The sequence below is a fragment of the Flavobacterium granuli genome, from assembly GCF_031456055.1.
GTDB classification, from domain to species: domain Bacteria; phylum Bacteroidota; class Bacteroidia; order Flavobacteriales; family Flavobacteriaceae; genus Flavobacterium; species Flavobacterium granuli_A.
Genome location: NZ_JAVDTX010000009.1, coordinates 115343 through 157265, shown reverse-complemented (window position 1 = coordinate 157265; position 41923 = coordinate 115343). Strand labels below are relative to the sequence as shown.

The following is a 41923-nucleotide window of genomic DNA, read 5'->3' as shown; positions in this document are numbered from 1 at the left end:
TGCATGAGGGATGGGAAAGGCATCCTTTTGTTTTCCTTTTTAGGGAAAGCAAAAGATACAATGGACAGCCCGACCCGTAGGGACATGCCATAATGTTTTTTATGGTGTCTAAAATTTATTTTAATAAAAAGCCACCAAAACTTAATTTGGTGGCTGATTAAAAATAAACTAATCAAAAATATCTTTATTAGGATTTATTGTTTGATGAATTTCATAATTTTTACTTGATTTTCGTCGTTGTAGGCCTTAATAAAATACATTCCGTCGTTTAAATCACTTATACTATATTGTTGATCTTTAGCTTTGCTTTTGCTGTAAGTTTTAACTAATTGTCCTGTTATAGAATAAATTTGGACCTTGGTTGTATTTGTGTTTAATGTAAAATAACTTGAAGCTGGATTTGGATAAATATAGATATCTTTTAATACATCAAAATCTGTAGTGGCCAAAGTGGTTGTTTTATTTCCGTAGATTCTAAATTCTCCAGGTTGTAAATTAATTGTAGCATTGGCATCGGTCACTGAGTAAGGAGAGTTATCCATTAAATTGTACCACGAGCCTGTGTATTGGAAGCCTGTAGTCACATCCTTGGCAGTTACATCAAAATTAGCAATGATGAGAACATCTTTAAGATCTGTATTTGCTAAAGCGTTATTGGTGATTTTGATGTTTTGTGTTAAACTTGATGTGCTAGTCATTGTGGCGACTCCTGAAAAAACAGCTTCAGTTGTTTTTAATCCAATCATTCTAGCCCAATCATAATAGATTTTATTTCTAGTGTCGTTACCTAGCCAGTCATCTCCCCATTGTTTTTGTGGTTTGGTAGATAATTTACAATCTCCAGCTATTGTAGAAGAATTGTCATTTACGCTACCATCACTACAGGTAAAAATTGAGGATTCGTTTCCTAAATCACCAAAATGCCAAATCATTTTTGGGCCTGGAACTAATAAAGATACGGCTCCTATAGATGACATTCTCGATAAGGCTACATTAAGATTTTTTACATTATGAGCTGAATTTGCTGAGTTCCCGTATTGTATATTTTTGTACATCAGGCGTTCTTCATCATGACTTTCTGCATACCCCATTAATCTATTAGATGTAAAACCGCGACTTTGACTTGTCATTTTTGAAATATTAGCGGTATAACCCATTGATAATTCGTTATAATTGTCGGTCATTTTTCCCCACATCATGATTCCTTTACTTGGTGTCTCATTAGTTTTATAATTAGCCCATTGTTGCTCTTCGGCATCAGTTCCCAAGTGTTCAAAAATTGTGTAGTGAGTTGGATCTAACGACCAAGAATAGTCAGCATAGGATTTAAGAACAGCGACTCTATCAGCTTGTTCTGCATTGGTACAAGCATCTTGTCCGCCAGCAACATTTGAAGGACAATTTTGCGTAAATCCTTTGGTTAAATCCCAACGGAAACCATCAATTTTGTATTCTTCGATCCATTGTTTGACTACACGTTTTACATAATTTTGAGTTCTTGGTAACTGGTGGTTAAAATCTTCTCCTACGTTATAGCTGTGCATTGCTACAGTATTAAAATATGGATTTTCTGCAGTTGGGGAACCATATCCATCGCCATCTGGGTCATTCATCCACATGCGTATCATCGGGTTTCTTTCAAAAGCATGATTCAAGGCTACATCCAGAATCACTGCAATTCCGTTTTGATGACATAAGTCAATTAGCTCTTTTAATTTGGTAGAAGGACCATAAAATTTATCCAATGCCATATGAAAAGAAGTGTTGTATCCCCAGCTTTCGTTTCCTTGAAATTCCATTACGGGCATTAATTCAATAGCATTAATTTTTAAATTTTTAAAATAATCAATACGATCAATAAGATCTTGATAATTTCTGTTGGCATCAAAATCGCGTACTAATACTTCGTATACAACTAATTTGTCTTTTTCCGGTTTTACAAAACTTGTCGTTGCTGCGCTCCAAGCATATGGAGTTTGTCCAGTTTGTAAAACAGTTACTTCTTTATCTTGACCAGCAGGATATGGAGGAATATTTGGATAAGTGGATGCTGGAATATATTGATCATCATTAGGAGATAACACTAAAGTCGAATATGGATCGGCTGTTTTTACAAGTGCAGGAGAATTAGCTATGGGTGTTGATTCTCCGACCCAATATTGATAAGTGTAATTTTCTTGTGATTCTAAGCCCGTCAATTCTATCCAAAATTTTGTGGATCCAGCTGTAGCGTCTTTTTTCATGGCATAAGTATTGTCAGGTTGCCAATTGTTAAAACTTCCAGCTACATAAACAAAATCCTTTAAAGGTGCATCTAAAACTAAAGTAGCTTTGGTTGCATCAGTTGGATTGTAATTGATTCCGTCAATCATGCCAGCAGGGATAGTTTCTGGAGCTGCATTTGGATTAATAACCACGGTAAATTTTTTGGTTATAATGGTTGTTCCTTGTGTTACCTCCAATTCATAGTTTTGATTGTCTGTGATATTTGTGTGGGTAAATGAATAACTAGAAATACTCGCGCTAGTATTGATGCTAACTCCGTTTGACTTTAAATTGTAACTTGCAACACCGTTAGTATTGGTTGCAGCAATCGAAAGATTTTGGCCAGAAGATAAAATTGTAGTACTGTTTTGTGTAGGTGAAGTTAAGTTAACTTGGAATGAACCTACTTCTGCAAGGATATCTTGTGATTTTTTATCTCCAGTTCCATTTTTGGCCTTAATCAAAAAACCGATTTTTCCAATATTAGTTACATTGTAATAGGTTGTTGGTATGAATGTCTTTGTATAAGTATCATTACCTGCATTATAAGTGAATTTACTGGCTTCGTCAGCAGCTTCCCAAGAACCATTAAGAGGTGTTCCTTTTGGAGTTGCGTCGTCTAAGTCAAATGCCCAGGCCCATAAATACAGTGCGTTCCCGGTAACACCCCAAGTGCTTTCGTTTATGCTGTTTCCATTGATGGTGATTGTAATTGAAGTTGTTTCTTCAAATGTTTCAGGACTTATGGAATAGGTAACTGTTTGTATCTGGGCAAAACTTCCCAAAGAAACAAAGAGTAATAATAAAAGTAAAAGTTTTTTCATGGTTTTCATTGGTTTTTAGGTTTATAACCTCTTGGAATCATAAATATAGTTATATAAAGACATTTCTATGTTAGCGTTTTTTAAAACGCTTTACGACAACGTTGTAGTGTTGAAAAATAAAATTAAAATAATTGATTTAGACACTAAAAATTGGTCTGTTTTTTCGAAGTTGAAAAGATTGTATATACTTGATATTTGTGAAATGCTATGGTTCTAAGAAATTATAATCTGGAAGTTTCTAAAAAGTGGAGGCATATTTGTGAATGCAGGATCTATAAATATGAATGCAGATGTAATAAGTATAACTGCAGGAGTAAATTATATATACAAATGAGACTGGACTTCAAAAAAAAATGAATGTATAAAAGGGAAGAGTGATATGAAATAAAAAAGGGCTATCCGTTAGATAGCCCTTTCTTAAAAATGTAAATAGAATTATGGTTGTAGTACCATTGTGTAAGTATAAGCTCTCGGATTACTCAAATCTAAAGTAATGATATAATTTCCGGCAACAGCAACAGGGATATTATCATTTACATTAAATTCTAATGTTCCATCAGCTCCAGTATCTCCATAATTGATGTCCCAACCATTATTTGCTCTGAATTTCATACTTCCAACAGTTAAGGCTGCTGTAATTGTCCAAACCTTAGTAGTTGCATTATAGGTCATGTTTGTACTGTTATCCCAGCTTCCAGTTGCATCACCAACGATTCCCCAATCGGTCTTTGTAAATTTGTATGACAATTTTGCCGCATTAACCTCTACCAAATAATAACCTGTAGAGGCTGGAGTTGGGATATCTCCTCCGTTTAATTTAATGGTTCCCGCAGTGTCACCTAGACCAAATTGAGGTTTATCCCAAGTAGCATCAACTGTCATTTTAAATGCACTAACACTTGCGAAATTCACATACCCTTCAAGATCTGGCTTGTTTAATCCTGACGAAGCCAATTGTGGAGCAGTTGCAGGAGTCCAATCTCCTCCATAACCTGAGGCTCCTTGATAACCTCCAGGTAGCCACAAACGAGCTGGATTGATGTAAGGATTGATTACAATTCCAATCGCATCTGAGTACATTACAGGTGCAGTACCAGCAACGGCTTTGATTCTCACAACAAATTCAGTTGGTGAATAAGGAACAGCACCTAATGCCAATGCTGCTTCATCCATAGTTGTTACGGAAACTGATAATTGGTTTTGTGCTTCTACAGAACCAAGATTTTTGAACTCAGTAGTTCCTGTAAAGTTATTTACCTTAGTATCAATCTCTAAAGTGTAAGTAACTGTAGCTCCGCCAAAATTAGCCGAATTCCAAGTAAAACGCTCAGCCTGAAGCTCAGCATTTTCCCCTTTTAATTCATAGATGGCACCCGATTGAGGAGCTGTCAATACTGGAACGTCAGTTGTTGTAACTTCAGGTCTGTCCTGTATATCACTTGGAGTACACGAAAAAGCAAATACTGCAAATAATCCGATTAACGATTTAGTTATATTTTTCATATTTATATTTTTAATATTTTTTAAGCTTCCGGCGTTTAATGACCGGAAGCCTTCAAAATTAGTTTTTCTTTAGAGTGTAAGTATATTCTCTTGGATTGCTCAAGTCCAAAGTAATGGTGTAATTACCTTCAGATGGAACTGAGATGTCAGCTTTACCATACTCCAATGTACCATCAGCTCCGTCATCACCAAAGTTAATATCCCAAGCAAAATTGGCTCTAAATTTGATTTTTGCGGCTTTCAAATGAGAGGTTGCTGTCCAAAGTTTAGTATCCTTGTCATAATTCATCACAATATCTGGTTTAGGAGTCGCATCGGTTGGCCATCCACCAGGAGTCGCATCACCTGTAATACCCCAAGCAGTTGCTGTCAGTTTTTGGGTCAATTTTTCAGTATCTACTTCTACTCTGTAATAACCAGCTGCAGGCATATCAATATCCCCACCAGTAGTGCTGATTTTTCCAGCATCTGCTCCGGCACCGTAATTGGTACCAGTCCAGCTAGGCTGAGCTGAGTACTTGTATTTCGCACCTGTACCTTCAAAGTTTACATATCCTTCAAAATCCACTTTTCCGAATCCGGAGGCTGATAATTGAGGCGCTGATGAATGTGTCCAGTCTGAACCGTATCCTGATGCAGCCTGATAGCCTCCTGGAATCCATAATTTAGGATTTTCAGTTGTATAACCAGTAACAGTGATAGTGATTATATCGGAATACATAGGTGTAAAAAGACCGGTAGCGGCTTTAATACGCACATCATAATCAGCTGGTGTGAAAGGAATTGCATCCAAATTTAGTACAGCTGTATTCATAGCTTCCTGGGTAACGGACAATTGGTTTTCTGCTTTTATTGATCCCAAAGATTGTACGTTTGCAAAATTGTTTCCTTTTTTATCGATTTCGACAGTGTAGTTAATCTCAACAGGGCCTCCAAAATCAGCTGAAGTCCAAACAAAACGTTCTATCTGAGCAGCAGCACTTTCTGGCTTCAACACGTAAGAAGCACCAGTTTCAGGAGCTGTTAATACAGGAGCACCAACAGGTGAAATTACTGCCCTGTCCTTCACTTCATCTAGTGTACAAGACACGGCAAGTACAGCAAATAGAGCTATTATTACTTTAGTTAAATTTCTCATATTATATGATTAATATTTAATGATTTAGTTATTAGTAACCTGGATTCTGTATCAATTTTGTATTTGCTGATAAAGCATTCGCAGGAATTGGGAATATATCTCTGTATGATTGAGTTGGTGCTCCGCTCTCTACCCCACCTTTCCAAGGCCAGATATAAGAACCTCCAGTAAATTTACCAAAACGAACCAAATCCGTTCTTCTATGAAGTTCCCAATGCAATTCTCTTGCTCTTTCGTCAAGAATGAATGGTAATGTCAATTGAGACTGTGTAATAACGTCTGCTTTCGCTCTGCTTCTCAAAGCATTTACGTATGTAACCGCTGTAGACAGATTTGCCCCTGACGCTCCTCGAATAGCACATTCAGCATACAACAAATAAGTATCTGCCAAACGGAACAACGGGAAATCAGAATCAACAAAATCACCTTTTTTGTCTGATCCAGGTACTCCTGCAGTAGTTAAATTTCTAAATTTCTGAACGGCATACCCATCTGTAAATACCGATATGTCTTTAATTTCAAGACTTTGACCATCTTTGTAGAAATTCCCTCTAGTATCGGATGTATTTGCAGCTTCAGTTGTTCCTGGAAACATTTTTACAAATGCAGAGGTAGTTCTTATACCTCCCCAACCTCCGTTGATACCAAAGTCATCTTTTTTCATACTTCCACCAACTGCTGCGTGAGTTAAGAAAGTCGTTCCACCGAAAGTTTGTGTATTTAGACCGTCACTTGCAACAGTAAAAATAAATTCGTTTTCTGCTCCATTTTTGTCATTATCAGCCAAAAATAGTTCTTGGTATCCATTTCTACCTGCTGGATTATGAATGATATAACCTGAAGCGATTATCTCGTTTAATAATGGAACAGCTTTATTGAATCCATCATTGTCATTTACATAAACCTTTGCATTCATATACAAATTAGCCAATAACATTTTTGCAGCACCTTGGTCTGCACGATATTTTTCGTTTCCTCTAGGTTTCAACAATGGAATGATTGTTTTCAATTCTGATTCAACAAAATCGTACAATTGAGCTCTTGTAGCATAGTCAGGATAGTAAAAATCTATTGGAGACTCTTCTGTTACCAATGAACCACCACCATAAGCATCTAGTAAATGCCAATAAGTTAAAGCTCTCATAAATCGAGCTTCTGCTCTGAAATAACCGATTTCAGTTTTCAAAGTAGCATCAACTCCTCTCGCTGTTAATTTCTCATCAGTGGTTTGTCTTAAAAATTCGTTACAGTTAACGATTTGGAAAGAGAAACGGGCATAAGTGGCATTTAGGAAAGTATCCAAAGAAGTCCAAGTTTGATTGTGGAAATCTTGAATAGTTGCATCACCCCATGCTATAACTGCCAAATCAGTAGTTAATTCCTGTAAATAATAATATCCTCTAAGATAGTCACTTGCTCCCTCGTCAACGCCCGAAACGTCTGGTGAACCAGCAGGTCCTTGTTGTCCTGTTACTGCTAAGCCAGCATAAATTTTGGCCAAAAACTGCTTGTAAGAAGCCGGATCTTTAAATAATTCGTCTGATGACTTTGAATCACCATTATCAGGTACCTGATTCAAATCATCTGTACATGAAGGAAATATCGTTACCAATAATAACAATGAAATTCCCAATAATTTTATTTTAATATTTTTCATCTTGAATAGTTATTAGAAATTACAGTTTAATCCTAATGTATAAGTTATAGGTCTTGGGTATAAATTGTTATCGATACCTCCTGAAAACTCAGGGTCTAGTCCTGTATAATCAGTAATTATCAATACGTTTTGAACTGAACCTGTTAATTTAAGCATTGATAAAAATTTAGGTAATTTTTTGAAATTATATCCTAAACTGATGTTGTCTAACTTAAGGAAAGAGGCATCTTGTACATAATAATCCGATTGCTGACGTCTAGCATCATTTGATTTGAAATCAGTATATAATAAATCTTCAACACTGTTTTTAAGGTTGTTCTGATAAATCAATACTGAATTCATATAGCCATAACCTGAATCAACATTGTTGTAGTTGAAGTTACCCCATGAACCTCTCCAGTTCATAGACATATCCCAGTTTTTGTAAGATAGAGATGTATTGAATCCGTAGAAAATATCCGCAGCCGGTTTGTGGAAACGGTATTTATCTTTTTCGTTTACTATACCATCGCTATTTCGGTCTATAAATACTCCGTCAAGAGGTTTTCCGTCTGTTCCATATGCCTGCTCATACACGTAGTATGAGTTTGGTGCATAACCTACCTGGTGATTTTGAATCATGTTACCTGTACCTCCAGAGTAAACTCCAACATCAATACCTGGTGTATCATCTTGTGTAGTGGTCAAAGCCGTAATTTTAGAATCTTGGAAAGTAATGTTACCACCAATAGTCCATTCCCAATCGTCAGTTCTTACCGGTATTACCTGTGCAGAAAGTTCAACCCCTTGGTTACGGATTGATCCAACGTTGTAGTTATCTTTGTTTGAGAATCCAAAGAAAGGAGGGTTGTAAGTATTTAATAACAAATCATCAGTATCTCTTTGGTATACATCAGCTGATCCAGTAAATCTATTCTCGAAGAAGCCAAAATCAATACCTGCATTTATTGTTGTTGTTTGTTCCCATTTCAAGTTACTATTGTAAGGTTGAGGACGGTAAGTAGTGTAATATGTATTTCCAATCTTGTATCTTGCCTGATCATTTGAACCTAAATATAAAGGAACTGATGGGTAAGAAATTCCAATATCTTGTTGTCCAGTGATACCCCAACCTCCTCTAAGTTTCAAGGATGAAATTACTTCAACGTCTTTTAGGAAATTTTCTTCATTCAATTTCCAACCTACAGCCACAGCAGGGAAATTACTCCATCTGTTATCCTCTGTAAATCTTGAAGTACCATCACGACGATATGACATAGTCAACAGATATTTATCTGCAATAGTTACATTAGCTCTCGCGAAGAATGATTGTAAATTCACACGAGTTGGATTGAAAAGCTCTTTATTATTTGTATCGTTTTGATAGTTATAACTAGCTTTTTCTTTTGAATCCCTAAAATCTTGATAAGTATAACCACCAGTAACATCAAATACAGTGTTGATAGATTCAACAGTTTTGTTGTAGTTAAGGTATAAATCCATCACTTTGTTGTTTCTGGTCTCTTCATTTCTGTAAGTGTCTCCAGCTCCTGAACCATCAACTCCATCAAGATAATCAAGAGAAGTATTTCCATAGCTTTGTCCTTGCATTCTGTCATAACCAAAGTTGGCTACGGCTTTTAATTCTGGCAAGAAGTGCATTTTATAATCAAACTGAATATTTCCGGTACTTCTAAAAAATTCACCGTAATTATTAAACTGGTCGATTAATGCAACCGGATTTCTGTTTGCCAATTGGATTAACTCCCCGTTTTCATACCATTGGAAATATTTTCCGTCTGCATTTCTAACTGGTTGCGATGGGTCAAAACCTATTGCATTTCCAATAGCGCCTCTGTTACTGTAATTACTTTTTGTATAAGAAGTGTTGCTGTTTAACTCAACTTTTAAGTGTTTGTCTAAGAAATTTCCAACAAGACTAGCGTTCAAAGAAGTTTTCTTCATGTTATCTCTCTCAAGAATACCGTCAAAATCACCGTAACCAGCGGATACTCTATAGGTAACATTGTCTTGACCTCCAGATGCACTTACGTTATGATCAGTTCCTAAAGCTGTTCTGTAAATTTCGTCTTGCCAATTGGTAGTAGAAGCACCAATCAAACCTATTTGTTCTGCAGTGCCATATTTATTTACGTAGTTCGTGAAATCAGCAGTTGATAATGCATCCACTTGATCGTAAATTTCAGAAACTTGGAAGTTACCGTTGTAGCTTACTTTAAGTTCGCCTGCTTTCCCTTTTTTTGTTGTGATAAGTACCACCCCGTTTGATGCACGTGAACCATAGATAGCGGTTGCAGAAGCATCTTTCAAAATAGAAATAGATTCAATGTCATTTGGGTTAATGTTTGAAAGCGGGTTTTTTCCTCCTTCAACACCACCTGTAGCAACAGGAACGTTATCAATAACATATAATGGATCATTATTTGCACTAAGTGAAGAACCACTACGAATACGAATTGTAGCACTCTCTCCAGGAGAACCACCACCGTTCGTGATTTGCACACCGGCAACTTTACCTGTGATCATTTGATCAGCCGAAACTACAGGACCTTTGTTGAAGTCTTTAGTTCCTAATACAGCAACAGCACCAGTAGCATCTTTTTTCTTAACAGTACCGTATCCTACTTGTACTACTACTTCTTTTAATTCATTTGAATCTTCCTGAAGTTTGATAGTTAAAGATTTTTGGGATCCAACTGCAACTGATATTGTCTTGTAACCCATATAAGATATGTTTAAGATATCTGTTGGTTTTACATCATTCAATTGAAATTTACCGTCAAAATCTGTCGAAACACCTGTGTTACTTCCCTCTATTTTTACATTTACTCCAGGAATAGATTGGCCATCTGCATTATCTAGCACAATTCCCTCAACTTTGTTCTGGGCCATTGCACAAAACGGAAGTAGGAGTAATAAAAATAACAACTTTTTATAAATTGTTTTCATACTTTTTGTTTAAATTAATTGTTTTTTGGTTAAGTTTTGCTTAAAAAATTTTACTTCGAATTCCAAAATTATGAATTAATTAACACGCTCGACATGACTTAAATCATACTAGGTTACGAAAACGTGATAGTGTTGAAAACTTTGCTTTTTATATTTATTTTCACGCGAATATTTACAATAAATAAAAAATTATGTTACCTTTATTAAGAATCGATTATTACAATATAGTAATGCCACATTTATGAAGAAAAAAGTAACTCTAAAGCAGATTGCTAAAGAATTGGATGTTTCAATTTCTACTGTTTCAAAATCTCTTAGAAACAGTCCGGAAATTGGAGAAGAGACGAGATTAAAAGTACAAGCATTTGCCAAATTTTATCATTATAAACCAAACAATATTGCCCTTAGTCTTAAAAACCGAAAAACTAAAACAATAGGCATTATTATTCCCGAAATTGTACACCATTTTTTCTCAACTGTAATCAATGGTATTGAACAAATAGCCAATGAAAATGGGTATAGTGTTGTTATTTGTTTATCAGATGATTCTTTTGATAAAGAAGTATTAAATATGGAACTTTTGGCTAATGGAAGTATAGATGGCTTCATTATGTCATTGTCTAAAGAGACTCAATTTAAAGGCGATTTTCATCATATTACCGAAGTAATAAATCAAGGAATGCCTGTTGTAATGTTTGATCGAGTAACCAATGAAATATTGTGCGATAAAGTAATTATTGATGATAAACAGGCAGCGTATGAGGCCGTACAAAACTTAATTGATAAAGGGCGAAAAAAGATCGCTTTGGTCACCACCGTAGATTATGTGAGTGTCGGTAAATTGAGAACCGACGGGTATGTTAAAGCATTATTAGATAACAATTTGCCTTTTGATGAGCACTTGATTATCAAAATTGAGGATATCGATACTTGCGAAATAATTATTGGCAAATTATTGGAAGACGAGGCTATAGATGCTGTTTTTGCAGTAAATGAAATTTTTGCAGTAACCTGTATCAAAACGGCTAATAAAATTGGATTGAATGTGCCAAAAGATCTTGCGGTAATTGCATTTACGGATGGCATGATTTCAAAATATTCAACACCAACCATTACTACAGTGAGTCAAAGTGGTGTAAAAATGGGTAATCGTGCTGCCAAAATTATTATTGACCGATTGGAGTCTGAAGATGAATCTGAAGATGAAAATTACATCACTGAGGTTATTGAGACCTATTTAGTAGAAAGAGAATCTACAGGTTAAATTTTTAGAAAACCCAAAATATTGTATTCAATTGCTAGGCTTTTATGACATTAAATTAATCACGATGTAATCATTTGCTTTTGAGATTAAAACTAAAATATAAATCGAATGGATTCAACTCTATTCGATTTTTTTGTTTTGTCAATTCTAAAATAATTTGCAAAAAAAATACGTATTTTATTAATTACTACAACCTTGTAGTTATAAAAAATGATTATTTTTTGGTTTTGTTGAATATAAACCAAAAAGATTTTTATATATTTACTCCCCGTTTAAAGCTTTTCTTTTACTTCGAAAAATGAGATGAGTTTTTTTATGACGACAATTCAGTCGTGTTTTATTTATTTAAACACGATGAAATCTTGCGAAATAAATTCATAAGTAGTATTGTGATTTAATGAATTTTTACAAGTGTTATAGTTAATGATTTTTGGCAAAGTTTATCAATATCGATAAATATCTTTAACTATTCTGTTTCATTATCAAAACAATTTTTATCAAAACAATTAGGTTTAGAAATGACTATTTTAAGTTTTTTTTGATGCCAATTAAATTTTTTTGTGATTTCAAATAAATCAGCAAAAACTGGTTCAAATGTTATATGCAATTGAGTTATACCAAAATCATTGGATTAAAATAAAATGATAATGGTATAAGTTTTGATAACAGTGATTTGAACCAAACTTTATTTTGTATTGTTTGTAATTTTCATAATCAATTTTAGTTGGTGCAATAAAAATAAAAAAGTCAAAGTAAACAGTGTGTTTATCAAGTAAATATGTAAATTTTTAATGATGGAAAAACCGAAATTAAGTTTTTGGCAAATATGGAATTTAAGTTTTGGGTTCTTAGGGGTTCAAATTGGCTATTCTTTGCAAAATGGAAACACAAGTAGAATATTGGAAGCGTTAGGGGCTGATGTTCATAGTATAGGTTATTTTTGGTTGGCAGCACCTTTAGCTGGTTTAGTTGTACAACCGATCATTGGTCTTTCAAGTGATAAAACCTGGACTAAATTAGGAAGACGAATCCCATTTATATTTTTTGGTGCAATTGTATCAGCATTGGCAATGTTTTTCATGCCAAATGCAGAATATTTTACATTCTTATTACCGCCTTTATTATTTGGAGCAGTGATGTTATTGTTAATGGATACTTCCTTTAATGTTACGATGCAGCCATTTAGAGCATTAGTGGGAGATATGGTCAATGATGAACAACGCAATTTGGGTTATTCACTTCAAAGCGCTTTAATCAATTTTGGAGCTGTTTTCGGGTCATTATTGCCTTGGATTTTAGTAAAAATTGGAATGTCTAATGTGCCTGCTGAAGGTGAAAAAGTAGCAGAATCGGTAATCTGGTCTTTTTATATTGGAGGTGCAATATTATTAGGAACAGTACTTTGGACTGTTTTTAGAACCAAGGAATATGGACCAAAAGAGCACGCTGAATACAATAAAATTGACTTGAATGCTTCTGAGAAAAAGGAAAAAACTAGCATTTTTACATTGATTGGAAATGCACCAAAAATATTTTGGCAGTTAGGAATCGTTCAGTTTTTCTCATGGTTTGCTTTATTTTTAATGTGGGTTTACACCACAAGAGCAATTGCAAATCAAGTTTGGGGACACGGAGTTGCTCTCGATGCAAAATCAATTGGTTTCAATGAAGCTGGGGATTGGACGGGAGTAATGTTTGCTTTCTATAGTGGAGTTGCCGCTTTGTTCTCTTTGCTGATTCCTTCGATTGCAAAATCAATTGGAAGAAAAAAAACCTACAGTTTCTCACTTCTATTAGGAGGATTAGGCTTGATTTCTATGTTTTTAGTTGAAGACAAAAACATGTTGTTGCTTTCTATTTCTGGAGTAGGATTGGCTTGGGCTGCTATTTTGGCTATGCCTTATGCAATGTTATCAGGTTCATTGCCAGCAGATAAAATGGGAGTGTATATGGGGCTTTTTAATGCGACCATTACCCTGCCACAAATTGCTGCAGGTATATTGGGAAGCACTTTAATTGCACTTTTTGGAGGTAATCCAATGGCGATTATTGTAATTGCTGGTGTGTCTCTGCTTATTGCAGGCTCAGCAGTATTTTTTGTAAAAGAAAAAGTAGAAGTGTAAAAATAAACAATAAGGAGAATTATAATGAAAAAGAGAAAAGGATTTATTTTTGATTTAGATGGTGTAATTGTGGACACAGCCAAATATCATTTTTTGGCTTGGAAAAAAATTGCGAGCGAATTAGGAATTGACTTCACATTAGAACACAATGAATTATTAAAAGGAGTAAGTCGTGTTCGTTCCTTGGATATCATTTTAGAATTAGGTAAAATTGAAGCATCACAGGAAAATAAAGACAAATGGTTAATTCAAAAAAATGAAGATTATCTATCCTATTTAGTAGATATGAACGAGACTGAAATTTTACCTGGAGTGATGAAAGTTTTAAAATTTTTAAAAGAAAACAATCAGCCAATCGCTTTGGGTTCTGCCAGTAAAAATGCAAGACCTATTCTTGAGAAAACAGGAATTTTGTCTTTTTTTGATGCTATCGTCGATGGGAATGATGTTGTTAATGCAAAACCAGATCCTGAAGTTTTCCTTCATGCAGCACGTTTATTGAATGTTACCAATGAAGATTCAATTGTTTTTGAAGATTCTGTAGCAGGAGTGCAAGCTGCAAATATTGCAAAAATGCGAAGCATCGGAATTGGAGAAGAATCAACATTGCATGAAGCAGAATATGTTTTTAAAGATTTCAATGAAATTAATTCTACTTTTTTGGAATTACTAATAAACAAATAATCAACAAAAAATGAGGTTAAAGAGGAATGAAGCAAAGAGGTGTTTTATTCTTGAACTTCAAACCTTACCCTTAAATTTAACAGAAAATGAATCAAGATTATATAAAACCAGACAATTGGTCTATCATTGAAGAAGGATTTGATAGAGAGAGCGTAAAATCATCTGAAAGTCTTTTCAGTATCGGAAACGGTGCAATGGGGCAAAGAGCAAATTTTGAAGAAAATTATTCAGGAGAAACTTTTCAAGGAAGTTATATTGCAGGAATTTATTACCCAGATAAAACCAAAGTGGGCTGGTGGAAAAATGGATATCCTAAATATTTTGCCAAAGTATTGAATGCTCCAAATTGGATTGGTATCAATATTGAAATCAACGGTGAAGATTTTGATTTGAATTCTTGTACCGAAGTTAAAAACTTTCGTCGTGAATTGAACATGAAAGAAGGTTGGTACCATCGTTCTTTTCAAGCGACTTTGAAAAACGGAACTGAAGTAGCAGTCGATATTCGTCGTTTCCTTTCTCTGGATTTAGATGAAGTTGGGGTGATTAATTATGAAATCACACCTTTGAACAAAGATGCCAAAATTATTTACAAACCGTATATTGATGCTGGTGTAACCAATGAGGATGCAAACTGGGAAGAAAAATTCTGGGAGCCATTAGACGTTAAAAAATCAGGGAATGAAGCTTTTGTTACGGCTCAAACTTTCAAAACGCATTTTAAAGTAACAACCTTCATGCAAAATACTATTTGGGCAAGAGGTGAAAAACAAAATTTGTCTCCAACATCTGTTGATACAATAGCGGATAAAATTTTATTTTATTATGATGTTATTGTAGCAAAAGGAGAAAAATCTGGAATTCAAAAAATTGGTGGATATACTGTTTCATTAAATCATGCTGATACAATTTCGGCTGCTGAAAATATTATCCAAACTGCTTTAGCAAAAGGTTACGATCAATTATTGCAAGATCAAATTGATGCTTGGGCAAAAATTTGGGAAATGTCAGACATCACTATTGATGGAGATGTAAAAGCACAACAAGGAATTCGTTTTAATATTTTCCAATTGAATCAAACCTATTTAGGAAAAGATTCTCGATTGAATATTGGGCCAAAAGGATTCACAGGAGAAAAATACGGTGGATCTACTTATTGGGATACTGAGGCTTATTGTATTCCATTTTATATGGCAACAAAAGACCAACAAGTGGCGCGTAATTTATTGACTTATCGTTACAATCAATTGGACAAAGCCATCGAAAATGCTAAAGATAATTTAGGTTTTACGAATGGAGCAGCTTTATATCCGATGGTTACCATGAATGGAGAAGAGTGTCATAATGAATGGGAAATCACCCACGAAGAAATCCACAGAAACGGCGCCATCGCTTTTGCGATTTACAACTACTACCGTTTCACTGGCGATTACTCTTATATCCCAGAGAAAGGATTGGAAGTGTTAATTGGTATTGCCCGTTTTTGGCACCAAAGAGCTTCTTTTTCTGCAAACAAAAATCAATACATGATTTTGGGAGTAACAGGTCCAAATGAATACGAAAACAACATCAACAATAATTTCTACACCAATTATATTGCTAAATGGTGTATTGATTATGCTTATGAGCAAATTCAAAAAGTTTCATTGGAATATCCTTCAGACCATAAGCGTATTATGGAAAAAGTAAAACTTTCTGAAACGGAATTGCAGGAATGGAATAAAGTTGCGGGTAATATGTATTTCCCAAGATCGGAAGAAATGGGAATTTATTTGCAACAAGATGGTTTCTTGGACAAAGATTTGGTTCGTGTAAAAGATTTAGATCGTTCACAAAGACCAATCAACCAAAAATGGTCTTGGGACCGTGTATTACGTTCGCCTTATATCAAACAAGCTGATGTATTGCAATGTTTTTACTTCTTTGAAGATCATTTTGCTAAAGATGAATTGGAACGTAATTTTGATTTCTACGAATCATTTACGGTACACGAAAGTTCATTGTCTCCTTGCGTACACTCTATTCAAGCTGCTTTGTTAGATAAAATGGATATGGCTTATGCCTTTTACTTAAGAACTTCTCGTTTGGATCTTGATGATTATAACAAAGAGGTTGAAGAAGGTTGTCATATTACATCTATGGCTGGAACTTGGATGAGTATTGTTGAAGGATTTGGTGGAATGAGAGTAAAAAATGATGCACTTCATTTCTCTCCAAAAATTCCAAAAGAATGGGGAGGCTATTCATTTAAAATCAATTTCAGAAACCAAATTTTGAAAATTGCAGTTGATCATAAAGAAACAAAATTATCCTTGGAAGGAACTAAAGAGCTAACTGTTTATGTAAACGGCGCCCCTGTTTTGGTTCAGCCAAATAATTAAAATCAATCAATTACAAACCCTTTCCTAGTATTACTTCGAAAGGGTTTTAAAATTATAGACGGAATGAAAAAAATAATCATCTTTTTATTTTTCATCTCTACATCAATTTTTGCACAAATTGATAGAGTTGAACCTCCTTTTTGGTACGCAGGAATGCATAATCCAGAATTGCAGATTATGTTTTACGGCAAAAATATTGCTGAAAATGAAGTGGCAGTATCCAATAATATTGTGATAAAAGATGTCAAAAAAACGGAAAACCCGAATTATCTTTTTGTTACGATTGATACCAAAAATGTGACAGCACAAGATTTTGTTTTTTCATTTTCTAAAAACAAAAAAGTAACTTTTACCAAAAAATATAGTTTAAAACAAAGAAGGGAAAATTCAGCTTCTAGAAAAAGTTACGATGCATCCGATTTGATTTATTTGGTGATGTCTGACCGTTTTGCGAATGGAAATCCTAAAAATGACAGTGACAAATCGGTTACTGAAAAAGGGAATAGATCACTTCCAGGCGGAAGACACGGAGGGGATATTGCGGGTATGATTCAGCATTTGGATTATCTTAAAGAATTAGGAGCTACAGCACTTTGGCCAACGCCACTTTGCGAGGATAATGACAAAGCTTATTCGTATCACACTTACGGACAATCTGATGTTTATAAAATAGATCCTCGTTTTGGAACTAATGAAGAATACGTAAAACTTTCAGCAGAATTGCACAAACGTGACATGAAATTGATCATGGATTACGTAACCAACCATTGGGGAGCCCAACACTGGATGATGAAAGATTTGCCAACTTATGAGTGGGTACATCAATTCCCGGGTTATGCCCAAACGAATTACAGAATGACAACACAATTTGATCCTAATGCATCCCAAATTGATACCAAAATGTGTATGGACGGTTGGTTTGTAAAATCAATGCCGGATTTGAATCAATCCAATCCATTGGTGAATACCTATTTGAAACAAAATGCCATTTGGTGGATTGAATACGCCGATTTGGATGGTTTCAGAGTGGATACTTATTCATATTGTGACAAGAAAGGAATCGCTGAATGGACTAAAGCCGTAACCGATGAATATCCAAATTTTAATATCGTTGGAGAAGTTTGGATGCATGATCAGGCGCAAATGGCATATTGGCAAAAAGATAGTAAAATTGCGGCCATTCAAGGTTACAATTCGTACTTGCCTTCTGTTATGGATTTTACCTTGAATGATGTGTTTGCTAAAGTGTTCAATGAAGATAATGGGAAATGGAATGAAGGAATGATCAATGTTTATGAGAATTTCACTAACGATTTTTTATATCCGAATATCAATAGCATTATGACTTTTGTTGAAAATCATGACACAAATCGTTTTAATGAAATTTACCAAAAAGATTTGTCGAAATATAAAATGGCAATGACTTTGTTGGCAACAGCTCGCGGAATTCCACAAATTTATTATGGTTCTGAGATTGGAATGGCGGGAAATAAAGATAAAGATGGAGATGCGGCTATTCGTCAGGATTTCCCAGGAGGCTGGGCTGGAGACAGTAATAACGCTTTCGCAAAAGCGGGAAGAACTGCTGAACAACAACAGTTTTTTGATTTTTCGGCTCAATTATTCAATTGGAGAAAATCTAATGATGCCGTACATTTTGGAAAAATGAAGCATTATATTCCAGAGAATAATGTTTACGTATATTTCAGATATACAGATTCAAAATCGGTTATGGTAGTAATCAATAACAATAAAGAATCTAAAACTTTCCCACCGGCTCGTTTTCAAGAAAGCATTTCAAATTACAAAACCGGAAATGATGTGCTTTCAGGAAAAACAATTGATTTGAAAAATGACATTGCTATAGAAGGAAAATCTGTTTTGATTTTAGAATTGAAATAAAACCTAAACCATTAAGAAGTTGGACTTCTTAATAGTTCAATAAATAAAATGATTATGAAAAAAATATTTCTTTTCTTTTTAATTTCCAGCTTTTCCTTTGCCCAAAATGCAAATAGAAAATTTGAAAGTTATAAAGTAGTCCAAAATACTTTGGAAATAAAAACATCGGATGGGCAGTATTTCATTAAACCCTATTCTGATAAAATAGTAGAAACTACTTTTTTGCCTTCTGGTGAAAAATTGAATTCTAATTCGCATGCCGTTGTTTTGACTCCTGCGAAATCGGTTTTTAAAATAAAGCAAAGCGAAAACGAGCTTGTGTTTTCCTCTAACGGAATTACGGTTTCTGTTGTGAAAAGTCCATTCCAAATTAGCTATTTGTATAAAAACAAACCGTTGATTTCGGAAAAAAACGGGTATGTAAAAAGAGGGAATGGAAGCAAAGAACAGCCAAAAGAAACGTTAGAGTTTAATTTGGAAACTTCAGAAGCGCTTTATGGAGCCGGAGCCCGCGCGTTGGGAATGAACCGTCGCGGAAATCGTTTGGAATTGTATAATCAAGCCGATTACGGATACGGAACACATTCTAAAAAGATGAATTTCTCTATTCCGTTGGTAATGTCATCCAAAATTTATGCAGTTCATTTTGATAACGGAGCTATCGGTTGGTTGGATTTAGACAGCAAAAAAGACAATACGTTAGTTTACGAAACGATCTCTGGTAGAAAAACTTATCAGGTAATTGCTGGTGATTCTTGGACGGATTTAACTTCGAATTACACTTCATTGACAGGAAGGCAACCTCTTATTCCACGTTGGGTTTTGGGAAATTTTTCGAGCCGATTTGGGTATCATACGCAAGACGAAGTAACCAAAACCATTGACAAATATATCAAAGATGAAATCCCTGTGGATGCGATAATTCTTGATTTGTATTGGTTTGGGAAAACGGTTACTGGAACAATGGGGAACTTGGATTGGGACAAAGATAATTTTTCGGATCCGAAGAAAATGATAAGCGATTTGAATAGCAAAGGAGTTAAAACCGTATTGATTACAGAGCCGTTTATTTTGACCACTTCAAGTAAATGGCAAGATGCGGTTGACAAAAAAGTATTAGCTACGGACGATGCCGGAAATCCATTCAAATATGATTTCTTTTTCGGAAATACAGGACTTGTGGATGTCTTTAAACCCGAAGGGAAAGATTGGTTTTGGGGTATTTACAAAGGCCTAATCAACCAAGGAGTTGGTGGTTGGTGGGGAGATTTGGGCGAGCCTGAAGTATTTCCGTCAGCATCATTCACCGCACAAGGAAAAGCCGACGAAGTGCATAATATTTATGGACATACTTGGGCCAAAATGATTCACGAAGGCTACAAAAAAGATTTTCCAAATGTGCGTCCATTTATTCTGATGCGCGCTGGATATTCAGGTTCTCAAAGTTATGGAATGATTCCGTGGTCTGGTGATGTAGGCCGTTCTTGGGAAGGCTTACAATCGCAACCCGAAATTGCACAGCAAATGGGAATGCAAGGAATGGCGTTTATGCACTCGGATTTGGGTGGATTTGCAGGAGATTATTTTGACAATGAATTGTATGTTCGTTGGTTGCAATATGGCGTTTTTCAGCCTGTTTATCGTCCACATGCACAAGAAGAAGTGCCATCGGAACCTGTGTATAAAGACATTGTGACTAAGGCAAAAGTCAAAAAACAAATTGAGTTGCGTTACCAAATGTTGCCGTACAATTACACTTTGGCTTTTGAAAACAACAACAAAGGTTTGCCATTGATGCGTCCATTATTTTTTGATGAACCGACGAATGAAAAATTATTGAACTCTTGTAGCTCTTATTTGTGGGGGAATGATTTTTTGGTGACTCCAATTACTAAATCAGGAGTTACAAGCACGACCGTTTATTTTCCGAAAAACAGCAATTGGTATGACTTTTATAATGGTTCGAAACATGAAGGTGGAGTGACAGAGAATGTTGCAGTTTCGGCAGATAATATTCCTGTTTTTGTTCGAGGAGGCGCTTTTATCCCAATGATTAAAACGATTCAAAATACGACCAAATATTCGTTGGCTAATTTTGATTTACATTTTTATTTTGATGAAAAAGCAACTTCAAGCACCGGAAAATTATACAATGATGACGGACTGATACCTAATGCTTTCGAAAAAGAGGCATATGAAATATTGAATTTTTCAAGTAATGTAACAGCCAAAACAATTACGCTGAAAATGAATACAGTTGTTGGAAAATCGTTTACCAGCGCGGATAAAAACGTTACCTTATTGGTTCATAGTATCAATACCAAACCAACAAAAGTTACGATCAATGGAGCAAATGTTGATTTTAAAACGAATGCCAACACGCTTGAAATTCCGGTAGTGTTGAAAAAAGGATTGGATAACGAAATTAAAATACAATTATAGTATGATGAATAGAAAAATAATAGTATCGCTGTTTGTTTTATTGGCAACAACTTTTGTGGTTGCTCAAGGGAAAAAAGATTCTAAAGGGAAAACTGAAAAAACACCCTTTGTATGGGAAGGTGCTAATTTATATTTTTTGCTGACAGACCGTTTTAATAATGGTGATAAATCAAATGATATAAATTTTAACAGAACCAAAGTCCCTGGAAAACTTCGTGGTTTTGAAGGAGGAGATCTCAAAGGAATTATTCAGAAAATAGACGAAGGATATTTTACAAAACTAGGAATCAACGTGATTTGGTTTACCCCAGTTGTTGAGCAAATTCACGATGCGACAGATGAAGGAACGGGTGTGAGCTACGGATTTCATGGCTATTGGACAAGAGATTGGACAGCATTGGATCCGAACTTTGGGACTAAAAAAGATTTAGCCGAGTTGGTAAAAAAAGCTCACGCTAAAGGAATCCGAATTATGCTTGACGGCGTTATCAATCATACCGGGCCTGTGACTCCTATTGATACGGTTTGGCCAGAAGATTGGGTTCGCACAGGGCCAAATTGCCTATACAAAAATTTTGAGAATACCACCGCTTGTACATTGGTTGCTGGTTTATCCGATGTAAAAACGGAAAGTAAAGTTGAGGTTGCATTGCCTCCTTTTTTGATCGAAAAATGGAAGGCCGAAGGAAGATATGATAAAGAAATGGCTTCATTGGATGCTTTCTTCAAAAGGACAGGTTATCCAAGAACTCCAAAATATTACATAATAAAATGGTTGACAGATTATATCACTGAGTTCGGAATTGATGGCTACAGAGCCGATACGGTTAAACATACCGACGAAAGTGTTTGGGCCGATTTCAAAACGCAATGTGATTATTCATTTGCGCAATGGAAAAAAAACAATCCAACCAAAGTCTTGGACAACAATCCTTTTTACACCATTGCAGAGGTTTATAATTACAACATCAGTAATGGAAAGATATACGACTTCGGGGATAAAAAAGTAAATTATTACGAGAATGGTTTTACAGGCATGATTAATTTTGAATTCAAAAGTGATGCCCAAAAAGATTATGCAAGCTTATTTTCAAAATATTCTGTTTTGTTGAATGGTCAATTAAAAGGGAACAGCGTTTTGAATTATTTGTCTTCTCATGATGATGGAGGTCCATTCGATGCCAAACGTACCAAAACAATTGAAAGCGGGACAAAATTACTGTTGACTCCCGGAATTTCCCAAGTATATTATGGTGATGAATCCGCTCGTTCTCTTGTGGTTGAAGGAACTCAAGGCGACGCCACATTGCGTTCTTTTATGAATTGGGATGCCATAAACACAAATGCCGAAACCCAAAAAACATTGTTGCATTGGCAAAAACTGGGTCAGTTCAGAGTAAACCATCCATCGGTTGGAGCTGGTGTTAATACAGAGATTTCGACAAAACCGTATGTGTGTTCCAGAACTTTTACCAAAGGGAAATATTATGACACAGTTGTGATTGGTTTGGATTTAATCATTGGAAAAAAGGAAATTCCTGTAGGTTCAGCATTTAATGAAGGCGCCAAAGTAAAGGATGCTTATTCCGGTGTAATTGGAACCGTTTTGAATGGAAAAGTTATTGTTGACAGTGAGTTTGATATCGTTCTGTTGGAATTAAAAAAATAATTAAAAATAAATTGTACCGAAACGCCTTTAGAAATGAAGGCGTTTTTTTATTTTAGTGGGATGAACAAAATTCTCAAAATAGGACATCGAGGAGCCAAAGGCTACGAACCTGAAAACACTTTGATTTCGTTCGAAAAAGCAATCGAAATGGGAGCTGACGGAATCGAATTGGATGTACATCTAAGCTTAGACGGACATTTGATTGTGATCCACGACGAAACGATTGACAGAACAACTAATGGCAAGGGAGTCGTAAACGAATTGACCTTACAGGAACTGAAGTCCTTTACAATCAATGAAAAATATGCAATTCCAACGTTGGATGAGGTTTTGGATTTAGTCAATCAAAGGTGTTTTATAAATATTGAATTGAAAGGTCAGGATACAGCTGAGAAAGTGGTTCAATTAATTGAACATTATATTTCAGATAAAAATTGGAATAACAATCATTTTATAGTGTCCAGTTTTGATTGGAATGCCTTGCAACAAGTTCGTTTTTTAAATGAAAATATTAGAATAGGAGTTTTAACAGAAAGTAATTTGGATCTAGCAATTTCTTTCGCCCGATTTATGAAAGCCGAAGCCCTACACCCCGATTTTCAATTATTAACCAATGAATATACTGCCAAAATTCAGGAGAGAGGAATTCAGGTTTTCCCTTGGACAGTAAATGAAAAAGAGGCTATCCAAAGTATGAAATCATTCAAAGTGGATGGTATAATCACCGATTTTTTGGATTTGCTTTAAAGAACTAAGAACCGATATTCTTTAAGAACCGAATGCTTACATTTGCATTCTAATTTATTTCTTTCCAAAATCATGAATCAAAATTTTGACATACTTGTTGTTGGCGGTGGCGCTGCCGGTTTTTTTACGGCTATCAATATCGTAGAGAAAAACTCGAAAACTAAAGTAGCCATTCTTGAAAGAGGATCTGAAGTGTTAGGAAAAGTTCGTGTTTCTGGAGGAGGACGTTGCAATGTGACCCATGCCTGTTTTGAGCCTAATGAATTAGTGAAATTTTATCCACGTGGCGAAAAAGAATTGCGCGGTGCCTTTCATCAATTTTGTTCGGGTGATACAATAGAATGGTTTGAAAAACATGGAGTCGAGTTGAAAATTGAAGAAGATGGGAGAATGTTTCCGGTTTCGAATTCTTCACAAACGATTATAGATTGTTTTGTAAAAGCAACTCAAAAGCTTGGAATTTCGGTGCTCACAGGACAAAGCGTTCAGTCCATTTTCAAAAAAGATAATTTGTGGAAAGTAGAAACGCAACATGAAAATTATATTGCAGAAAAATTGGTTCTTGCAACGGGAAGTAATCCTAAAATTTGGGAAATGCTTCAACAAAAAGGCCATGCGATTGTTAGTCCGGTTCCCTCCTTATTTACTTTCAACATAAAAGATCCACGAATTAAAGAATTACCCGGTGTAGCAGCTCAAGTTACAGTAAAAGTAAAAGATACCAAATTGGTTTCAACTGGCCCGTTGTTAATCACGCATTGGGGAATGAGTGGGCCTGCAATTTTAAAATTATCGGCTTGGGGAGCACGAATTCTATTCGAAAAAAATTATCAGTTTACTATTAATGTGAATTGGCTAAACGATGTTGATGCCGAAGACGCTGAGAAAAGTTTAAAAACCTTGAAGCAGGAGCATGCCAAAAAAGCAGTATCCAAGAAATCGCCGTTCGACTTTCCGAATCGACTTTGGGAAAGTTTGGTTTTAGCATCAAATATTGAAGCTGAAACTAAATGGGCCGATTTATCTAAAACGCAATTACAAAATTTAGTCAATCAATTAACGAATAGCACTTTTCAAGTCAATGGAAAAAGTACTTTCAAAGAAGAATTTGTAACCGCCGGCGGAATCGATTTAAAAGAAATCAATTTCAAAACCATGGAAAGCAAACTTCATGAAAACCTTTACTTCGCAGGTGAAATCGTGAATATTGACGCAATTACTGGCGGATTTAATTTCCAAAATGCTTGGACCGGTGGGTTTATTGTGGCGAATGCTATGTAAGCAAAAAAATAATTAACAAAAATTTACATCACTTATAAGTTTTTCTTTGGGAGTATTAGAATATATTTACTTTCAAAAAATTCTTACTTATGAAAGTAAAATTACTTTTAGCATTGTCCTTATTTGTATGTCAATTTAGTTTTTCGCAAGCAGAAAAACATCTTAAAGGAGTAATTTCGTCAGAGAGTTTCTTATTGGTAAACGCGCTTGTCATCAATAAGACTTCTCAAAAAAGTACCAAAACGAACGATAGAGGTGAATTTGTAATTACTGTTAAAGCTAATGACAGTCTGCTTTTTTATGCTAAAGATTATTATTTAAAAAGGCTGAAAGTTTCTGAAGAACAGATTGGGCAGAATAATCTGCAAGTTGTAATGATCAAAAAACCAGAAGAGTTAGATGAAGTTGTAGTTGAAAAAATACATAGCATTAAACTTAGTAATGACAAAAAATACGAGCAAAGTAAACTAGATGGTTACGCTACAGAAAAATTTGACAATAGAGAAGGATATCAAACTATGAGGGAAGGTACGTTTGTTAACGGGTTAAATTTTGTTACAATTGGCAAAAAGCTTCTAGATTTATTCACAAAAGAAAAAGAACCAGAAAAGGAAGCTCAGCCAGAAATTGAATTTGCTACATTGGCAAAAAACACATGCGATCAAAAATTCTTCACAGATAGTTTAAAATTAAAACCTGAAGAAATTGAGCTTTTTCTTCAATTTTGTGATGCCGATCCAAAATCGAAAGGACTAATTGAGAATAGTAATATACTCAGTATGATGGATTTTTTATCAGCAAAAAATGTTGAATTTCGAGAGCTAAATAGTTATGAAAAATAAAGTTGTGCCTTTCAATATGGGCAAATGACTAATTACTGCCAACTATCTATTCAACCACCAAATAGCTCCGTTCAAAACTGTTGCAAAACTTACCCAAAGTAAATAAGAAATAAACAAATAACCCGAAATTTTGTTGATTTTGACAAATTGAATATAGGTTTCATAAATCATCAGCCATAGAATAATGATTTCCAAACCAGCTAACATTGGGTTTTTTAAACCAAAAAACAAATACGACCACAAAGCATTTAATGCCAATTGTATCGCGAAAAACTGCAAAGCTTTTTTAACTAATTCTTTTTCAAAATCAATTCTGTTCCATACTAATCCTGCTGCAATTCCCATCATAATATAAAGTGTACTCCAAACTGGTGCGAAAACCCAATTGGGTGGATTAAAACTTGGTTTAATCAGCGTTGGATACCATGTCGTTATAGATGATCGGGTAACTATTCCAGAAAAATAACCCACAACTAGGCAAGTAACAACAATAGATAATATTCGGGTAATCTTATTCATTTCTTATGATTTTAGCGAAGCCAAAATTACTTAAAACTTTCGAAGGATTATCAAATAAAGGAATAAACGATTTCAGCAAATAAAGTATCTTTGCCGAAAATTATTATTTATGTTCGAAACTGACGATTTTATTCCATCAAAATATAGCGAATCAATAGACCAAGGAAGTTTTTCATGGAGTGCACCCAGTAATATTGCTTTGGTAAAATATTGGGGAAAAAAAGACAAGCAGATTCCAGCAAATCCATCCGTTAGTTTTACTTTGAATAATTGCAAAACGATTACGACTTTGGCTTTCGCCAAAAAACAAAACGACGGTAATTTTTCTTTTGATTTATTATTTGAGGGGAAGCCAAAAGAAGACTTCAAGCCGAAAATTCAAAAATTCTTGGAACGCATTGAAATATACTTGCCGTTTCTAAAAGAGTATCATTTTACGATTGACACTGAAAATACTTTCCCCCATAGTTCTGGAATTGCTTCATCAGCATCGGGAATGGCGGCTTTGGCAATGAATTTTATGAGTTTGGAGAAAGCTTTAAATCCAGATATGACGGAAGATTATTTCTATGGGAAAGCTTCATTTTTGGCTCGTTTAGGCTCAGGAAGTGCCTGTAGAAGCGTAAAAGGACAAGTAGTAGTTTGGGGAAATCAAGCGAATATAAAGGGAAGTACGAATTTGTATGGAGTTGAGTATCCGTATGAAATCCATTCTGTTTTTAAAAATTTCCAAGACACAATTTTATTGGTAGATAAAGGTGAAAAGCAAGTTTCGAGTACAGTCGGTCACGATTTGATGCATGACCATCCATTTGCCGAAAGGCGATTTACCCAAGCCCATGAAAATCTAGACAAACTGATCCCCGTTTTTAAAAATGGTAATCTTGAAGAATTTATCAAAATTGTAGAGAGTGAGGCTTTGACTTTACATGCGATGATGATGACTTCTCTGCCATATTTTATTCTGATGAAACCAAACACATTGCAGATTATTAATGCGATTTGGAAATTTAGAAATGAAACCAAAATCCCGGTTTGTTTTACTTTGGATGCTGGAGCCAATGTGCATGTTTTATATCCAAATGATGTCAAAGAAAAAGTATTGCAATTTATTAAAGCCGAATTAGTTGGCTATTGTCAAAATGGGCAGTATCTTTGCGACGAAATTGGGAATGGCGCGATATTTGGTTAATTCTTTTTTTCGTATCTTTAATTCTTAATTATTGTAATTATGGATTTGAATGCGGAAAAATTGGATTTGATTAAGAAGATTGCAAAAACAAGAGATGCTGATCTTCTGAAGAAAATAAAAACCTTTTTTGAAGACAAAGAGAAAGAGGTTTGGAAGGAATTAACGCCCGAACAGCAAGAAGAAATAAACATAGCAATACAAAATGAAAATCGCGGAGATGTAGTCGATTTTTGAAATAAACAATATAATTACCAACCCCAAATTGATAATTAAAAACACACACATGAAAGGACCTTTATTTTACTCAAAAATATTACTCTTTGGAGAATACGGAATTATTCGTGACTCTAAGGGGTTGTCAATCCCTTATAATTTTTACAATGGTGCTTTAAAGAAAGATGCTAATCCTTCTGCTGAAGCGATACAGTCAAATGGTCATTTGAAACGATTTGTAACTTATTTGGAGCAATTGCAAAAGGAGCAACCTAATTTGGTGACTTTTGATTTAGTGACTTTAAATAATGATGTTCAAACAGGGATGTATTTTGATTCCAGTATTCCGCAAGGATATGGTGTAGGTAGTAGTGGTGCTTTGGTAGCCGCGATTTACGATAAATACGCACAACATAAAATCACGGTTTTAGAGAACTTAACACGTGAAAAATTATTGACTCTTAAAACTATTTTTTCTCAAATGGAGAGTTTTTTCCATGGGAAAAGTTCGGGACTGGATCCATTGAACAGTTATTTGAGCATTCCGATTTTAATAAATTCAAAAGATAATATTGAAGCTACTGGAATTCCAACCCAAAGTTTTGATGGAAAAGGAGCTGTGTTTTTATTGGACTCTGGAATTGTAGGCGAAACTGCTCCAATGGTTAATATTTTTATGGAAAACCTTAAAGACAAAGGATTTCGTGCAATGTTGAAAAACCAATTTGTAAAATACACAGATGCTTGTGTTGAGAATTTTTTGGGTGGCGATATGAATTCATTATTCGAGAACACTAAAAAATTGTCAAAAGTTGTCTTGAATAATTTCAAGCCAATGATTCCGGAACAGTTTCATGGTATTTGGCAAAAAGGGATAGATTCAAATGATTATTATCTGAAACTCTGCGGTTCTGGTGGAGGTGGTTATATCCTTGGATTCACACAAGATTTAGAAAGAGCAAAAGAATCTTTGAAGGATTACAAATTGGAAGTTGTTTATCAATTTTAATTTTTTATTTGAAAACAAACCAATTTCATAAGCACTACCTATAAACTCCAAATTTCCCCCCATGTTAAGTAGGCAGCATAAACTATTTGTATTAAAGATTGTGAGTTTGTTCTCTGTAGTTAGAGGTTATAACATTCCAGTTATAGCTTTAGCTCAATATTTATCTGCTATTTTTATATTGGCTCCCGAGAAAAGAGCTTTGTCCATATTGTTGGATTTTCAGCTTTTTATAATTGTATTGGCATCCAGTTTAACAATTGCTTCCGGATATATAATCAATAGTTTTTACGACAGTAAAAAGGATTTGATTAACAAGCCGAATAAATCACAATTGGATCGTTTGGTGAGCCAAAAAACCAAACTTCAAGTCTATTTTAGTCTCAATTTTTTTGTGGCTTTAATAGCTTTTTTTGTTTCATTTAGAGCAGTTTTGTTTTTTTCGGTTTATATTTTCTTGATTTGGTTTTATTCCCATAAAATTAAAAAGTATCCTTTAGTAGGAAATTTAATGGCGGCTTTATTGGCGGTTTTGCCGTTTTTTGGGATTCTGCTATATTTTTATCTGAAAATGCCATTGTATGAAATCGAAAGTAATAGCGGTAAACTTGCCGTTATCCTTTCGCATGGCGCTTTTTTGTTTTTGTTAATTCTGATTCGCGAAATGATAAAGGATTTGGAAAATTTAAAAGGTGATTTTGCCAATGATTATAAAACGATTCCAATTATTTATGGGGAAGAAGTTTCCAAAAAAATAATCACAGGATTGGCGCTATTGACCATTATTCCGGTTTATTTTTTAATCAATGTTTATGATGTTGGTTATATGGATATTTACTTTTATTCGGGTTTTATAATTATGATTTTTTTCTTGTTGTATCTCTGGAAATGGGAAACCAAAGAGAGATATGTTTTACTTCACAATGTATTGAAATTTCTTATTGTAGCTGGTGTATTCTGTATCGTCTTGATCAATCCTAGCGTTTTATGGAACGGTAAAAAAATATTAATGACTATTTAGTGATACTTTGATTAGGATATTCATTTTTATAAATCTTTAGAAGGGTCAATGGTCATTTAATTAAGTAGTTAGCTTTTTCTAATTGCCAAAAATCGTTTCCCAATGATATAAATAGTATCTTTGCAGCAAATTATAGAATATTATGAACAATAAGGAAGGCAATAATAAAAGAAGTGGTGCTAGACCAACAAGCTCTAGACCAAGTTCCAATAAGCCAAAACCTGCGATGCAAAAAAGGGCACAAGGGCCAAAAAAAGTAAAAACAATTGTAAAAGTTGCCGATACTACTGATAAAGTAGAGAAAAAACCAAATCAAGCGCCTAAAAGACCTAAAGTAAAAGATGAAATTCGTTTGAATAAATACATCTCAAACTCAGGCACTTGCTCTAGACGTGATGCAGATATTTACATTCAATCAGGAAATGTAAAAGTAAATGGTATACCTGTTACCGAAATGGGTTATATGGTAAAACCAGGAGATGTTGTTAATTTTGATGGAGTAGTTTTGACACCAGAGAAAAAAGTTTACATCTTATTAAATAAACCTAAAAATTTCACTACTGCACTTGATGAAGGTCAAGAATATCGTAATGTTTTAGAATTAGTAAAAGGTTCTACTAATGCGAAAATCGGAGCAATAGGTAGAATGGATAAAAACACAACAGGACTTTTGTTGTTTACTAATGATACGGACATGATTCGTAAGTTTACATTGCCGAATCAAAAATCTTCCAAAATCTACCAAGTTTCTTTAGATAAAAATTTAAAATTTGAAGATTTAGAAAAAATAAACAAAGGACTTGTTCTTGATGGACACCGTGTTTTTGTTGAGGATGTTAGCTACATTGAAGGAGAAGCCAAAAGTGAAATAGGACTTCAATTAAGATCTGCAAATGTAAAAGTAGTACGTTCTATTTTTGAACATTTCAGTTATGATGTACTTAGAATTGACCGAGTTGCTTTTGCTGGTTTAACCAAGAAAAATTTGCCACGAGGAAATTGGAGATTGCTAACAGAACAAGAAATTATCAATTTGAAAAATGTATAATTTTTAGAAGATAACTTCAAAATCCCTTTCATCAAAAATGTAAAGGGATTTTTTAATTTTAAAACAAACAGAATGACAGCAGAAAAATTGCAATCTATAGCTTTTAAATGGTTTGAAGCATTTAACAATCATAACTTAGAACAATTATTGTCGCTTTATGACGATGAAGCAGAGCATTTTAGTCCGAAATTGAAAATTCGTAAGCCTGAAACGCAAGGTTTAGTAACTGGAAAAGCGGCTTTAAGAACTTGGTGGCAAGATGCTTTTGATCGTTTACCAAGTCTGCATTATAAAGTAACTTCTCTAACGGCCAATGCAGATCGTGTTTTTATGGAATATATACGTACTGTTGAAGGTGAAGAAGACATGCTTGTTGCTGAGGTTCTTGTAGTAAAAGAAAATATAATTGTTGCTTCAAGAGTTTATCATGGATAATGATTGAACCGATTTTAATTATTTAAAAATCCCATTTCGCTAGAAAAATTGAAATGGGATTTTTTTTGGAAAAGATCGAAAGAAAAATAAAAGTATAGATATTATAGTCTAATTATAGAATTACGAAAACGTTAAACCTATGAAAAATAATCAAATTAGTTCTTTAAAAAATAGTTCTTTGATAAATATAATTACTTTTAAAATTCATTAATAATTAATCAATTATTAAAAAGTCTAAGTTTAAAAAGTAAATTATAAAAAATGAGATTAAAAATTGCACTACTGCTAATTTTCAGTTTTCTGGCTTTTGGGGTTAGAAGCCAAAATGCAAATCCTGAAATAGACAAGAAAGTTGCCGAATTGCTTTCTAAAATGAGTACCGAAGAAAAAATCGGTCAGATGACACAAATTACGGTTACTTCTTTTGAGGCTAAAGGAAAACCGGGAGAATTTGATATGGCAAAATTAAATGAGGCTATTCAAAAATACCATATTGGTTCTATTTTAAATGTACCAAATCCAGGAGCTCCAACTATTAAAAGATGGAATGAAGTAATTACAGCAATTAGTAATGAAGCTAATAAATCCAGATTGAAAATCCCAGTATTGTACGGGATAGATGCTATTCATGGTTCGAGTTATACAGCTGGAGCAACATTGTTTCCACAACAAATAGGAATGGCAGCAACATTCAATACTGATCTTGTTAAAAAAGGAGCTGAAATTTCGGCTTACGAAACTAGAGCTTCTTCTATTCCTTGGGTTTTCTCACCAGATTTGGATTTGCCTAGAAATCCAGCTTGGTCAAGAATGTGGGAGTCTTTTGGAGAAGATGTGTATTTATCAAGCCGAATGGGTGAAGCGATGGTAAAAGGTTTTGAAGGGAATAATGTTGGATCAAAATACAGTGTAGCTTCCTGTATGAAACATTATATAGGATATGGTAGTACAACGACTGGTAAAGACAGAACGCCAAGTATTATCCCAGAGCGAGTGTTGAGACAATTTGATTTGACCATTTACCAAGCGGCTATTAAAGCTGGTGCCAAAAGTGTAATGGTGAGTTCGGGTGAGATTAATGGAACTCCTGTTCACGCAAGCAAATACTTAATAACTGATGTGTTAAAAAAAGAATTAGGTTTTCAAGGAGTGGTAGTTACCGATTGGAAGGACATTATTTATCTCTATACTAGACATAAAGTAGCTGAAAATAATCGTGAAGCAGTAAAGTTATCTGTATTGGCGGGAATAGATATGAGTATGGTTCCAGAAGATTATACTTTTTATGTTGATTTGTTGGATTTAGTGAACAAAGGCGAAGTGCCAATGTCAAGAATTGACGATGCTGTAACTAGAATTTTGAAAATGAAATTTGAATTGAATTTGTTTCAAACTACTGTTGCTAATTTGAAGGATTATCCAAAGTTTGGTTCTCAAGAGTTTATTGATGCGGCATACAATACTGCGGCTGAATCAATCACTTTGTTGAAAAACAACAATGCTGTATTGCCTTTAAATAAAAACGAAAAAGTATTGTTAACTGGTCCTACGGCCAATAGTATGAAGTATTTGAATGGAGGCTGGTCTTACAACTGGCAAGGAGAAAATTCAGACACTTATGCTGCAGATAAAATGACAATTCTGGAAGCATTGCAAAATAAAATAGGCAAAGAAAATGTGTTGTATACACCTGGAGCCGATTTAGCTAACTTTGATGATGCTGAAATTGCAAAAGCGGTTGAAATGGCCAAAGGTGTTTCAAAAATTATTTTATGTCTTGGCGAGAAAAACTACACTGAAACACCAGGTGATATTAGCAATTTATACATTACTGCTTCGCAATCTAAACTAGCCTTAGCTTTATCTAAATTGAATATACCAATTGTTTTGGTTTTAAATGAAGGTAGACCGAGATTGATAAGTGATTTTGAAGATAGCATGAGTGCTGTAGTACAATGTTATTTGCCAGGAAATGAAGGAGCAAGAGCATTAGCAGATATATTGTATGGAGATGTGAATCCAAGTGGAAGATTGCCGTATAATTATCCAAGATATCCTAATTCATTAGAAAAATACAATCGTAAATACACGGAAAGTTTAGGAGACGAAGAGCAAAATAATGATGCCAAATACGAAAAAAGCTATTCGCCTCAATTCGAATTTGGAACTGGTTTGTCTTACACAACTTTTGCATATTCTAACCTAAAAATTGATAAAACTGAAATAAGCAATTTGGATGATTTAAAGGTAACAGTTGATGTGAAAAATACAGGAAAAGTAAGTGGAAAAGTATCTGTTTTGCTTTATTTATCAGATAAAGTGGCGAGCATAACTCCTGAAGTTAAGGCGTTGAAACGATTTGAAAAAATTAATCTTGCTTCTGGAGAAAGCAAAACAGTAAGTTTTACTTTGAATCAAAAAGACCTTCAATTTGTGAATAATGATTTAAAATGGATTTCTGAAAAGGGAACTTTCAAAATTCAAATAGAAGGACTTACGCAAGAGTTTGTGTTGAGATAGGTAATATTTAGTTAAATAAAAATGGTAACAAATCTTAAGATTGTTACCATTTTTTATTTTAAATATGTTGTGTTTTAGAACTTGAAAATTTTATTTAAGAAATGAGTCTTCGAATCGGTTTTTATTACTGTATTAGAATCGGCGTAAGCATCTTCATATTCAAAATTTGAATAGCCAAGAAGAACTCTAATGCCTTCTGGAACATTGTTTAATATTACTTTTTTTTGTGAATTTAAATCATTTTGGATAATTATCGACTTTTGTCTTTCATTTACAAAATGAGATAATATTAGCATGACTGCAAAATTTAGAATAGCCCCTGCAGTTTCACTTTTAATCCCAACTTCATTTGATATCATTTCGGAAATACGTCCTTTTTTGTTGGAGAAAATCATATTCAATGGAATAAGGCCTTCTTGTTCAAAAGAGTAATTTATGGAAGAAACTTTTCCGTTTTCAAATTCTATGGTTTTGTAAAATTCGGTAAAAGTTATTGAGTCAATGATTTTATCATATAAAATGGTGTTGTCCATTATATTTTCGAGACCAATAAGAACTGTGCAAATACTGGTGTCAATAGATTTTCTCAATAATATTTCATTCTCTTCAAATTTTTTGCAAAATATTGAAATTAATGGCGAAGTAATAATGTTTCGCAGTTGAAGAAGTAATATGGGGGTCATACTTTATCTTTTATCAAACAAATTTTTATTTGTATCAATTTTAAATAATCGACAAAATGAATTATTTTTCCGATTATCTGATAAATATATAAAAAAATTAACAATAGACAAGAAAAATATTATTTTTTATAAAAACATTGTTTTATAGGTTGAAAAAATAATACCATTAGTTATTATCGTTTGTGATAATGATGTAGTATCAATTAGTTTTATGTTAATTTAAGTGTGATCAATCTAGATATCCAGGAAAAAAAGTATTCATAATAGAAGTAAGTCCCTCTATAGTAAGAATCTTATTTTGAAAACCTGAAATTACAGGGAAATTTGAAGCTTTTTCTTTATCATCGGGGTTAAGCGAGCTGGTGAGCATTACAATTACAACATTGTCTCTTAGATTTTCATCCAAATTCGAAAAGGCTTCTGCAAATTCCCAACCATCCATCACTGGCATATTGATGTCCAGCAAAATCAACATGGGCTGTGGAAAGATACCATCTGATTTTTCATATTTCCCGGTGTTTGTCAAGTAGTCTAGTGCCTGACGACCATTTAAAGTGGTTTCGATATGATCTGTTATTCCTGCTTTTTTGATTAGCATTTTGCTTATAAAATTGGTTGCCATATCGTCATCGACTAGCAAAATAGAATTTAATTTTTTCATACTTAGCAATTATTTATTTTTTAAGGACAAGATATTGGGGTTATTTTGGTATGGTAAAGTAAACAATTGTACCTTGACCAAATGTTGATTCTATCCAAATGGTACCTCTATGTAAGGCTACAATTTTTTTGCAAATTGCGAGACCTATTCCTATTCCAGTATATTCATCCCGATTGTTGAGGCGTTTGAAAATGATAAAGATCTTTTCTTTATTCTGCTTCTCTATTCCTATTCCATTATCTTCTACAGCAAACTGCCAATTGTCTTCAATTTGTTTTGCAGTGATACTGATAGTCAAAGGAGTTTCGTTTTTTCTAAATTTTATTGCATTTTCTATTAAGTTTTGAAATAGTTGAATCAATTCTATAGAATGCCCTTCGACTTTAGGTAATTCTCCAATGATAATTTGTGTTTCTGTTTTTTGAATGCTATTGGATAAAGTTGAAATTGCATCATTTACAATTTCATTACAGTCTACTTTTGTAATTTCAATTTGGCTTCCTATTCTGGAATAGTCCAATAATCCTTTGACTAGTTTTTGCATTCTATCTGAAGATTCTAAAATAAAATCTAAGTATTGATTGATGTTTTCATTAGCATCTTTTGGGAAATCCGCTTTGATGAGTTCAGAAAAACATTTTAGTGTAAGCAAAGGCTCTTGTAAATCATGTGAGGTGATATAAGCAAATTGTTCGAGCTCTTTGTTTTGAATTTGTAATTTTTGGTTTTGAATAGCAATTTCTTTTTCATTCTCCTTTCTTTGTGTGATATCACGTGCAATGGCATCGATATGATGCGGGACTCCATTTTTGTCAAAAATCATCTTGCCACTAAGAGAAATGTGTTTTATTGCTCCTGATTTTGTCTTAATTAATTTTTCATAATTATTTAAAATTAAATTTTCATTTATGAGGATAATCGCAATATCATTTTTTTCATCATCAGGTTGTAAAAATGACGTAGGTTTTCCAATTAATTCATTTGCAGTGTATCCGCAAAATTCTTCAATAGATGGACTTAAGTCTGTAAAAATTCCATTAATATCGGTTTGAAAAATGACATCTGGAATGTTTTCAAATATGTTTCGATATTTTTCTTCACTTTTTCTCAAATTTTCCTCAGCTTTCATTTTTTCAGTGATATTGGTTGAAATAACTGTAGCTCCTATAATTTCATTGTTTTGATTTACAATAGGACTTGTTCTTAACTCCCAAAAAGTGTTATTGGCTTCAAAATTCCTTATAGTAGTAATACTCTCTCCTGAAAAAACTTTGGTCAGAACCGCCATCGATTCTTCAAGTTCATCTTTGTTAATTAAACAATCCTGTAATTTAATCCCCAACTCAATGTCTACACCGTTCATTATTTTCATATTATGGCGATGCAAACTGTTAAAGCTTAAATATTCATAATTTAAACCTAAAGAGTAAATGCTGATATCTTTTGGACTTTCAAGAGTAGACTCGAGCAAAATTTGATTTTTACGGAGATCTTTTTCGTTTTTTTTAATTAAATCATCAGCCCTTTTCCGCTCAGAGATTATTCCTGCTAAGAAAAGACTGCAAATAGAAATTACACTCAAAAATAGATCCAAAAATAAAATAGAATCATTAATATATTCTTCATTAAATGGTCCAATCCCTTGAGCTGTTGTTATAATTGCAAATAATGAAATTATTATGATGATGAGTGTGGTGATTTGAATTTCAAAACGATAAACAGACCAGAACAATAAAGGTAAGATGAGGTATTTCAAGTCGGTATGTTGAAAAAACACTCCGAAACACAATAAAATGGTTGTTAGTCCATAAAGTGTTAATTCTAAGGAATTAAAATTATTTTTATTGAAAGAGTCTTTAGAAAACCAGGATAACATGAAGGGAGTAATTAAAATTATTCCAATGGCATCACCAAGCCACCATGTTTTATAAGTGTACCAAAATTGCTCTGCGGTAATTGAGTCATTAAGAAAAAAGCTGGTTACTCCAATCAAAGAAGTAATAGTCGAATAAGCGATTGGCCCTAAAATAAGTAGTGTCAATACATTTTTCCCATTGTTCAATGGATACTCTTTTTTGCATAAGCGAACGACTAGAATTGTCGCTATAATTGATGCTATTACAGAACCGATTGAAATAAAAAAGGCTGTTGGGAGGTGGTTTAAAAAAAATGTTTTATCTAGGCTAGCTATGTCTTTATTGAGGAGAGTGTTTGAATAAAGTGAGCCAATCCAAATGCCAATCAATGCGTTGCGCCCCAAAATCAATGTCGAGGCAAATGCAAATCCCGAAGCAAGAAAAATGGGACTAACTGTACTGGTATCAATTGTTAATGAAAAACTTATTTTGGCAAGTAGTATATATAATGTTGCAACCACAAGAACCGCTATTGGACTTGATCTTAATATAGATGGTATTGAATACAATGGGGTTAATGAGTTATTTGGTTTCATTATATTATGGTTGTATTAATGTCAACTACTCAAAATTAATAAGATTTATCGGAATACACTGATTATGATGGGCGTTATTTTCGTAAAAAAGTAATTAACATTTCTTAAATGTAAGTTTGTTGGCATGAATTTATAAAATTTTGATATAATTTTTATAAATCTAATGCGATTTTTTGTTGATGCCTTTGCGGTGGGTTTTCCGGTTTTTGAATCCAATTAAGAATTACAGTCGTATGGAATGAATGTAATATTTTTATTTTCGACTAACTAAAAATTAAATAGTTTTTAGGAAGATATTAAAAACAAAAAACCCACTCGTTTGAGTGGGTCTTGTGGTACCTCCAGGGATCGAACCAGGGACACATGGATTTTCAGTCCATTGCTCTACCATCTGAGCTAAGGTACCTTGCTGATTAGTTCGTTTTGTTGCTATTTGCATAGCAGTTTCGTGAACTTGTTTGCGGGTGCAAATATAGAATCTTTTTTAAATTAAACAATACATTTTTTAAAAAAAATCTATTCGTACCTTAGCATTTTTAAAAAAGATAATATGGTTTTAACTATTGATGTAGGAAATACAAGAATTAAAGGTGCTGTTTTTGAGGAATATAACACAATAGAATTTTTTGTTTTTTCTAAAGATGAAATTCAGGAAAAAATTGAAACTATTTTAAAAAAATATGAAAAAGTCACACATTTAGTTGTGGCTTCTGTAGGGAGTATAGATAAAAAGTCTTTTTTGTATTTTCAAAAAAAACTTGATGTATGGTTTGTTTCACATGAAGATGTTTTTCCTTTTGCCAATAATTATGCTACTCCAAAAACCTTGGGAATAGACAGGATGGTATTGGCTGCTGGTGCAACTTTGCAGTTTCAAGGTCAAAATCGATTAATTATTGACGCAGGAACTTGCGTGACTTATGATTTTGTAGATCAAAATGATGTGTACCATGGTGGAGCCATTTCTCCAGGTTTGCGTTTGCGATATGAATCGTTGCACCACTATACCGAAAAGCTACCATTGTTAACAGTAGAGAGTCCCAAACATTTCATAGGGGATTCAACTGCAGAAGCAATCCATTCTGGTGTTGTAAATGGATTGGTCTATGAGATTAATGGTTTTGTCGATGAATATCAATCAAAATATCCAAATTTTATAATAATTTTAACGGGTGGGGACACAGAATTTTTGGCTAAACGATTAAAAAATACCATATTTGCCAATTCAAATTTTCTGTTAGAGAGTTTGAACCAAATTTTTCAATATAAAATAGAAAATGATTAAAAAAATTATTGTTATTGCATGTTTCTTTTTTTCACTAATGTCTAATGCTCAAAGTGGATCTGCCTCTCCTTACTCTTTTTTTGGAATAGGTGAATCCAGATTTAAAGGGAATCTCGAAAATCGTTCCATGGGAGGCTTGAATATTGAGCAAGATAGTCTTCATATTAATATCTTGAATCCTGCCAGTTTTGGCAGTGTGCGATTTACCACTTTTACAATGGGGGGAAATTATACTGCAACAAGTCTAAAGACGGATTCCAATAAAGAAAATGCACAAAGAACAACATTAGATTATTTAGCGGTTTCTTTACCATTAGGAAAAATAGGTGTTGGATTTGGATTGTTACCATATACTTCGGTGGGATATAATATTCAATCGACAAGTACAGAGCCAGACGGAGTAAATAATGTTTTGAAGGGAACTGGTGGTTTAAACAAGGCTTTTTTCTCATTAGGATATACAATCATTCCGAATTTAGTAATTGGTGCTGATATGCAGTATAATTTTGGAAGAATTAACAATTCAAATTTAGAATACATTTCAGGTGTGTCAATTGGAAGTCAGGAGGAAAACAAAGCTGATTTAAATGGGTTTACAGCTAATTTTGGAGCAATGTACAAGCACAAAATCTATAAAAAAATAAATTTGTACAGTAGTTTTACATATACTCCTCAAAGTAAATTGTCTTCCACTAATACTAGAACAATTTCTACCGTAAACTATAATTCTAATTTTGATATTGCTGTTGTTGATGTTGTTGATGCAAAGGAAATAAGAGCAGATTTGACAATTCCAGATAAAACCTCTTTTGGTTTTGGTGCTGGACAAACTAAAAAATGGATGATAGGAACTCAGCTGGTTTTTCAAAATGTTGGTAAACTTACATCTGATTATAATACTTCAAGCAATACAACTTACGGAAAATATTCAAGTTATAGTTTAGGAGGTTATTATGTTCCTAACTATAATGTTTTCTCAAAATACTATCAAAAAGTGGTGTATAGAGCTGGTTTGAAATACACAAAAACTGGTACTATTGTCAATTCAGAAGAGATTGATGACAAAGGGATAACTCTAGGTTTTGGTTTGCCGGTTCCAGGAGGTATATCTAATGTTAATGTTGGTTTAGAATATGGACAGCGCGGTACAACTGCAAAAGGATTAGTTCAAGAAGATTATTTTACTTTTGCACTGAGTTTCTCTCTTAATGACAAATGGTTTGGACAAAGAAAAATTGACTAACTATTAGCTCAAATAATTCTGTTTTCCTAATTGACATTGATTATGACTTTCTATAAAAAATATATTCTATTCCTTTTGCTACTAATTATTGTTGTTAGTATGACTTTGGGTTGTGAGAGTAATTTTAAGGAAGTTCAAAAAAATGATTATTCGGAATTTGTTCCTAGCGGTGATGCCGATAATGTGAATTTAAAATACACGGATTCCGGGAAAATAAAATCCATATTGGTGAGTCCGAAAATGTTTGATTATGCCAATGTTGATTTTGTTTTTACAGAATTCCCAAAAGGAGTTGACGTAACGATATATGATAATAAAGGAAAGAGAACTTTTATCAAATCGAATTATGCTGTTTCGTATAAGGAAACAAGTATCATTGACTTACAGGGCAAGGTGAAAATTACTTCGGAGGCAGGACAAATGCTGGAAACGGAACAGTTATATTTTGACCAAAAAAATCAATGGTTTTATACAGAGAAAAAATTTAAATTAACAGATGCTAAAGGAGGTTCGACTGGACAGGGAATTGATTTTAGCAAAGACTTTAAAGTCGTAAATTCACAACGAATAGAAGGAGAGATTGAATCTTCAGAATAATAAAAATAACACAACATGAATTTCTTAAAATATACCTCATACCTTTATTTAGCTTTTGGAATCTATTTTTTATACGATGGATTTACAAAATGGGATTCAGTTATAGAAACACCATGGTTGAGCTTCATCATTGCAGGTCTTGCCATTTTTATGTTTTTCTTTAGAAGAAAGTTTGCTAAGAAATTTGATGACAGAAATAAACAATCCTAAATAATATGGAAATAAGTATCATAATATTGTGTTTAATACTATGTGCTTTTTTTTCAGGTATGGAGATAGCTTTTATCTCTTCGAATAAAATTTATTTAGAATTAGAAAAAAAACAAGACAATTTTCTTTCTAAAACGCTTACCAAACTTACTGAGAAACCGTCAAAATTCATTGCAGCAATGCTTATTGGCAACAATATTGCACTAGTGGTTTACGGTTTTTTTATGGGCAAAGTGTTGATGGATTGGCTATTGATTTTTGATTTGCATTTTTCAGATTTCACGAGTCTTTTAATTCAAACAGTAATTTCTACATTTATTGTTTTGATAACAGCCGAGTTTCTGCCTAAAGTCTTTTTTCAGATTTATGCCAATTCGGTGATTAAGTTTTTTGCCATACCGGCCTATTTCTTTTATAAATTATTCTATTTCATTTCCACTTTTTTTATTTGGATTTCAGATTTTGTTTTGAAAAGATTTTTTAAAACAGAAGGAGATCAAGTGCAGCTTTATTTTAGCAAAGTTGAATTGGGAAACTATATCAACGAGCAAATGAGCACAGTTGAAGACCATGAAGAAGTAGATTCTGAAATACAGATATTCCGTAATGCATTGGATTTTTCAGGAGTTAAGGCTCGTGATGTAATGACTCCAAGGACTGAAATCGCAGCAATCAATGTGGCGGAATCGCTAGATGATCTCAAAGATTTATTTATATTAACAGGGTATTCTAAAATGGTGATTTATCAAGATTCATTAGATGACATCATTGGTTATGTTCATTCTTTTGATTTGTTCAAAAAACCTTCAACTATAAAAGAGATTGTTATTCCAGTTGAGTTCATTCCAGAAGCAATTTATGTAAAAGATGCTATGAGTTTGCTGACTAAAAAACGAAAAAGCGTTGCTGTTGTATTGGATGAATACGGAGGAACATCAGGAATTCTCACAATCGAGGATATTGTCGAAGAGTTGTTTGGTGAAATTGAAGATGAGCATGATTTAGATGAGGAGATGATAGAAAATGTTTTAGAAGATGGTGCTTTTTTATTTTCAGCTCGTTTTGATGTTGAGTATCTGAATCAGACTTATAAACTGACCATTCCTGAAAGTGATTCCTATGGGACACTTGGAGGATTTATTGTAAATTTTACCAAGGAAATTCCTC

Annotated in this window: 31 protein-coding genes and 1 tRNA gene (1 of these 32 only partly in view); 22 read left to right on the top strand and 10 right to left on the bottom strand. The window is 33.8% G+C overall.

Annotated features, from left to right (window positions below; genetic code table 11):
• Positions 1–194: 194 nt before the first annotated feature.
• The 5 genes from J2W95_RS17340 to J2W95_RS17320 form a co-directional block, all read right to left on the bottom strand.
• Positions 195–3089, bottom strand: a complete 2895-nt coding sequence (locus tag J2W95_RS17340) for an alpha-amylase family glycosyl hydrolase (RefSeq protein ID WP_310009296.1) — start codon at positions 3087–3089, stop codon at positions 195–197.
• A gap of 435 nt (positions 3090–3524) precedes the next feature.
• Positions 3525–4592, bottom strand: a complete 1068-nt coding sequence (locus tag J2W95_RS17335) for a SusE domain-containing protein (protein WP_310009294.1) — start codon at positions 4590–4592, stop codon at positions 3525–3527.
• A 58-nt stretch (positions 4593–4650) separates the two neighbouring features.
• On the bottom strand, positions 4651–5730 hold the full coding sequence (locus J2W95_RS17330) for a SusE domain-containing protein (RefSeq protein WP_310009292.1): 1080 nt from the start codon (positions 5728–5730) through the stop codon (positions 4651–4653).
• 31 nt (positions 5731–5761) lie between these two features.
• Positions 5762–7387, bottom strand: coding sequence for a RagB/SusD family nutrient uptake outer membrane protein (locus tag J2W95_RS17325; RefSeq protein WP_310009291.1), 1626 nt, complete (start codon positions 7385–7387; stop codon positions 5762–5764).
• 12 nt (positions 7388–7399) lie between these two features.
• A complete protein-coding gene (locus J2W95_RS17320) occupies positions 7400–10336 on the bottom strand; it encodes a SusC/RagA family TonB-linked outer membrane protein (RefSeq protein ID WP_310009289.1) in 2937 nt (978 codons plus the stop codon).
• A gap of 241 nt (positions 10337–10577) precedes the next feature.
• Between J2W95_RS17320 and J2W95_RS17315 the strand changes: the two genes are divergently transcribed.
• From J2W95_RS17315 to J2W95_RS17270, 10 genes are all read left to right on the top strand, one after another.
• Positions 10578–11600, top strand: a complete 1023-nt coding sequence (locus tag J2W95_RS17315; RefSeq protein ID WP_310009287.1) for a LacI family DNA-binding transcriptional regulator — start codon at positions 10578–10580, stop codon at positions 11598–11600.
• Positions 11601–12394: 794 nt separating this feature from the next.
• Positions 12395–13723: an MFS transporter gene (locus J2W95_RS17310; protein ID WP_310009285.1), complete on the top strand. Its 1329-nt coding sequence runs from the start codon at positions 12395–12397 to the stop codon at positions 13721–13723.
• A gap of 24 nt (positions 13724–13747) precedes the next feature.
• A complete protein-coding gene (gene pgmB, locus J2W95_RS17305; RefSeq protein WP_310009283.1) occupies positions 13748–14407 on the top strand; it encodes a beta-phosphoglucomutase in 660 nt (219 codons plus the stop codon).
• Positions 14408–14493: 86 nt separating this feature from the next.
• Positions 14494–16788 carry a glycoside hydrolase family 65 protein gene (locus tag J2W95_RS17300; protein ID WP_310009282.1) on the top strand — a complete coding sequence of 765 codons (2295 nt, stop codon included), beginning with the start codon at positions 14494–14496 and terminating at the stop codon, positions 16786–16788.
• Between the two features lie 63 nt (positions 16789–16851).
• On the top strand, positions 16852–18690 hold the full coding sequence (locus J2W95_RS17295) for a glycoside hydrolase family 13 protein (RefSeq protein ID WP_310009280.1): 1839 nt from the start codon (positions 16852–16854) through the stop codon (positions 18688–18690).
• Between the two features lie 54 nt (positions 18691–18744).
• Positions 18745–21132 (top strand): glycoside hydrolase family 31 protein, encoded by a 2388-nt coding sequence (locus tag J2W95_RS17290; protein WP_310009278.1) that lies wholly within the window; start codon positions 18745–18747, stop codon positions 21130–21132.
• Between the two features lie 4 nt (positions 21133–21136).
• Positions 21137–22801 (top strand): alpha-amylase family glycosyl hydrolase, encoded by a 1665-nt coding sequence (locus J2W95_RS17285; protein WP_310009300.1) that lies wholly within the window; start codon positions 21137–21139, stop codon positions 22799–22801.
• A gap of 33 nt (positions 22802–22834) precedes the next feature.
• Entirely contained in the window at positions 22835–23548 is a 714-nt protein-coding gene (locus J2W95_RS17280; protein ID WP_310009276.1) for a glycerophosphodiester phosphodiesterase, read from the top strand.
• Positions 23549–23620: 72 nt separating this feature from the next.
• Positions 23621–24829, top strand: coding sequence for a BaiN/RdsA family NAD(P)/FAD-dependent oxidoreductase (locus tag J2W95_RS17275; protein WP_310009274.1), 1209 nt, complete (start codon positions 23621–23623; stop codon positions 24827–24829).
• An 89-nt stretch (positions 24830–24918) separates the two neighbouring features.
• A complete protein-coding gene (locus J2W95_RS17270; protein WP_310009272.1) occupies positions 24919–25671 on the top strand; it encodes a hypothetical protein in 753 nt (250 codons plus the stop codon).
• A gap of 42 nt (positions 25672–25713) precedes the next feature.
• Here J2W95_RS17270 and J2W95_RS17265 read toward each other — a convergent pair whose 3' ends face one another.
• The gene (locus J2W95_RS17265; protein WP_310009271.1) at positions 25714–26190 is read right to left on the bottom strand and encodes a TspO/MBR family protein; all 477 of its coding nucleotides are present in this window, start codon (positions 26188–26190) and stop codon (positions 25714–25716) included.
• Positions 26191–26299: 109 nt separating this feature from the next.
• Between J2W95_RS17265 and J2W95_RS17260 the strand changes: the two genes are divergently transcribed.
• The 7 genes from J2W95_RS17260 to J2W95_RS17230 all read left to right on the top strand — a co-directional run bounded on the left by J2W95_RS17260 (position 26300) and on the right by J2W95_RS17230 (position 33625).
• Entirely contained in the window at positions 26300–27382 is a 1083-nt protein-coding gene (locus J2W95_RS17260) for a diphosphomevalonate decarboxylase (protein ID WP_310009269.1), read from the top strand.
• A gap of 39 nt (positions 27383–27421) precedes the next feature.
• On the top strand, positions 27422–27616 hold the full coding sequence (locus tag J2W95_RS17255; protein ID WP_310009267.1) for a hypothetical protein: 195 nt from the start codon (positions 27422–27424) through the stop codon (positions 27614–27616).
• A gap of 49 nt (positions 27617–27665) precedes the next feature.
• Positions 27666–28604: a mevalonate kinase family protein gene (locus tag J2W95_RS17250; RefSeq protein WP_310009265.1), complete on the top strand. Its 939-nt coding sequence runs from the start codon at positions 27666–27668 to the stop codon at positions 28602–28604.
• 61 nt (positions 28605–28665) lie between these two features.
• A complete protein-coding gene (locus J2W95_RS17245) occupies positions 28666–29622 on the top strand; it encodes a geranylgeranylglycerol-phosphate geranylgeranyltransferase (RefSeq protein ID WP_310009263.1) in 957 nt (318 codons plus the stop codon).
• Between the two features lie 142 nt (positions 29623–29764).
• Positions 29765–30670 carry a pseudouridine synthase gene (locus J2W95_RS17240; RefSeq protein ID WP_310009261.1) on the top strand — a complete coding sequence of 302 codons (906 nt, stop codon included), beginning with the start codon at positions 29765–29767 and terminating at the stop codon, positions 30668–30670.
• 72 nt (positions 30671–30742) lie between these two features.
• Positions 30743–31105 (top strand): nuclear transport factor 2 family protein, encoded by a 363-nt coding sequence (locus J2W95_RS17235; protein ID WP_310009259.1) that lies wholly within the window; start codon positions 30743–30745, stop codon positions 31103–31105.
• A 261-nt stretch (positions 31106–31366) separates the two neighbouring features.
• Positions 31367–33625, top strand: coding sequence for a glycoside hydrolase family 3 N-terminal domain-containing protein (locus J2W95_RS17230; protein ID WP_310009256.1), 2259 nt, complete (start codon positions 31367–31369; stop codon positions 33623–33625).
• Between the two features lie 74 nt (positions 33626–33699).
• On the opposite strand, the gene J2W95_RS17225 is transcribed toward J2W95_RS17230, so the two are convergent.
• The 4 genes from J2W95_RS17225 to J2W95_RS17210 form a co-directional block, all read right to left on the bottom strand.
• Positions 33700–34308 (bottom strand): hypothetical protein, encoded by a 609-nt coding sequence (locus J2W95_RS17225; RefSeq protein WP_310009254.1) that lies wholly within the window; start codon positions 34306–34308, stop codon positions 33700–33702.
• A gap of 229 nt (positions 34309–34537) precedes the next feature.
• Positions 34538–34969, bottom strand: coding sequence for a response regulator (locus J2W95_RS17220; protein WP_310009252.1), 432 nt, complete (start codon positions 34967–34969; stop codon positions 34538–34540).
• Between the two features lie 40 nt (positions 34970–35009).
• The gene (locus tag J2W95_RS17215) at positions 35010–37421 is read right to left on the bottom strand and encodes an MASE1 domain-containing protein (protein WP_310009250.1); all 2412 of its coding nucleotides are present in this window, start codon (positions 37419–37421) and stop codon (positions 35010–35012) included.
• Between the two features lie 333 nt (positions 37422–37754).
• Positions 37755–37827, bottom strand: a tRNA-Phe gene (locus J2W95_RS17210).
• 144 nt (positions 37828–37971) lie between these two features.
• On the opposite strand from J2W95_RS17210, the gene J2W95_RS17205 reads away from it, so the two are divergent.
• The 5 genes in view from J2W95_RS17205 to J2W95_RS17185 are tightly spaced (at most 42 nt apart) and all read left to right on the top strand, a layout consistent with a single transcriptional unit that may run on beyond the window.
• Positions 37972–38706: a type III pantothenate kinase gene (locus J2W95_RS17205; RefSeq protein WP_310009248.1), complete on the top strand. Its 735-nt coding sequence runs from the start codon at positions 37972–37974 to the stop codon at positions 38704–38706.
• Positions 38699–39949 carry a BamG family beta-barrel-assembly machinery protein gene (gene bamG, locus J2W95_RS17200; protein ID WP_310009246.1) on the top strand — a complete coding sequence of 417 codons (1251 nt, stop codon included), beginning with the start codon at positions 38699–38701 and terminating at the stop codon, positions 39947–39949. The genes J2W95_RS17205 and bamG overlap by 8 nt, the downstream gene beginning before the upstream one ends.
• Positions 39950–39991: 42 nt before the next feature.
• Positions 39992–40546 carry an LPS export ABC transporter periplasmic protein LptC gene (gene lptC, locus J2W95_RS17195; RefSeq protein ID WP_310009243.1) on the top strand — a complete coding sequence of 185 codons (555 nt, stop codon included), beginning with the start codon at positions 39992–39994 and terminating at the stop codon, positions 40544–40546.
• Positions 40547–40561: 15 nt separating this feature from the next.
• A complete protein-coding gene (locus tag J2W95_RS17190) occupies positions 40562–40756 on the top strand; it encodes a hypothetical protein (RefSeq protein WP_310009241.1) in 195 nt (64 codons plus the stop codon).
• 5 nt (positions 40757–40761) lie between these two features.
• Positions 40762–41923: the 5' portion of a hemolysin family protein gene (locus J2W95_RS17185; RefSeq protein WP_310009240.1), read on the top strand. 98 nt of this gene lie beyond the right edge of the window; the window shows 1162 of its 1260 coding nt (coding positions 1–1162); its start codon is at positions 40762–40764; the stop codon falls past the right edge of the window.

Coding starts and splice junctions, on each gene's coding strand:
- J2W95_RS17340 (WP_310009296.1), bottom strand. CDS start 3,089: ATGAAAAAACTTTTACTTTTATTATTACTCTTTGTTTCTTTGGGAAGT.
- J2W95_RS17335 (WP_310009294.1), bottom strand. CDS start 4,592: ATGAAAAATATAACTAAATCGTTAATCGGATTATTTGCAGTATTTGCT.
- J2W95_RS17330 (WP_310009292.1), bottom strand. CDS start 5,730: ATGAGAAATTTAACTAAAGTAATAATAGCTCTATTTGCTGTACTTGCC.
- J2W95_RS17325 (WP_310009291.1), bottom strand. CDS start 7,387: ATGAAAAATATTAAAATAAAATTATTGGGAATTTCATTGTTATTATTG.
- J2W95_RS17320 (WP_310009289.1), bottom strand. CDS start 10,336: ATGAAAACAATTTATAAAAAGTTGTTATTTTTATTACTCCTACTTCCG.
- J2W95_RS17315 (WP_310009287.1), top strand. CDS start 10,578: ATGAAGAAAAAAGTAACTCTAAAGCAGATTGCTAAAGAATTGGATGTT.
- J2W95_RS17310 (WP_310009285.1), top strand. CDS start 12,395: ATGGAAAAACCGAAATTAAGTTTTTGGCAAATATGGAATTTAAGTTTT.
- pgmB (WP_310009283.1), top strand. CDS start 13,748: ATGAAAAAGAGAAAAGGATTTATTTTTGATTTAGATGGTGTAATTGTG.
- J2W95_RS17300 (WP_310009282.1), top strand. CDS start 14,494: ATGAATCAAGATTATATAAAACCAGACAATTGGTCTATCATTGAAGAA.
- J2W95_RS17295 (WP_310009280.1), top strand. CDS start 16,852: ATGAAAAAAATAATCATCTTTTTATTTTTCATCTCTACATCAATTTTT.
- J2W95_RS17290 (WP_310009278.1), top strand. CDS start 18,745: ATGAAAAAAATATTTCTTTTCTTTTTAATTTCCAGCTTTTCCTTTGCC.
- J2W95_RS17285 (WP_310009300.1), top strand. CDS start 21,137: ATGAATAGAAAAATAATAGTATCGCTGTTTGTTTTATTGGCAACAACT.
- J2W95_RS17280 (WP_310009276.1), top strand. CDS start 22,835: ATGAAGGCGTTTTTTTATTTTAGTGGGATGAACAAAATTCTCAAAATA.
- J2W95_RS17275 (WP_310009274.1), top strand. CDS start 23,621: ATGAATCAAAATTTTGACATACTTGTTGTTGGCGGTGGCGCTGCCGGT.
- J2W95_RS17270 (WP_310009272.1), top strand. CDS start 24,919: ATGAAAGTAAAATTACTTTTAGCATTGTCCTTATTTGTATGTCAATTT.
- J2W95_RS17265 (WP_310009271.1), bottom strand. CDS start 26,190: ATGAATAAGATTACCCGAATATTATCTATTGTTGTTACTTGCCTAGTT.
- J2W95_RS17260 (WP_310009269.1), top strand. CDS start 26,300: ATGTTCGAAACTGACGATTTTATTCCATCAAAATATAGCGAATCAATA.
- J2W95_RS17255 (WP_310009267.1), top strand. CDS start 27,422: ATGGATTTGAATGCGGAAAAATTGGATTTGATTAAGAAGATTGCAAAA.
- J2W95_RS17250 (WP_310009265.1), top strand. CDS start 27,666: ATGAAAGGACCTTTATTTTACTCAAAAATATTACTCTTTGGAGAATAC.
- J2W95_RS17245 (WP_310009263.1), top strand. CDS start 28,666: ATGTTAAGTAGGCAGCATAAACTATTTGTATTAAAGATTGTGAGTTTG.
- J2W95_RS17240 (WP_310009261.1), top strand. CDS start 29,765: ATGAACAATAAGGAAGGCAATAATAAAAGAAGTGGTGCTAGACCAACA.
- J2W95_RS17235 (WP_310009259.1), top strand. CDS start 30,743: ATGACAGCAGAAAAATTGCAATCTATAGCTTTTAAATGGTTTGAAGCA.
- J2W95_RS17230 (WP_310009256.1), top strand. CDS start 31,367: ATGAGATTAAAAATTGCACTACTGCTAATTTTCAGTTTTCTGGCTTTT.
- J2W95_RS17225 (WP_310009254.1), bottom strand. CDS start 34,308: ATGACCCCCATATTACTTCTTCAACTGCGAAACATTATTACTTCGCCA.
- J2W95_RS17220 (WP_310009252.1), bottom strand. CDS start 34,969: ATGAAAAAATTAAATTCTATTTTGCTAGTCGATGACGATATGGCAACC.
- J2W95_RS17215 (WP_310009250.1), bottom strand. CDS start 37,421: ATGAAACCAAATAACTCATTAACCCCATTGTATTCAATACCATCTATA.
- J2W95_RS17205 (WP_310009248.1), top strand. CDS start 37,972: ATGGTTTTAACTATTGATGTAGGAAATACAAGAATTAAAGGTGCTGTT.
- bamG (WP_310009246.1), top strand. CDS start 38,699: ATGATTAAAAAAATTATTGTTATTGCATGTTTCTTTTTTTCACTAATG.
- lptC (WP_310009243.1), top strand. CDS start 39,992: ATGACTTTCTATAAAAAATATATTCTATTCCTTTTGCTACTAATTATT.
- J2W95_RS17190 (WP_310009241.1), top strand. CDS start 40,562: ATGAATTTCTTAAAATATACCTCATACCTTTATTTAGCTTTTGGAATC.